General features: G+C 65.1%; 47 protein-coding genes and 3 tRNA genes. 21 read left to right on the top strand and 29 right to left on the bottom strand.

From position 1 onward, the window contains the following. The coding region (locus ACTHN9_RS19600; RefSeq protein ID WP_440538431.1) for an alpha-amylase family glycosyl hydrolase at positions 1-220 on the bottom strand (220 nt) is incomplete at its 3' end. Positions 221-268: 48 nt separating this feature from the next. On the opposite strand from ACTHN9_RS19600, the gene ACTHN9_RS19595 reads away from it, so the two are divergent. The 3 genes from ACTHN9_RS19595 to ACTHN9_RS19585 all read left to right on the top strand — a co-directional run bounded on the left by ACTHN9_RS19595 (position 269) and on the right by ACTHN9_RS19585 (position 2,775). Next, positions 269-1,933: an alpha-amylase family protein gene (locus tag ACTHN9_RS19595; RefSeq protein WP_440538430.1), complete on the top strand. Its 1,665-nt coding sequence runs from the start codon at positions 269-271 to the stop codon at positions 1,931-1,933. A gap of 289 nt (positions 1,934-2,222) precedes the next feature. Then, positions 2,223-2,522, top strand: coding sequence for a type II toxin-antitoxin system Phd/YefM family antitoxin (locus ACTHN9_RS19590; protein ID WP_440538429.1), 300 nt, complete (start codon positions 2,223-2,225; stop codon positions 2,520-2,522). Further along, positions 2,473-2,775 carry a Txe/YoeB family addiction module toxin gene (locus ACTHN9_RS19585; protein ID WP_440538428.1) on the top strand — a complete coding sequence of 101 codons (303 nt, stop codon included), beginning with the start codon at positions 2,473-2,475 and terminating at the stop codon, positions 2,773-2,775. Before ACTHN9_RS19590 ends, ACTHN9_RS19585 begins: the two co-directional genes overlap by 50 nt. A gap of 51 nt (positions 2,776-2,826) precedes the next feature. Here ACTHN9_RS19585 and ACTHN9_RS19580 read toward each other — a convergent pair whose 3' ends face one another. Continuing rightward, positions 2,827-3,717, bottom strand: coding sequence for a manganese catalase family protein (locus tag ACTHN9_RS19580; protein ID WP_440538434.1), 891 nt, complete (start codon positions 3,715-3,717; stop codon positions 2,827-2,829). Between the two features lie 178 nt (positions 3,718-3,895). On the opposite strand from ACTHN9_RS19580, the gene ACTHN9_RS19575 reads away from it, so the two are divergent. Together ACTHN9_RS19575 and ACTHN9_RS19570 are read left to right on the top strand one after the other, a co-directional pair. After that, positions 3,896-4,768 (top strand): PadR family transcriptional regulator, encoded by an 873-nt coding sequence (locus tag ACTHN9_RS19575; protein ID WP_440538427.1) that lies wholly within the window; start codon positions 3,896-3,898, stop codon positions 4,766-4,768. Positions 4,769-4,877: 109 nt separating this feature from the next. After that, positions 4,878-6,170 (top strand): MFS transporter, encoded by a 1,293-nt coding sequence (locus ACTHN9_RS19570; RefSeq protein ID WP_440538426.1) that lies wholly within the window; start codon positions 4,878-4,880, stop codon positions 6,168-6,170. A 131-nt stretch (positions 6,171-6,301) separates the two neighbouring features. Here the strand turns inward: ACTHN9_RS19570 and uvrA are convergent, their stop codons facing one another. The 5 genes from uvrA to ACTHN9_RS19545 all read right to left on the bottom strand — a co-directional run bounded on the left by uvrA (position 6,302) and on the right by ACTHN9_RS19545 (position 15,827). Further along, positions 6,302-12,217 (bottom strand): excinuclease ABC subunit UvrA, encoded by a 5,916-nt coding sequence (uvrA, locus tag ACTHN9_RS19565; protein WP_440538425.1) that lies wholly within the window; start codon positions 12,215-12,217, stop codon positions 6,302-6,304. A 238-nt stretch (positions 12,218-12,455) separates the two neighbouring features. After that, positions 12,456-13,091 (bottom strand): uracil-DNA glycosylase family protein, encoded by a 636-nt coding sequence (locus tag ACTHN9_RS19560; protein WP_440538424.1) that lies wholly within the window; start codon positions 13,089-13,091, stop codon positions 12,456-12,458. A 73-nt stretch (positions 13,092-13,164) separates the two neighbouring features. After that, entirely contained in the window at positions 13,165-13,533 is a 369-nt protein-coding gene (locus ACTHN9_RS19555) for a DUF488 domain-containing protein (RefSeq protein ID WP_440538423.1), read from the bottom strand. 114 nt (positions 13,534-13,647) lie between these two features. Continuing rightward, positions 13,648-14,481 (bottom strand): hypothetical protein, encoded by an 834-nt coding sequence (locus tag ACTHN9_RS19550; protein WP_440538422.1) that lies wholly within the window; start codon positions 14,479-14,481, stop codon positions 13,648-13,650. Between the two features lie 281 nt (positions 14,482-14,762). Next, a complete protein-coding gene (locus ACTHN9_RS19545; RefSeq protein ID WP_440538421.1) occupies positions 14,763-15,827 on the bottom strand; it encodes a glycosyltransferase family 4 protein in 1,065 nt (354 codons plus the stop codon). 797 nt (positions 15,828-16,624) lie between these two features. Here ACTHN9_RS19545 and ACTHN9_RS19540 point away from each other — a divergent pair. Continuing rightward, positions 16,625-18,493: an ABC transporter ATP-binding protein gene (locus tag ACTHN9_RS19540; RefSeq protein ID WP_440538420.1), complete on the top strand. Its 1,869-nt coding sequence runs from the start codon at positions 16,625-16,627 to the stop codon at positions 18,491-18,493. A 64-nt stretch (positions 18,494-18,557) separates the two neighbouring features. On the opposite strand, the gene otsA is transcribed toward ACTHN9_RS19540, so the two are convergent. Together otsA and otsB are read right to left on the bottom strand one after the other, a co-directional pair. After that, the gene (otsA, locus tag ACTHN9_RS19535) at positions 18,558-20,045 is read right to left on the bottom strand and encodes an alpha,alpha-trehalose-phosphate synthase (UDP-forming) (protein ID WP_440538419.1); all 1,488 of its coding nucleotides are present in this window, start codon (positions 20,043-20,045) and stop codon (positions 18,558-18,560) included. After that, positions 20,042-20,794, bottom strand: coding sequence for a trehalose-phosphatase (otsB, locus tag ACTHN9_RS19530; RefSeq protein WP_440538418.1), 753 nt, complete (start codon positions 20,792-20,794; stop codon positions 20,042-20,044). The genes otsA and otsB overlap by 4 nt, the downstream gene beginning before the upstream one ends. Positions 20,795-21,024: 230 nt before the next feature. Here otsB and ACTHN9_RS19525 point away from each other — a divergent pair, with 230 nt between their 5' ends. The 3 genes from ACTHN9_RS19525 (at position 21,025) to ACTHN9_RS19515 (ending at position 22,813) form a co-directional block, all read left to right on the top strand. Beyond that, positions 21,025-21,285 (top strand): hypothetical protein, encoded by a 261-nt coding sequence (locus ACTHN9_RS19525; protein WP_440538417.1) that lies wholly within the window; start codon positions 21,025-21,027, stop codon positions 21,283-21,285. After that, positions 21,264-21,860, top strand: a complete 597-nt coding sequence (locus ACTHN9_RS19520) for an SCO family protein (RefSeq protein WP_440538416.1) — start codon at positions 21,264-21,266, stop codon at positions 21,858-21,860. Before ACTHN9_RS19525 ends, ACTHN9_RS19520 begins: the two co-directional genes overlap by 22 nt. Before the next feature lie 86 nt (positions 21,861-21,946). Continuing rightward, complete coding sequence (locus tag ACTHN9_RS19515) at positions 21,947-22,813, top strand: cytochrome c oxidase assembly protein (RefSeq protein ID WP_440538415.1); 867 nt, start codon at positions 21,947-21,949, stop codon at positions 22,811-22,813. 89 nt (positions 22,814-22,902) lie between these two features. Here the strand turns inward: ACTHN9_RS19515 and ACTHN9_RS19510 are convergent, their stop codons facing one another. Both ACTHN9_RS19510 and ACTHN9_RS19505 read right to left on the bottom strand, forming a co-directional pair. Further along, positions 22,903-23,424 (bottom strand): GNAT family N-acetyltransferase, encoded by a 522-nt coding sequence (locus ACTHN9_RS19510; protein ID WP_440538414.1) that lies wholly within the window; start codon positions 23,422-23,424, stop codon positions 22,903-22,905. Positions 23,425-23,605: 181 nt separating this feature from the next. Beyond that, positions 23,606-25,660: an SMI1/KNR4 family protein gene (locus tag ACTHN9_RS19505; RefSeq protein WP_440538413.1), complete on the bottom strand. Its 2,055-nt coding sequence runs from the start codon at positions 25,658-25,660 to the stop codon at positions 23,606-23,608. 278 nt (positions 25,661-25,938) lie between these two features. On the opposite strand from ACTHN9_RS19505, the gene ACTHN9_RS19500 reads away from it, so the two are divergent. The 4 genes from ACTHN9_RS19500 to ACTHN9_RS19485 all read left to right on the top strand — a co-directional run bounded on the left by ACTHN9_RS19500 (position 25,939) and on the right by ACTHN9_RS19485 (position 29,090). Continuing rightward, positions 25,939-27,153 carry a polysaccharide pyruvyl transferase family protein gene (locus ACTHN9_RS19500; protein ID WP_440538412.1) on the top strand — a complete coding sequence of 405 codons (1,215 nt, stop codon included), beginning with the start codon at positions 25,939-25,941 and terminating at the stop codon, positions 27,151-27,153. Positions 27,154-27,279: 126 nt separating this feature from the next. Next, positions 27,280-27,918, top strand: a complete 639-nt coding sequence (locus ACTHN9_RS19495; protein ID WP_440538411.1) for an FMN-binding negative transcriptional regulator — start codon at positions 27,280-27,282, stop codon at positions 27,916-27,918. A gap of 114 nt (positions 27,919-28,032) precedes the next feature. Beyond that, complete coding sequence (locus tag ACTHN9_RS19490; protein WP_440538410.1) at positions 28,033-28,668, top strand: LysE family translocator; 636 nt, start codon at positions 28,033-28,035, stop codon at positions 28,666-28,668. Positions 28,669-28,757: 89 nt separating this feature from the next. After that, the gene (locus ACTHN9_RS19485) at positions 28,758-29,090 is read left to right on the top strand and encodes an antibiotic biosynthesis monooxygenase family protein (protein ID WP_440538409.1); all 333 of its coding nucleotides are present in this window, start codon (positions 28,758-28,760) and stop codon (positions 29,088-29,090) included. A gap of 119 nt (positions 29,091-29,209) precedes the next feature. Here the strand turns inward: ACTHN9_RS19485 and ACTHN9_RS19480 are convergent. The 4 genes from ACTHN9_RS19480 to ACTHN9_RS19465 form a co-directional block, all read right to left on the bottom strand. Next, positions 29,210-29,283, bottom strand: a tRNA-Cys gene (locus ACTHN9_RS19480). 116 nt (positions 29,284-29,399) lie between these two features. Further along, positions 29,400-29,475: transfer RNA gene (locus ACTHN9_RS19475), tRNA-Gly, on the bottom strand. Positions 29,476-29,558: 83 nt separating this feature from the next. Beyond that, positions 29,559-29,634 (bottom strand) — tRNA-Gly (locus ACTHN9_RS19470). A 231-nt stretch (positions 29,635-29,865) separates the two neighbouring features. Further along, the gene (locus tag ACTHN9_RS19465) at positions 29,866-31,260 is read right to left on the bottom strand and encodes a gamma-glutamyl-gamma-aminobutyrate hydrolase family protein (protein WP_440538433.1); all 1,395 of its coding nucleotides are present in this window, start codon (positions 31,258-31,260) and stop codon (positions 29,866-29,868) included. A 263-nt stretch (positions 31,261-31,523) separates the two neighbouring features. On the opposite strand from ACTHN9_RS19465, the gene ACTHN9_RS19460 reads away from it, so the two are divergent. From ACTHN9_RS19460 to guaD, 7 genes are all read left to right on the top strand, one after another. Beyond that, complete coding sequence (locus tag ACTHN9_RS19460; protein WP_440538408.1) at positions 31,524-32,903, top strand: amidase; 1,380 nt, start codon at positions 31,524-31,526, stop codon at positions 32,901-32,903. A gap of 168 nt (positions 32,904-33,071) precedes the next feature. After that, positions 33,072-33,590, top strand: coding sequence for a disulfide bond formation protein B (locus tag ACTHN9_RS19455; RefSeq protein WP_440538407.1), 519 nt, complete (start codon positions 33,072-33,074; stop codon positions 33,588-33,590). Positions 33,591-33,926: 336 nt separating this feature from the next. Then, positions 33,927-35,483 (top strand): xanthine dehydrogenase small subunit, encoded by a 1,557-nt coding sequence (gene xdhA / locus ACTHN9_RS19450; protein ID WP_440538406.1) that lies wholly within the window; start codon positions 33,927-33,929, stop codon positions 35,481-35,483. A gap of 14 nt (positions 35,484-35,497) precedes the next feature. Continuing rightward, positions 35,498-37,948, top strand: coding sequence for a xanthine dehydrogenase molybdopterin binding subunit (xdhB, locus tag ACTHN9_RS19445; RefSeq protein ID WP_440538432.1), 2,451 nt, complete (start codon positions 35,498-35,500; stop codon positions 37,946-37,948). A gap of 18 nt (positions 37,949-37,966) precedes the next feature. Next, on the top strand, positions 37,967-39,034 hold the full coding sequence (gene xdhC, locus ACTHN9_RS19440; RefSeq protein ID WP_440538405.1) for a xanthine dehydrogenase accessory protein XdhC: 1,068 nt from the start codon (positions 37,967-37,969) through the stop codon (positions 39,032-39,034). Beyond that, the gene (locus ACTHN9_RS19435) at positions 39,015-40,055 is read left to right on the top strand and encodes an adenosine deaminase (RefSeq protein WP_440538404.1); all 1,041 of its coding nucleotides are present in this window, start codon (positions 39,015-39,017) and stop codon (positions 40,053-40,055) included. The genes xdhC and ACTHN9_RS19435 overlap by 20 nt, the downstream gene beginning before the upstream one ends. A 145-nt stretch (positions 40,056-40,200) precedes the next feature. Continuing rightward, on the top strand, positions 40,201-41,508 hold the full coding sequence (gene guaD / locus ACTHN9_RS19430; protein ID WP_440538403.1) for a guanine deaminase: 1,308 nt from the start codon (positions 40,201-40,203) through the stop codon (positions 41,506-41,508). A gap of 58 nt (positions 41,509-41,566) precedes the next feature. On the opposite strand, the gene ACTHN9_RS19425 is transcribed toward guaD, so the two are convergent. After that, entirely contained in the window at positions 41,567-42,817 is a 1,251-nt protein-coding gene (locus ACTHN9_RS19425) for an NAD(P)/FAD-dependent oxidoreductase (protein ID WP_440538402.1), read from the bottom strand. A 137-nt stretch (positions 42,818-42,954) separates the two neighbouring features. On the opposite strand from ACTHN9_RS19425, the gene ACTHN9_RS19420 reads away from it, so the two are divergent. Beyond that, on the top strand, positions 42,955-43,686 hold the full coding sequence (locus ACTHN9_RS19420) for a class I SAM-dependent methyltransferase (protein WP_440538401.1): 732 nt from the start codon (positions 42,955-42,957) through the stop codon (positions 43,684-43,686). A gap of 63 nt (positions 43,687-43,749) precedes the next feature. Here the strand turns inward: ACTHN9_RS19420 and ACTHN9_RS19415 are convergent, their stop codons facing one another. From ACTHN9_RS19415 to ACTHN9_RS19355, 13 genes are all read right to left on the bottom strand, one after another. Then, entirely contained in the window at positions 43,750-44,187 is a 438-nt protein-coding gene (locus ACTHN9_RS19415; protein ID WP_440538400.1) for an excinuclease ABC subunit A, read from the bottom strand. 76 nt (positions 44,188-44,263) lie between these two features. After that, positions 44,264-44,428 (bottom strand): hypothetical protein, encoded by a 165-nt coding sequence (locus tag ACTHN9_RS19410; protein WP_440538399.1) that lies wholly within the window; start codon positions 44,426-44,428, stop codon positions 44,264-44,266. A gap of 75 nt (positions 44,429-44,503) precedes the next feature. Continuing rightward, positions 44,504-45,736, bottom strand: a complete 1,233-nt coding sequence (locus ACTHN9_RS19405) for a beta-ketoacyl-[acyl-carrier-protein] synthase family protein (RefSeq protein ID WP_440538398.1) — start codon at positions 45,734-45,736, stop codon at positions 44,504-44,506. Then, positions 45,733-46,959 (bottom strand): beta-ketoacyl-ACP synthase, encoded by a 1,227-nt coding sequence (locus ACTHN9_RS19400; RefSeq protein ID WP_440538397.1) that lies wholly within the window; start codon positions 46,957-46,959, stop codon positions 45,733-45,735. Before ACTHN9_RS19400 ends, ACTHN9_RS19405 begins: the two co-directional genes overlap by 4 nt. Next, on the bottom strand, positions 46,959-47,690 hold the full coding sequence (locus tag ACTHN9_RS19395) for a 3-ketoacyl-ACP reductase FabG2 (RefSeq protein WP_440538396.1): 732 nt from the start codon (positions 47,688-47,690) through the stop codon (positions 46,959-46,961). Before ACTHN9_RS19395 ends, ACTHN9_RS19400 begins: the two co-directional genes overlap by 1 nt. Further along, entirely contained in the window at positions 47,687-48,202 is a 516-nt protein-coding gene (locus ACTHN9_RS19390) for a hotdog family protein (RefSeq protein WP_440538395.1), read from the bottom strand. Before ACTHN9_RS19390 ends, ACTHN9_RS19395 begins: the two co-directional genes overlap by 4 nt. A 19-nt stretch (positions 48,203-48,221) precedes the next feature. After that, positions 48,222-49,400, bottom strand: coding sequence for a beta-ketoacyl-[acyl-carrier-protein] synthase family protein (locus ACTHN9_RS19385; RefSeq protein ID WP_440538394.1), 1,179 nt, complete (start codon positions 49,398-49,400; stop codon positions 48,222-48,224). Beyond that, positions 49,397-51,853 (bottom strand): MMPL family transporter, encoded by a 2,457-nt coding sequence (locus tag ACTHN9_RS19380; RefSeq protein WP_440538393.1) that lies wholly within the window; start codon positions 51,851-51,853, stop codon positions 49,397-49,399. Before ACTHN9_RS19380 ends, ACTHN9_RS19385 begins: the two co-directional genes overlap by 4 nt. Continuing rightward, positions 51,853-52,542, bottom strand: coding sequence for an outer membrane lipoprotein carrier protein LolA (locus ACTHN9_RS19375; protein WP_440538392.1), 690 nt, complete (start codon positions 52,540-52,542; stop codon positions 51,853-51,855). The genes ACTHN9_RS19380 and ACTHN9_RS19375 overlap by 1 nt, the downstream gene beginning before the upstream one ends. Beyond that, positions 52,530-52,961 (bottom strand): acyl-CoA thioesterase, encoded by a 432-nt coding sequence (locus tag ACTHN9_RS19370; protein WP_440538391.1) that lies wholly within the window; start codon positions 52,959-52,961, stop codon positions 52,530-52,532. Before ACTHN9_RS19370 ends, ACTHN9_RS19375 begins: the two co-directional genes overlap by 13 nt. Continuing rightward, positions 52,962-54,572, bottom strand: a complete 1,611-nt coding sequence (locus ACTHN9_RS19365) for an HAL/PAL/TAL family ammonia-lyase (RefSeq protein ID WP_440538390.1) — start codon at positions 54,570-54,572, stop codon at positions 52,962-52,964. After that, positions 54,559-56,292: a glycosyltransferase family 2 protein gene (locus ACTHN9_RS19360; RefSeq protein ID WP_440538389.1), complete on the bottom strand. Its 1,734-nt coding sequence runs from the start codon at positions 56,290-56,292 to the stop codon at positions 54,559-54,561. Before ACTHN9_RS19360 ends, ACTHN9_RS19365 begins: the two co-directional genes overlap by 14 nt. Then, positions 56,289-57,277: ApeI family dehydratase (locus ACTHN9_RS19355; RefSeq protein WP_440538388.1), on the bottom strand; the 989-nt coding region annotated here is incomplete at its 5' end. The genes ACTHN9_RS19360 and ACTHN9_RS19355, both read right to left, overlap by 4 nt.

Here is a 57,277-nt window from a genome sequence, read left to right as displayed (position 1 = left end):
CGTCGATGTCGCAGTAGTCGGCGACGTCGTAGCCAAAATCGGCCATCGGAGACGGATAGATGGGAGAAATCCAGACGGCATCGACGCCAAGCCTTGCGACGTACTCCAGACGCGCGACGATGCCCGGCAAGTCGCCGATGCCATCGCCGTTGCTGTCCTGGAAGGAGCGCGGATAGATCTGGTAGATGACGCCACGTTGCCACCACTTCAGCTCCGACATAGCCATTCCTCTCGACGATCGATCGTTCCGGCGCAGCTAGCAAACCGTATGTACAACGAACTCTGGTACAAAAACGCCATCATCTATTGCCTCTCCGTCGGCAAATTTCTCGACGCGAACGGCGATGGCGTCGGCGATTTTCAGGGGCTCATGCGCCGCCTCGATTACCTGCAGGGGCTAGGCGTGACGACGATCTGGCTGCTGCCCTTTCAGCCCTCGCCAGGACGCGACAACGGCTACGACATCACGGACTATTACAACGTCGATCCGAAATACGGCACGCTCGGCGACTTCGCCGAATTCACCCACGCATGCGACGAGCGGGGCCTGCGCGTCATCATCGATCTTGTCGTGAATCACACGTCCGACCGGCACCCCTGGTTCCAGTCAGCACGGAGCGATCCCGGCTCGAAATATCGCGACTGGTACGTCTGGTCGGACAAAAAGCCGCCGAAGGCGAAAGACGGCGTGGTCTTTCCCGGCGTGCAGAAATCCACATGGAGTTTCGACAAGAAGGCCAAACGCTGGTACTTCCACCGCTTCTACGATTTTCAGCCGGATCTGGACACGTCCAATCCCTGCGTCCATGCCGAGCTGCTGAAAATCATGGGCTTTTGGATCCGGCTGGGCGTGTCCGGTTTCCGCATGGATGCCGTACCGTTCGTGATCGCGGCGAAGGGTCCCAAGGTGCGCGAGCCTATCGAGCGGTATGGGATGTTGCGTGCGTTTCGCGAATTTTTACAGTGGCGCGAGGGCAACGCGATCATCCTGGCCGAGGCCAATGTCCTGCCCGATACGGATTTCGACTATTTCGGCGACGCAGGCGAGCGCCTGCCCATGATGTTTAACTTCGAGGTCAACCAGAACACGTTTTACGCCCTCGCTACGCACGATACGAAGCCGTTGAAACAAGCGCTCCTGGCGACGAAGCCTCGCCCGGCGAGCGCGCAATGGGGTGTATTCCTGCGCAATCACGACGAACTCGATCTCGGCCGCCTTTCGCCGGAGGCGCGCGCGGCCGTGTTTGCTGCATTCGCCCCTGAGCCGGACATGCAGCTTTACGGACGCGGCATTCGCCGCAGACTGGCGCCGATGCTCTCGGGCGACCGACGCCGCTTGGAGCTCGCCTACAGCCTGATGCTGACTTTGCCGGGTACGCCCGTGATCCGTTACGGCGACGAAATCGGCATGGGCGACGATCTAGGCCGGCCCGAGCGCGAAAGCATGCGTACGCCGATGCAGTGGTCGGCCGAGCCCCAGGCCGGCTTCACGAAACACCCCAACCCGCCGGCCCCCGTGATTTCCAGCGGGGCTTATGGTTTCGAGCGCATCAACGTGGCGAGCCAGCGGCGCGATCCCGATTCGCTGCTGAACTGGATGGAACGAATGATCCGCATGCGCCGCGAAATGCCGGAAATCGGCTGGGGCGACTTCGAAATATTGCGTACTTCGCGCCCCGATGTGCTGGCCCTGCGGTACGACTGGCGCAACAACTCGCTGCTGTTCCTCCATCAATTCGGCGCCGAGGCGTGCACCGTGAGATTCCGCTCGGGCTGCAAGGGGCCGGGCGACGAGCGGCTGATCAACGTCCTATCGGATGACCACAGCCACGCCGGAGACGACGGCCGCCACCGCGTCGTGCTGGAGCCTTATGGATACCGGTGGTATCGAGTCGGCGGACTCGATTATTTACTGCGGCGCTCGGACGTCTAGAGGCGCCGGCTGCCGTCACGTTTGTTGGCGCCGCGCATCGCGATGGTCGCATGGGTCGGTGGCGTCATCGTACAGAACTAAGTACAATGCCATTGCATTCGCCGCTTTGTTAGGGTCGCCCGTGAGGGCAGCAAGTATGCCTAACCATCGACCGTGCGACATCCTCACCGAATGTTGTCCCCATTACGCACGGAACGGCAAAAACGTCGCTCTGGCCATTTCGGTCTGAAGCGTGTGAGCTAGACGCTTGGACCGGGGAACCGAGTATCAGGCAAGTGAGAAGCTAGATATGAACATCCTGACTTTTAGTGAGGCGCGAGCCGGCTTCAAGCAGGCTTTGGATGCGGTGTGCCGAGATCACGAGCCGACGGTCATTACCCGTCAGCGCGGGGAACACGTCGTCATGATTTCGCTTGAGGACTACAACAGCCTGCAGGAGACCTTGCATCTGTTGGGTACGCCGGCGAACGCCGATCGACTGCGCCAATCCATTGCTGAATTCAAGGCCGGCAAGACCGCTGTAAAGGAATTGCTGAGCGATGACGCAGAAGAAGGCAAAAAACAAGGCCGCAGCGGTAAGCCGCTGTAAGGTCGCCTGGACGACGAACGCTAGGGACGATTACCTGTACTGGCAGAAAACGGACCCTGCGATCGTCTCGGAGATCAACGGCCTGATCGATGAGATCTCGCGAGATCCCTTCAAGGGTACCGGTAAGCCAGAGCCGCTAAAGGGCGACCTGACCGCCTTCTGGTCCCGGCGCATCACAAAAGCCGATCGCCTCGTCTACATCGTCCAAGACGGCATCATTTACGTGATGCAGTGTCGGTACCATTACGGCTGATACGGCTCAGGAGAAAGCGCGGGTGACGGGGCTTTCTCCTGTCTCCAACGCTCACTCCACCAACCCATCGGCCCCAGGTTCACCCTCCCCCAGCTCCGCGCCCGTCTCCGGATCGTGGGTACGATCGGACTTCAACCGCCGTTTCATTTCATCGAGCGTCGTCCGTTCCTTCTCGGTCAACTGCACCGCCGCCGATCCGTCGCCGCCGTCCACCGGCACCGGCGGATCCTCGACCAGCTTCAACCCGCGCCCCTCGTTCCAAGGGCCACGCTCCGGCGGTGCACCGATCGACATCTTGAAGTACGCATCCGCGTACTGCGCCTCCGGCGGCAATTTGCCCGGCGGGAAGTTTGCCGTGATCGCATACAACGCCTTCTCGAACGACTTCTGGTGTGAGACCTCGCGCGTCATCAAGAAACCCAGCGCCTCACGCACCCCAGGATCGTCGGAGACGTTGATGAGCCGCTCGTAGATGATCTTCGCGCGCGCCTCGGCAGCGATGTTCGAACGCAAATCCGCGGTCGGCTCGCCAATCGTATCGATGTAGCCCGCGTTCCATGGCACCCCCGCGGAGTTCGTCAATGGCGCGCCGGCTCCGTACAGCACCTGCGTCACATGGCTGTCGTTACCCGCGCCGTTCAGCTTTCGATACAGTTCGGCCTGCCCGTCGACCGCTTCCGCCAGCTCGCCCTTCGCGCCGCGATTAAGCATCGCCACGATCGAGCCGATGATCTCCAAGTGGCTCAACTCCTCGGTCGCGATATCCAACAACATATCCTTGCGGCCCGGATCTTCCTCGGTGATCGCCTGCGTGAAATAGCGCATCGCTGCTGCTAATTCTCCCTGCGGCCCGCCGAACTGCTCCAGCAGCAGATTCGCCAGCCCCGGATCGGTCCGGCCGACTCGCACGGTGTATTGCAGCCGCTTGTTATGGATGAACATGAGACCCCCTTTCTCGGTCGTGGATGAACAAAGTGCAGCTCGCCTAAGTTCGCCAAAGACCGCAACGACCATTCCCGCGAGAACGCGATCGCCGCACGGTCGGATGCATCCATCGCTTGACTTCGTATCTTTAGATATATATCTTTAGATACACATTCACTTTCCCGGGAGTCTTCCCATGCGACATCGCTTCTCCGAGTTTCAACGCGCGTTCGAACTGGCCGAGCTTCACCGCAGGGGGGCTCACGGCCACCCGCATCCGCATTCCGACGATGGCGAGCCAGCGGGCCCCGACTACGGTCATTGGTACGGCCGTCGTCACGAAACGGCCAGCCATGACACGCGTCACGGCTGGAGCGATGCCCGGCCCCCCCACCGGCGGCATGGCGAGGCTTCGTTCCTGCACGGGCTCTGGCACGCGATCGGCCGGCACCACCATCGCGGCGGCGGTGCGCCGTTCTGGGGCGGCCGCGGCGATCGCGGCTTCGGCGACGACGACAGCTTCACGCGCGGTCGTAAATTCAGCGGGGAAGACTTGCAGTTGATGCTGCTCGCACTGATCGCCGAGGCGCCCCGCCACGGCTACGAGCTAATCAAGGAACTCGAAACGCGCTCGAATGGCTTCTACGCGCCGAGCCCCGGCATGGTCTACCCCGCCCTGACTTACCTCGAAGAACTGGGTTTCGTCACCGTTCAGCAAGAAGGCAATCGCAAGCGTTACGAGATCGCTCAGGCCGGCAAAGCCCATTTGGATACGAACCGCGATCGGGTCGACATGATCCTGGCCAAGCTCAGTTTCGTCGCCCACAAGATGGAATCGATGCGGCGTGCCTATGCGGCGCAGGACGACGACGAAGAAGGTGGCCGCGATGCCGGCTGGCATCCGAAGCTGCGTCAAGCGAAATACGCGCTCAAATTGGCGCTGTTGCGTCGCATCGATGCCGACGAAAGCGAGCAACTGCGCGTCGCGCAGATTCTGCTGCGCGCCGCCGAAGAAATCGAGGGTAAGGAGGCTGCGGGCTCGGCGCCGCAAAATCCGAAACAGGCGTAAGGTGTCACGCGCGCGTGGGGCCGCGCGTCAACCAACACAAACACGAAGCGACGGCGGCCATTCGGGCCGCCGCTCGGCCAACGGCACTTCGATAAGGATTCGAACAACTATGTATGCATTGCCTCAAGCTCGAGAGCGGCGTTTGATCTGGCTGCTAGCGCTCGTGCAGTTCACGCTCATCATGGATTTCATGGTGATGATGCCGCTGGGCCCCCAGATCATGCGCGCCTTCCAAATCTCGCCCTCGCAATTCGCCGCCGCCGTCTCGGCCTATTCGTGGTGTTCGGGACTTTCGGCGCTGCTCGCCGCAACCTATATCGATCGCTTCGATCGCCGGAAGCTGCTGCTCGTCGCCTATCTGCTGTTCGCGCTGTCGAACGTCGCATGCGCCTGCGCAACCAGTTATCCGCTGCTCCTCGCCAGTCGCGCGTTCGCCGGCATTACAGGCGGCGTGCTCGGGGCCGGCGTGATGGCCATCATTGCCGACATCGTCCCGGTCGAGCGGCGCGGCGCGGCCACGGGCATCATCATGACGGGATTCTCGATGGCCGCCATTGCGGGCGTGCCGGCCGGCGTCATGATCGGCGCTTACTTCCATTGGTCGGCGCCGTTCTGGCTGCTGGCCGCGCTAACGGTGACGATCGCCGTGGCGACCGCGCGCATCGTGCCTTCGCTGTCCGAGCATTTGTCGCGACGCGCGCCGCCGTTGGCCGATACGCTCCCGGCGCTCGGGCGGTTGCTCACGTATCCGCGTCATGTGCGAGCCTTCGCGTTGACGTTTTTGATCATGCTCGCGCACATGCTCGTAATTCCGTTCATCTCGCCGATGCTCGTGGCCAATCATGGCGTGGCGCCCCGCGGAATTTCGTTGCTATACATGGCAGGCGGCGCCGCAACGTTCTTCACCTCGCGCGCCATCGGCCGGCTAGCGGATCGGATCGGGCATCGCGCGGTGTTTCGCATTTTTGGCGCGCTGGCACTGGTACCCGTGCTCGTCGTCACGCATCTGCCGAATGTGCCGTTCTGGATCATGGTGCCCGGGTTCGCGCTCTTTATGATCATTTCCTCCGGGCGCATCGTGCCGATGCAGGCAATCCTCACGACGGTGCCCGACGCGAAGCATCGCGGCGCCTTCCTGAGCGCCAACGGGGCGGTGCAATCGCTCGGCACCGGCTGCGGCGCGTGGCTCGGCGGCCTCATGCTCTCTTCCGATCCGGCGGGACACATTGTCGGGTATGGCTTGAACGGATGGGTGTCCGTCGGCTTGGCGGCGCTCGCGCTCGTATGGGTGGGTCAAGTGCGCAGCGACGCTGGGCGAGCATCCGCACTCGGAGGGCCGGGCACGCCCAACACGCCTACGACGGCCACGCCACCCGCACCGGAGCTGGCCGGCGAAGCCTAACGATCAGCGAGCCGGGCCAGGTGCGACGCTGCGCACGCACCCGGCCCGGCTCTCATCGAACAATGGATCGGATGCGCATGGCAGACGCATCCTTGTCATCCAAAGTAACTAGTCGCTACGCGTTCGAGCGTTCAAGCGCTCAGCCGCCCCTCGCCAGCCGCCTCCTTTTCCTTCTCCCGTTCACCCGCTACGCGCGCAAGCACGGGCACCAGCGCCTGCCCGGTATGACTCTCGCTTACGCGCGAAAGCGTTTCGGGATCGCATGCCGCGACGATCGCGCCGCCGCCCGCGCCCCCCTCGGGCCCGAGATCGATGATCCAATCGGCTTCGGCAATCACATCGAGGTCGTGTTCGATGACAACGACGCTGTGCCCCCCATCCACGAGACGATGCAGCACACGAATCAGCCGCGCGACGTCGGCCATGTGCAAGCCCACGGTCGGTTCGTCGAGCACGTAGAGCGTATGCGGCGGCTTTTGTCCGCGCCGCGTGACGTCGTCTCTCACCTTCGCCAGCTCCGTCACGAGCTTGATGCGCTGCGCCTCGCCGCCCGATAGCGTCGGCGATGGCTGGCCCAGGGTGAGATAGCCGAGGCCCACGTCCTTCATCAACTGCAACGGATGAGCGATGTTCGGCAGCGGCGCGAAGAATTCGACCGCTTCGTCGATCTCCATCGTCAGCACGTCGCCGATGTTCTTGCCGCGCCATGTCACCGCAAGCGTCTCGGGATTGAAACGCTGTCCGTGGCAGACGTCGCAGGGCACCTTGACGTCCGGCAGGAAGCTCATGCCGATGGTGCGGACGCCTTGCCCTTCGCAGGCCGGGCAGCGGCCGTCGCCGGTGTTGAACGAGAAGCGCGAGGCGGCGTAGCCGCGCGCCCTCGCTTCGAGCGTTTCCGCAAACAGTTTGCGGATCGTGTCCCATACGCCGATGTACGTGGCCGGGCATGAGCGCGGCGTCTTGCCGATCGGTGTCTGATCGACTTCGAGCACGCGATCGATCGCTTCGAATCCCGCGATCGAGCGGCATCCCTGCCAGCTATGCGTGATCTGCAAGGGCGCTCGCGCCGTGCTGGCCGTCGCGTGTCGGCTCGGTTGCGCGCGCACCTTCTTCGCTGCGCCGGTGCTCTCCTCCGCGGCCCGGCGGGCGCGTCGCGTGGCCGGCGACGACAGCACCGAACGACCGACCGCATCGAGCAAGTTCGTCATCAACACATCGCGGGCGAGCGTCGACTTGCCGGAGCCCGATACGCCCGTCACGGCGACGAGGCGGGCGAGCGGAATGCTCGCCGTCACGTCGCGCAGGTTGTGCAGCGATGCGCCATGTACGGTCAGCCACCGTTCCGGCACCGCCGCTTCGCCATCGGCACGCACGGCGCGGCGCGGCTGCAACGGATGCACGATCGGGCTGGCGAGGAATTGCCCCGTCAACGAATCGGCATGGGCTGCCAGATCCTTCACGCCGCCCTCGGCGACAAGCCGCCCGCCCCGCTTGCCCGCGCCCGGTCCGATATCGATAATGTGGTCCGCGCGGCGGATCGTATCTTCGTCATGTTCAACGACGACGAGTGTGTTGCCCTTCTCGCCCAGTTGATGCAGCGCATCGAGCAAGATCCGGTTGTCGCGCGGATGCAGACCGATCGTCGGTTCGTCCAGCACGTAACACACGCCTTGCAAGTTGCTGCCGAGCTGCGCCGCGAGCCGGATACGCTGCGCTTCGCCGCCCGACAGACTCGGCGCCGCGCGATCGAGGCTCAGATAGCCGAGCCCCACCTCTTCGAGAAAACGCAGCCGGCTCGCGATTTCGCTTACGACGTCGCGCGCGATTTGCGCATCGCGCCCGGAAAGCGAAATCGCATCGATCCACGCGCGCGTATCGGAAACGGTCCAACGGCCCACATCGACGATCGATCGTCCGTCGAACCGCACCGCACGCGCGGATTCGTTCAAGCGCGTGCCGTCGCACTCGGGGCAAGGCGTATCGCCCACCCCTTCGATCTCTTGCTCTTCGGACGGCAGCGTTTGCTCGCGCCCGCGGCCATCCTCGGCCCCCAATACCGTATCGTCGTAGGCCGCCCGTTGCTCGCGCGTGAGCGCCAGCCCAGTGCCGACGCAGCTCGTGCACCAGCCATGTTTGCTGTTGTACGAGAACATGCGAGGATCGAGTTCGGGATAGCTCGTGCCGCACACCGGACACGCACGCTTCACCGACAGCACTTCCATTTCGCCGATGCCCACCGTCGAGCGCTTCGCCGCCAAGGCATCGGCCAAGCCGTCGAGCGGCGAGAGCAAGTGCACGATGCCTTTGCCGAGTTCGAGCGTCGCGTCGAGCGCACGGCGCAGTTGCGCTTCGTTATCGGCCGAGATCACGAGATCGGCAACCGGCAACTCGATCGTATGCTCGCGAAAGCGCTCGAGCTTGGGCCAAGGGTCCACCGGCAGAAACTCGCCGTCGACGCGCAGATGCGTATGGCCGCGCGCCTTCGCCCACTTCGCCAGATCGGTGTAGATGCCCTTGCGATTGACGACGAGCGGCGCGAAAAATCCCACGTGCTCGCCCGCATGGTCGCGCAGCAACTGCGCGGCGATCGATTCCGCGCTTTGCGGTTTGACGGGCGTGCCGTCGTGCACGCAATGCTGAATGCCGAGCTTGACGTACAGCAGCCGCAGGAAGTGCCAGACTTCGGAGGTCGTCGCGACGGTACTCTTGCGGCCGCCGCGCGAGAGACGCTGCTCGATCGCCACCGTCGGCGGAATGCCGTAAACGGCGTCGACCTCGGGCCGCCCCGCGGGCTGCACGATCGAGCGCGCATAGGCGTTCAGCGATTCGAGGTAACGCCGCTGCCCCTCGTGAAAGAGAATGTCGAACGCGAGGGTCGATTTGCCCGAGCCCGAAACGCCCGTGACCACGTTGAACTTGCCGTGCGGAATGTCGACGTTCAGGCTCTTCAGGTTGTGTTCGCGCGCGTTGACGATGCGCACCACATCGTCGCCCTCGACCGCTCGGCGTGCGCGCGCCGCCGCGAGTGCGGATTGCAGCGGCACGCCGGGGGCGGTCGGCGCCGTCTCGCCCGCGCCAAACGTCTCGTCGTACTGCTTCAACGCGCGGCCGGTGTGGGAGGCTTCGCATGCCTTAATCTCATCCGGCGTACCCACCGCCACGACGAGCCCGCCTTCGTCGCCGCCCTCGGGACCGAGATCGATGATCCAATCGGCCGCACGAATCACGTCCAGGTTGTGCTCGATGACGATCAGCGAATGACCGCGTGCCAGCAACTTGCCGAAGGCGCGCATGAGTTTGGCGATGTCGTCGAAATGCAGGCCGGTGGTGGGTTCGTCGAACATAAACAAGCGCCCGCCCGGTGTCGCCTCGGCGCCGATCTTGCCGCCGGTTTCGGCCAAGAAGCCCGCCAGCTTGAGCCGCTGCGCTTCGCCGCCCGAGAGGGTCGGCACCGGCTGGCCGAGCTTCACATATTCGAGCCCGACGTCGACGATCGGCTGCAGCACGCGCAGCACATCGGCATCCTCGGCGAACAGGGCGACGGCCTCGCTGACGGTGAGTTCGAGCACATCGGCGATCGACAGGGCACGTACCGGCGCACCCGAGGCGGCCGCCCTCCGTTCGATCGTCACGTCGAGTACGTCCGGCCGATAGCGGCGGCCATCGCAATCCGGACAACGCAGATACACGTCCGACAGAAATTGCATTTCGACGTGCTCGAAGCCCGAGCCGCCACAGGTAGGACAGCGGCCGTCGCCCGAGTTGAAGCTGAACGTGCCTGCCGCATAGCCGCGTTGCAAGGCGAGCGGCGCCTTGGAGAAAAGCTTGCGGATTTCGTCGAAGGCGCCCACATAGCTTGCGGGATTCGAGCGCGCGGTCTTGCCGATCGGCGATTGATCGACGAAAACGGCGTCTTCGATCAACTGCGCCCCGAGCAGCGCCCGGTGCGCGCCGGGTGCTTCGGTCGCCCGCCCGAGAAAACGCGCGAGCGCCGGATTGAGGACGTCTTGGACGAGCGTGGATTTGCCCGAGCCCGAGACGCCGGTCACGCAAACGAGCCGCGCAAGCGGAATCTCGATCGTTACATCGCGCAGGTTGTGCTCGCTCGCGCCTTCGAGCACGAGCCGCGGCGTGTGCGCATCGACGGGCCGCCGCGCCCAATGCGCCGCATCGGCCACGCGCCGGCGAGCGCCGAGGTATTCGCCCGTCAAGGTCGGCGCCGAGCGAATATCGGCGGGCGTCCCGTCGAAGACGATCGAGCCGCCGCGCTCGCCGGGCCCGGGGCCCATATCGATGAGCCGGTCGGCCGCGAGCATCACCGAGGGATCGTGTTCGACGACGACGAGCGTATTGCCCGCATCGCGTAGGCGCCGCATTGCTTCGACGATCCGATCCAGATCGCGCGGATGCAGCCCGATGCTCGGCTCGTCGAGCACGAACAGCGTCTTCGTGAGCGAGGTCCCGAGCGCCGTCGTCAAATTGATTCGCTGCACTTCGCCGCCCGACAGCGTGCGGCTCTGGCGATCGAGCGTCAGATAGCCGAGGCCGACGTCGCACAGGTAGCGCAGGCGCGTCCGCACTTCGGCGACGAGCAGCTTCAGCGCGTCGTCGAGCAGCGCGCTCGGCAGCGTCATCTCGTCGAAGAACCGGCGGATGCGCGCGATCGGCAGCAGCATGAGGTCGTGCACAGCGAGACCGGGCAACGCTTCCAGTTGCTCACGCGTCCACGCGACGCCATGCGGCATGAAGCGCGCCGCCGGTGCCAACACCGCATCGGCGTTGGCTTTCGTGCCGAGGCGCCACAGCAGCGATTCCGTTTTCAGCCGCGCACCGCCGCAGCTCTCGCAAGGCGTGTAGCTGCGATACTTCGACAAGAGCACGCGAATGTGCATCTTGTACGCCTTCGATTCGAGGTAGTTGAAGAATCGGCGCACGCCATACCACTCGCGCTGCCATTCCCCCTTCCAATCGGGCGAGCCGTCGATCACCCACTCGCGCTCGGCGTCCGTCAGCTCGGCCCAAGGCGTCGTCGTGCGGATGCGTGCACGCGCGGCATAGCGCATGAGATCGTCCTGGCACTCCTTCCAAGCCGGCGTCTGCATAGGCTTGATCGCGCCGCCCGCGAGCGTCTTGCGCACGTCGGGAATGACGAGCCCGAGATCAACGCCGATCACGCGGCCGAACCCGCGGCATACCTCGCATGCGCCGTAGGCCGAGTTGAACGAGAACAACCCCGGCTGCGGATCGGCATAGCGCACATCGCTTTCGGGGCAGTGCAAGCCCGTCGAAAAGCGCCAGATACGCGGCGCCGGTTCGCCGGCATCGGCATCCGGTTCGCTATCGGGCAGCACGTAGACGTTCACACGGCCCGCGCCGCGCTTGAGCGAGGCTTCGATCGCTTCGACCACCCGCGCCTTGTCGGCCTTGCTCAAACGAAAACGATCGGCCACGACGTCGAGCACCTTGCGCGTACCGGCCGGCGTCGTCACTTCGCGCTCGGCTTGCACGCGCGTGTAGCCGCTAGCCGAGAGCCACTGCCCCACTTCGTCGGCGCTCGTTTGCTCCGGCAATTCGACGGGGAACGTGACGACGACTCGCTCGTCGCGCTCGGCCGTCCGTGCGACGAGTTCGGCGTAAATCGTCTCGGGCGTGTCGTGGCGCACGGCTTGAGCCGTCGCTTTATCGAACAACTGAGCCGCGCGGGCGTAAAGCAACTTCAGATGATCGTTAAGTTCGGTCATCGTGCCGACCGTCGAACGCGAACTGCGCACGGGGTTCGTTTGGTCGATTGCGATGGCCGGCGGCACACCGTCGACACGATCGACCTGCGGACGATCCATCCGATCGAGAAATTGCCGCGCGTAAGCGCTGAACGTTTCGACGTAGCGGCGCTGCCCCTCGGCATAAAGCGTGTCGAAAACGAGGCTCGATTTACCCGAACCCGATGGCCCAGTCACGACCGCCATCTCGCCCGTGCGCAGATCGAGATCGATATTTTTGAGATTGTGCTGACGAGCTCCGCGAATGCGGATGACGCCGGAAGTCATGAGACGTGTCCTTTCTACGCGCTATATCGAACGATGCGCGCCCTCATTTCGAGATAAGAAGGCGCACCAGGGCTGCCATGATAGTCCTGTGTGGCCAACTTGGCCGGCCGCGCCGCGCGCGGTTTCGCTTTGTTCGACGAAGGGGCTGGCCGCGCGCCGAGCGAGCCCGATTGGTCGCCCCGGACCATGTAAATTAGTGACAGCCACTGACGAAATGACCGGTACGCCCAAGCGCGCGCTACGCGCTATCCTTTCGTGCGTTCGCACCGATTCGCTTCCCCGACAGGGCATTCGCCACGCGCGCTTTGAGGACGGGAAGCAGGTCGCGTTCGAACCACGGATGACGCTTGAACCAGCCCTGATTGCGCGGCGAAGGATGCGGCAGCGGGATACGCGAGGGGCCGTACTCGCGCCAAGCGGCGACGGTTTCCGTCAAACTCCCGCGCCGTTCGCCGCCGAGAAAGCGCTGCTGCGCATACGCGCCGACGAGCAAGGTCAACTCGATGCGCGGCATTTCGGCGAGGACGCGCGCGAGCCACAACTCGGCGCATTCGCGGCGCGGCGGCAAATCGCCTGACCGGCCGCGTCCGGGATAGCAGTAACCCATCGGTACCAGTGCAATGCGCTCGGGATTGTAGAAAAGGTCGGGGCCGATCCCCATCCAATCGCGTAGGCGCTCGCCGCTCTTGTCGTCCCACGGAATGCCCGATGCGTGTACGCGCGCACCGGGCGCTTGGCCGACGACGAGTACGCGCGCGCCCCGTCCGACCTGCAAGACGGGCCTCGGCCCGTGAGGCAAATGCGCCTCGCAGGCTCGGCACGCACGGATCTGCGCGAGCAGCGCTTCCAAAGGGACACGGGAGGAAAGAGACATCGGTGCGACGGCTTAAAAGCGAACGGGACGAACGGTGCTAATGGTGCGATGGGGGCTAATGGTACCGACGGGGCTAACGATGCGCGAGCTTGCGGGCCAGGTACTCGCGCAGCACGACAGCCTGATTGTGCTCGCGATCGCGCGCGCCGAACACGAGCGTGACGCGTCCGTGCTTGGCGGCATCGGCGATCGGCTGCCAGGCTGCGGGATTCGCGTCGAGTTCGGCGCAGTAGCGCTGGATGAACGTTTCCCAACGCGACGGATCATGGGCGAACCATTGCCGCAGCTCGGTGCTGGGCGCGACATCGCGCAGCCAGGCGTCGAGATGCAGCGATGCCTTGGTGATCCCGCGAGGCCACATGCGATCCACGAGAAACCGTGCGCCACCGTCCGCGTCGAGCGCGTCGTACGCTCTGACGATATCGATTCGAGCCTGTTTCATCGCTCACTCCTCGCCTGGGTGCATTGCGGTGGGCGCTCGGCGCTCGGCTTCGCGAGCGCCGCGCTGGCCCCATTTCGCCCTGCCCGGCGCCGCATGCGGCGTTATGCCGCGCGATTAGACCTGGCGAAGGGTGGCGTCGAGCGCATGCGCCGATGTTCGATCGCCGTCCGTTGCGATCGTCGTCCGAAAGATCGTCTGCCGATTGTGCCCCACCGCGGCCGGCGAGTCCCACAGCAATTCCACTTGCGAGCGCCGTGCCCACCCGCGCGCGCGAACGGGCGCCACCGAGTTTGACGCCTCCGGCAAGGCGGCGCCGTCCGCCGTCGGCTGCACCGTCGGGCGCTCGCGTTCGACCGCGCTCGCGACGGGCCATTTGACGGAGAGTTCGCGCGCGTCGTATTGCCCCAACTTGCGGCTTTCCACCCAGACGACGACCGTTCGGGTGGCCGCGTCGAGCGACACCGCGTACCGGCCGATGGCGAAGCGCCGCGCGGCGGCGTTGGTCCGCCACAAGGCGCGCGGGCGACAGATCCAAAGTACAGCGGCGTACAAAGCCGGGGCGGCGACAAGCCAGCCGTTGGTCTCGGCGATGGCATTCACGGTACGCCGGCCGCCGGCGGCCCAGACAAAAACGCCGATCGACCAGAGCGCGAACAGCAGACACAAGAATGCAAATAGCCGCAACGCTTGCCGCAGCCATTGCGGCAACGGATGAAAGGGCCGCTCGGCACGCGCCCGCGCGCCAGGCAGCACGATCAGCAGAAACAGGAAAACGCCGTTGATCGACGCCCACGGCGAAGACGCCATCGCGGAGAGCGATTCGCCGTAGCCCATTTGCGCCATCGAATAAAGCCAACGCGCCAGCAAAACGAGACCGATGGCGCGCAGCGTAAACATCGTACCGGCACCCGGTGCCGGATCCGCTCGCGTGGGGGTCGCTCTTGCCAAGACGCTCTCCTAAGGTCAATCGTTGCAGCCGCCGTTTTCGCGGCAGCAGCATTATAGGGATTTTGGACGCAAGGTTTCCCATCTCGGACGAATCTCAACGATCGAAATCGCTCGGGTCGCGCCGCTCGATCCACGGAAAGCTGCCGCTTGGGCTGGAAGGAACGCCGGACGATCGCCGAGATCGACCGAAAAACGACACGCCCCGCGTGCCGGACGGCAGGCGGGGCGTGTCGAGTCGAGCCGCGAATGCGAGGCGCTACACCGCCTCGCGCCGTAGCGCGTTAGCCGGCGGCGACTTCGCGCAGCACGGAGCGGCGCTTTTGACGCAGCAGGTTTTCGTACGATGCGATGTAGTTCTGCGCCATCACCTTCGACGTGAAACGCGCTTCGAACGCCTTGCGGACCGTCTCGCGCGGCAACGACGACAAGCGCTTCACGGCGGCGACAGCCGACAATTCGTCTTCGACCACGAAACCCGACACGCCGTTTTCGATGACTTCAGGCACCGAACCGCGCTTGAACGCGATCACGGGCGTGCCGCAGGCCATCGCTTCGATCATGACGAGACCGAACGGCTCCGGCCAATCGATCGGGAACAGCAATGCGTGCGCGCCGCCCAGGAATTCGGCCTTCTCGGATTCGCTGATCTCGCCGATGTATTCGACGTGCGGCAGTTGGAACAGCGGCTTGATCTGCTCTTCGTAGTAGGCGCGGTCGGCCTTGTCGAGCTTCGCGGCGATCTTGATCTTCATGCCGGCCTTCTCGGCGATACGGATGGCCGTATCGACACGCTTCTCCGGCGAAATACGGCCGAGGAACGCAAGGTAGCTCGGCTCGATATCTTTGCGCGGCGTCAGCAGGTTCTCGGGCAGGCCGTGGTAGACCGTCGAGAGCCAGCTCGCCTGCGGCAACGGCATGCGCTGATTGTCGGAAATCGACACCACCGGCACTTCGTTGAACGTATTGAAGATCGGTTGCAGCTCGGGCAGATCGAGACGGCCGTGCAGCGTCGTGAGGTGCGGCACCGGCTGACGCGAGAACAACGAGAACGGGTAGTAATCGATGTGGAAGTGCAGCACGTCGAATTCTTCGGCGCGGCGGCGCACTTCTTCGAGCAGCAGCATGTGGGGAGCCATCGTGTCGCGGATCGACGGATCGAGACGCAGCGCCTGCGGCCAGAATGCTTCGAGCTTCGCCGACGTCTTGGAGTCGCCGCTCGCGAACAGCGTCACGTCGTGGCCGAGGTCGACGAGCGCTTCCGTCAGGTACGACACCACGCGCTCCGTCCCGCCGTACAGCTTCGGAGGAACCGCTTCATGCAAAGGAGCGATTTGAGCGATCCGCATAGTGATGAACTCCTAATAAAAATTCAGGCAAAAGTGTTGACCAAGTTCGAAGCGAATCGCCCGCTCCAGCATTCGGCGGCAGCACCCCGTCCGGCCCGAACGGGGGGCGATTCGCCCTCGGCCGTCGGCGGTTACCGCTCGATCGATCTCGGGGCTACGCGCCACATGTCGTTAAACGCATTGCTCGCCCAATCGTTGACCGTACCGCGTCAATTTCCCTAGGGCAAACCCGGATCGATTATCCGACCGGTTTTATGCTGCGCCGCAGAACATTTCAAACTCTTTACGTTGTTACAAGCCAGATACATTTCGCTCGCCATGGGCACCCAAGGGGCGCCTACAGTACGCCGATGCGCCCAATTTTCGACACGGCACGGCTTCGCGAGCCGCACCTGCGAAGCAGCCGCCGTGCCACGTCGCGCCAAAGCGCGTCGCGTGACATATCGATCGGGTGCTTGCGTGCTTTGCGTGCTCTGCGTGCCGAGTCCGGCAAACGATCCAGCCCCAATACCATGATCGGTAATTTCTACATGGCGTTTGGACATAACCCGCTATTGTATCGGAAAATTACGGTTAGCTTCGACTAACCTTTCGACCGAAGCGCGCACCGAATTTGCTCAGTCGAGCCAGGACGAGCGCCGGGACAATGTGCTGCCGCAAAACGGCGTTGTGCGCACCCAACGCTCGTCGTGAAGCCCCGGGGAAGTTCCGCGGATGTTTACAATGGCGGCGTGCCGCGCCATCTCGTTATTGCTCGAGATTGGCTGCCGGCCCGCCCCTCGCAGACTATGCTTTTGATGACACTCGCTTCGCGTGCCTCGCACGAACCACAATTGGAACATTCGACCGTCGCCGAGCGTAACGCTCGCAACGCCAGGCTTGCAGGCTATGCCGACCGGCCTTTGGCGTTCTTGCTCAGTTACATCCGGCGCCACCCCGTCTCGCACGCGATCGTGTTGGCCAGCGTCTTCGCAGCTGTCGGCTGTGCGCTGGCGTCGCAATACGCGATCAAGCATCTGATCGACGTGCTCGGCATGGGACGGCACCATCCGGGCCCGCTATGGGGTGCGTTCGCGATCCTCGTCGGCCTCATCGCTGCCGACAATATGCTTTGGCGTATCGGCGGATGGGTGGCCGCCCATGCGTTCGTCGACGTCACGGGCGATCTGCGGCGCGACTTGTTCCAGTACCTGACCGGCCACTCGCCGACATATTTCTCGGAACGGCAGCCCGGCACGCTCGCCAGCCGCATCACCGCCACCTCGAACGCTGTCTATACGTCCGAGAACACGATGGCGTGGAACGTGTTGCCGCCGTGTATCGCGGTGATCGGCGCAATCGTCATGATCATTACGGTGAACCCGGTCATGGCCGGTTGCCTGATGCTGTGCTCGGGCATCCTGGCCGTCGTCCTGTTCAAGCTCGCCGGGCGCGGTTCGTCGCGGCACCACAAGTTCGCCACCAAGGCCGCCGCGGTCGACGGCGAACTCGTCGACGTGATCGGCAACATGGCACTCGTGCGCGCGTTCGGCATGACCGTGCGCGAACAGCGCCGCTTCGGCGAAACGGTCAAGGCGGAGATGGACGCGCGCCAGCAGAGCCTGCTCTATCTCGAGCGGTTGCGGCTCTTGCATGCCGTCATCACGGCGCTGCTGTCGGCCGGCTTGCTCGGTTGGGCGCTGTGGCTCTGGACGCAAGGACGCGCCACCTCGGGCGACATCGTCCTCACGAGTTCGCTCGGGTTCACCATCTTGCATGGAACGCGCGACCTCGCCGTGGCGCTCGTCGATGTCACCCAGCACATCGCGCGGCTCGCCGAGGCGGTGAAGACGCTGCTCGAACCGCACGGCATGCCCGATCGCGAAGAAGCGGTGCCGCTCGCACCGCACGGCGGGCGCGTGGATTTCGAAGGGGTGACGTTCGCCTATCCGCGCCGCAAGCCGATCCTCGATCACTTCGATCTGCACATCGAAGCGGGACAGCGCGTCGGGCTCGTCGGCAAATCGGGCGCCGGCAAATCGACCGTCCTCGCCCTGCTGCAGCGGTTCTACGAAACGCAAGGCGGCTCCATCAAGGTCGACGGCCAAGACATCGGCACCATCACGCAAGACAGCCTGCGGCATGCGATCGCCCTCGTGCCGCAGGACATCGCGCTGTTCCATCGGACGGTATACGAGAACATCGCGTACGGCCGGCCCGAGGCGACGCGCGAGGAAGTGCACGCCGCGGCGCGCGAGGCACGGTGCACCGATTTCATCGAAGCCATGCCCGACGGCTTCGACACGATCGTCGGCGATCGCGGCGTAAAGCTCTCCGGCGGCCAGCGGCAACGGATCGCGATTGCGCGGGCGATTCTGAAGAACGCGCCGATCTTGTTGCTCGACGAGGCCACCTCCGCGCTCGACAGCGCCTCGGAAGAAGCGATCCAGCAAGCGCTCGACCGGCTCATGGTGGGCCGCACGGTCATCGCGATCGCGCACCGTCTATCGACGCTGCAGAACTTCGACCGCATCATCGTCATGAGTTCGGGCAAGGTTATCGACGACGGCACCCCCGAAGCACTGCGCAACCGCCCCGGCATCTATCGCGATCTGCTGGCCAAGCAGCACGGCAAGGCGATGCATCTGCACCCGGGCGGCCGCAAAGTCGACGAGCACGTCGCGTAAGGCGGCTTCGACTTATCTCGACTTAGTCCTTCATAGAACTTAAGGCCTGCTCGGGCTCATCCCCTCAGGCCGCCACCCGCTTGCGCGCCGTCTTGGCGCGCGCTGCCGCGCCCTTCCCGCCCGCCGAGCTTTCCGCCGGCTGCGCACCGCCGCTTTGCGACAGATCGCGCAGGAACGTATCGCGCCAAACCGACACGTTGTTGCTGCGCAGCTGGGCGATCATGTCGCGATAGCGCGCACGCCGTTCGGCGAGCGGCATCGACAGCGCCTGAGCCAGCGCTTGCGCCATCCCGTCGATGTCGATCGGATTGACGATCAGCGCACCCGTCAGCTCGTCCGCCGCGCCGGCGAAGCGCGAGAGCACCAGCACGCCTGGATCGTCGGGATCTTGCGCGGAGACATATTCCTTTGCGACGAGATTCATGCCGTCGCGCAGCGGCGTGACGTAGCCGACGTGCGATTCACGAAATAACGCGGCCAGCACGGATCGCTCGTACTGCCGATGGATATACCGGATCGGCGTCCAATCGAGTTCGGCGAAGCGGCCGTTGATCCGGCCGAGTTCGGATTCGAGCCGCAACCGGATGTCCTGATAGGCATGCATATCCGCGCGCGTGGGCGGCGCGATCTGCACGAACGAGACGTTGTTGCGGCAGGCCGGCACCTGATCGAGCAACCGCTCGAAGGCGCGAAAGCGTTCGACGAGGCCTTTCGAATAGTCGAGCCGGTCCACGCTCATGATGAGCTTGCGATCGTGCAACGTCTGACGCATGGTGCGAACCGATTTGCCGCGCGCGCCGGCTTTCGCGAGCTGCGCGATTTCGTCGGGATAGACGCCGATCGGATACGCAGCCGCCTGCAACGAGCGTCCGAAGGCGCGCACGAGCGCGGGCGCACCCGCGACGAACGGGCCGCGGCGCGCGCCGCCTTCGATCTCGCCGCCCGCTTCATGCACGACGTAGTCGCAAAAGGCGCGCACGTCCGCTTGCGTCTGAAACCCGAGCAGATCGAACGAACACAGCGCTTCGGCCAGCGCGCGATGCGGCGGAATGGCCAGCAGCACCTGGGCTGCCGGAAAGGGAATATGCAGGAAAAAGCCGATCCGGTTCTTCACACCGGCCGCGCGCAGCGCTTGTGCGAATGGGATCAGATGGTAGTCGTGCACCCAGATCACGTCGTCGGCGCGCAGCAGCGGCACGAGCTGCTGGGCAAGCCAGGTATTGACGCGCCAATAGCCTTCGAAATCGTGGCGATCGTATTGAATCAGATCGGCGCGATAGTGGAACGCGGGCCATAGCGTCGCGTTCGAAAAGCCTCGGTAGTACTGATCGTAATCGCGCCGTGCGAGCCCGATCGTGGCGAACGTGACGGGGCCTTGTTCGACGAGCTGCAGTTGGGGTTGGCCGGACGAGACGACTTCGCCGCTCCAGCCGAACCACATGCCGCCCGTCTCCTTGAGTGCGTCGTACACGCCGACGGCGAGCCCGCCCGCTGCCGGGCCGCCCTCCGAAATCGGCGCAACCCGGTTCGACACGATGATGAGGCGACTCATGACGCTTGCCGTGCCGCGCGGACAATATCGGCGAGCCAGAGGGCGAACGCGCCGACCGAATCGACGCGCATGCGCGCCGAGGTATCGCCGGCACCGACCTTGATCGATACGCCGCCGCGTTCGTTGACGAGCGCAAACGCCTTTTCGTCGGTCAAATCGTCGCCCGCGAAAACGGGCATGCGGCCGGCGAACGGCGGTTCATCGAGGAAGGCCGCGACCGCGCGCCCTTTATCGACGTTTTTCGGCTTGATTTCGTAGACCATCTTGCCGGGCTGCAGCACGTAAGCGTCGGCGTGTTCGTCCACCAGACGCTGCGTCGCTTCGCGCGCCGCCGTCTCGGCGAGCGGCGCGTTGCGGAAGTGGACCGCTAGCGCCGCGCCCTTGATCTCGAGCAGCGTGCCCGGGTGCGCGTTGACGAGTTGCTCCAGCACCTTTTCCATGCGCAGCAGGCGTGCATCGTTGAAGCCGAGCCTCACCGTGTCGCCGCTCGCGTCGCGCCGCTCGGCGCCGTGCAACCCAGCAATAGGCAGATCGGGCATGCCGAGGAACGCATCGATGCTGTCGATGCCGCGGCCGGACACGACCGCCACGGCGCCACGCGTCAAATCGCGCAATTGCGCCAGCGAATCGACGACGCCCGGCGGTACGACCACGCCGTCGGGCGTGGACGCAAGTTCGACGAGCGTGCCGTCGAAATCGAAGAAGAACGCCGTCTCGCTCGGAGACAGAAAAGCCGGTAAAGATTGCATCAGGTTGGTTCGCGTGACGGCTCGACACGGCTTATAGCCATGCAGAACCGGAAAAGTTTGCGCATCTTACCGCGCTTGCGTCGCCTTTTCGAGCAAGAACGCCTTGAAAACACCCCAGCCCCGAAGCGGCGACGCGACGCGGATTCCCTGCCCCGTATCTTGCCTGCTCCTGCGGCAAATTGCCTCGGTATTGACCGACATCAACGGCGCGAACGGTAACGGAAAGGTATTTGCGCTATAGTCCCTGCCTCGCAGCCGCCCTGTCGGCGCTGCCCAGCGAGGGCGGCCCCGCGGCGCTGACGCACCTCACGAGTCACGTATGTCGCACTGTGTTCTCCGAGCCGGGCCGCCACCCGGCGAATCGGCCGATGCCGATGCTGTTCCCGCTCCCGCTGTCGCTCTCGCGCCTTTCGCTGTCGATCGAGCCTCGCCACGTGGGCCTGGCGCTCGGCGCCCCCGCCCCGCTTCCTTGCGAGTCGTCCGAAGCTTGATCGGCCTTGCCTGCGCCGCGCTCATTGCCGGCTGCTCGCACGACGGCGGCCCGTGGCAACTGACCAACGTAACGGGCCATCTTCCCGATCTGGCGTTCACCTTGACGGAAGACACGGGCCAGAGCGTGACCGGATCGGCGTTTCGCGGCAAGACGACGCTTGTCTATTTCGGTTACACGCATTGTCCCGACGTTTGCCCCGAAACCATGGCGCGGCTGATGCAGGTGCTCGCTAAGTTACCGGCCGACGACGCAAAGCAGGTCCGCATCCTCTTCATTTCGGTGGATCCGGCGCGCGATACGCCGCAAGCCCTGCACGAATACGTCACGGCGTTCGACGCCGAGCACATTCGGGGCCTGACGGGCACCGACGCACAAGTCGAAGCGCTCGCGAAGCGCTATCGTGTCGCGTACCAGATGGAAAAGCGCGACCCGAACGGCAGCTACGAAGTCACGCACAGCTCCGCTGTTTATGTCTTCGATCGCGACGGGCGCGCGCGGCTGCTGGCAACGAGCAACGATACGCCCGATGCCATCGCACACGACTTGCGGCGGGTCATCGAACAGGGGGCTTGAAGTGCGGATGTTCACCACCGGCGAAACGTTCCACCCGCCGTTTGCCCTCGAATCGCCGGCCATGGCGAAGTAAGCCGAAAACCGCCATGAATCTGCTTTATTGGCTCGATCCTTGGGAACCGTCGCCGACGGTCGTCGTCGCTGTGCTCGCCGCGGCGATTCTCTATGCGCGCGGCGTGCGGCATGCGCGGGTCTCGCTGCTGCGCCAGGTTTCGTTCTGGTTCGGGCTCGTCGCGCTTTACATCGCCTTGCACACTCGGCTCGATTACTACTTCGAGCACGAGTTCTTCATGCATCGCTTGCAGCACCTCGTGCTGCATCATCTTGGCCCGTTCTTCATCGCGTGGTCTTATCCGGGCGCCGCACTGCGGGCAGGCATCCCGTTCCGCTGGCGCCAACGTTTCATCGGGCCCGCCGTGCGGACGAAACCGATGCGCGCGTTGTTCGACGTCGTGTTTCATCCCGTTGTCGCCGTCCTGCTCTTCGTCGGGCTCATCTACTTTTGGCTGCTGTCGCCGATCCACTTCAAGGCGATGCTCGACTGGCGCCTTTATCGAATCATGAACTGGAGCATGGTGGTGGACGGCCTCTTGTTCTGGTGGCTCGTACTCGATCCGCGGCCCGCACCGCCCGCGCGGCTGTCGCCGGGACGGCGGATCATGATCGTCATCGCAGCCATTCCGCCGCAAATCGTCCTAGGCGCGTTGATCTTTTTCACGCCGCGTGAACTCTATCCGATCTATTCGATCTGCGGGCGCGCTTTCACCTGGATCAGTCCGATCCGCGACCAACAGATCGGCGGGTTGCTGCTCTGGATTCCGGGCTCGATGATGAGCGTATTCGGCGCTTTGATTGCGTTGCGGCACTGGATGCGGCTTTCGGCGCGCGAACGGCTGATCGAGGAGCGCCGGGAGATCGCGTTGGAAGCGCCGCATCCCGCCCGCGCGCCGTGACGCGTCATGCTGCGCGCGGTGGCTTCGGATCGCGATAGTTCGCTCGAGGTGGAGCAGGCGACTTACGTTGCGAGGGGAATGCGGCTGGACTAGACCGAGCGCATCCAGACGTGCGGGATGCCGTCCTCGTCATGCACTTCGGAAATCGGCTCGAAGCCGAATGCGCCATAGAACATTTGGAGATGCGCCTGCGCATGCAGCTTGATCGCTGCATCGGGCCACTGCGCGACGATATGCTTCAGCGCTTGCTCGAGCATGGCACTGCCTAAGCCGATACCGCGAAAACCCGCGGTCGTCAGCACGCGGCCGATGCGCACGTCGCTATCCGACGCATCGGGCAGCAAAACACGGAGATAGCCGGCGAGCGCCGGCATCGACCCACCGCCGTTGCGCAATGTGCCTGCCGACGCTTCTGCGTGACCCGAATAAGCGAACAAGTGCCACGCGTCCTGGTCGAGCCCATCGACGTCGTTATAGACGCACTGCTGTTCTACGACGAACACGGCATTGCGCGCCTGTAACATGTCGTAGACTTCCGAGGCGGTCAGTGCGGAAAAGGGTTTCCAGCGCCAATCGGGGAATTCGTGCGGGTCGTGGGTGGAATCGGTCATGGGCAGGGTCAAAGACATTCGGTACCCGGCGATTATCCCGCGGCGCGCTGGCAATTTCCAGCGGCCACGATGACGGGCGTCGGGTCGTCCCGAATGACGGGCTGGACAACGCCACCGAGCCGGCCAGCCTTTGGACGCGGGCTTGTTCCCCTAGCTTGCCCCGCTGCCCCGGTTGTTTGTTCTACTCGTCCTGATGCGCGAGGCCGGTAAGTTCTTTGACCATGCCATCCAGCCACTGCTCGAAGCTCGCCGCCAGGCACTCGCGACGCTCATCGTCGTGCAAGACACGAATGACTTGGCCGACCGTGCCGCCGGGCGCGGGATCGAGATCGAGACATAAACAATCGCCCATACCGTTTGCGGCGAAGGGAATCCATTGCAGGTTGAACCAATCGTCCTTGATGCCGCCGTCCGGATCCGACGTGATTCCGTCGAACGCGCCTTCGACCACGAGATCGCGCCAGGACGTCCACTCCCTGAGGATGCCCCGGACGTCGAGCAAGTTGTCGCCGTTGAAACATCCCATGCATCGATCGGCTTGCCCGTTATGGATTTTCACGCTCGCGACGAAATCGTCGGGCAGCTTGGCACCGAGTGCGCGTTCGAGAAGGTGTATCTCCGCGTCGCAAGCTGGCGCCTTGAACCCTTCCGGGGCCGCCGCCGGCATCGACTGCAGCCAGCCGTCGAGGCGTTGCCACGATTCGGCGACAGTCATTTGAGGTTGCATGGGCTCGGGTTCGGTCGGTTGGATTGCGTCGGGAATGATTTCGATCGGTTCGGGTTTGGCGCAATTGGGCGCAGCGGGCTGTCGCGTCGGGTCCAAGCGCAGGAAGTGAACGCGGCTGCCCACCCCGAGACGGCCGTTTCCGGCAGGGATGGCGGCTATGACCTCGGCATCGAGAAAGGCCGCAATGCAATGCCGCTCCTGGGCGGGTAAGAGTTCGATCAATGGTTCGCCACGCACGCCCCAGACGAGCTTTGCCCATCGCATGAGATTCGTCGCTCGATCACATTCGACGTCATGGACGAGTTCGCCGATTTCCCAATAGGGGCCGGGCGTGTCGACGAACTCGTACATGTCGATGACTCGCCGCACAAACACATGCATCAAAACAGCGACCGAACTCTGAGAACCCGGCAGGTTGATCAAGGTGGCCTGATCCCGGTGGTGAATTTGAAGGCAACTACGCAACCGACCGTGCTCGTCGACCTCCTTGATGGTCTCCTTAAACGGCGGTGAGCGATCCGGGCTAGTGGCGAAGTTGAAGTATCCACCCGGCGTCTGATTAACCCGATTAGCGTGATCCATTCCGTAGTTGTCGAACCATCGCAGGCAGTTCAAGCCAAGATCCCGATACGATGACAATTCGGAGATACCACTGCCGATAATCAAGTCGTATCGCTGAGCAAGTTCCCTAACCCGTTGCCGATACTGACCTTCGCCGGCCCGGCGCGTCTCAAGGGTCAGCCCCGCCATCGGAGGCGGCGATAGATATTCGACGGGTGGAACATCGAAGCCCCAGCGCTGCAAAAGCAAACGAATATAGGGCCCACAGGCATCCGTGGTTTGCCAGTCACTGCGAGAGGCGAGCGGTGCGCAGCGGTCATAGCTGGAAACGACGACGCCAATTCGCGGGCGCTTGGTCACTTTGATTTCGCGCACACCCGCAGCGATCAATGCTGCTTGGCGCTCGACGGTGAGGCGCTGACCCTTCGCGATCAGGCGTTGTCCGGCGGCCACATCGCTCGCACGAGCGATGACACCGGTTCCTGGGCGCGGCGACCGCCATAACCAAATCTGCTTGAACCACGCCGAGTCCGGCGCCTTGTCGGCTTCGCGGGGAACGACCGCATCCACGCCCTCAGGCAAGACCCCATGGGCCAGGGTGTCTACTATGTGCTTCGGTGGCAGCGGATCTATCAATGGCTTGTCGACCCGCTGATGCTTGTTCGGGCTGTCAGGGAGGAAATCCAAAATGGCGGGCCTCACAGCAGGTGTTGGATTCACATCGCTCGCGCGTACGCCGTAGCCCTCATACGCAGCAAGCGGCCATCGAGGCACATCGTCGACTGCGGTGACGTCTTCGGCGGTGACGCGCAAGTGCGCGTCTTCGATGGAAACCACTTCGGACTGCAAGCCACGAGGAATGGCCGCCGGACATGCACTGTAGGCGGCGCTCAACCATTTCGGAAACGACCCGAGGTCGAGGATCTTCTTTCCGTGATAGGTCGTCATGTGCCCGCCGATGTCGGATAGTCGGCTTCGCAGTGCGCTTCGGGAGTCGTCATGATCCCTTTCCCCTTTTGTCGTAACGAAAAAAGGACCGACGGTAGTGCAACAACGATGAAACCTTGCTACCGACCCGCACATTTAGGACCAAATGAAGGCCGTGCACGATGCGGCGCAGGCTAGGCCTTTCAAGCCAGCCCCGCGTGGCCCCCCGTCGCGTACCATGGCCATCGTTGCGCATCGCATGCCGCGCTACGGCATGCCTGCCCCCTCAGAGATAGCCCATGACCGACGCCTCGTCCGATCCTGTTACCGTGCTCTTCGGTGCATTCGATCGGCACAACTTCGGCGACATGCTCTTCCCCCACGTGCTCGCCCGGATGCTTCCGGGCCGCACGATTCGCTTCGCCGGATTACTCGAATGCGACCTCAGCCCGTACGGGGGCCATTCGGTGCAGGCCATCGCGACGCTCGCGTCGACCTTTGCCGACCAGGCATTCGACATCGTTCACGTCGGCGGCGAACTACTCACCTGCGATGCTTGGGAAGCGACCGTCATGCTCTCGCCGGCCGAACGCGCGATGCCGATCATCGAAGCGCACGCCGCATGGAGACAAGCGCCGGCCAAATGGGCCATGACGCATCTCGGGCTCCCCATGCGCGCGCCGTACGTCTTGTCGAAAGCGCAGTTCACGCGGGCACGCCGCGTCGTGTTCAACGCAGTCGGCGGCGTCGGCCTCGAAGACCGCGATCCCGCGATGGCCGCGGAAGTGATCGACGCGCTTCGCCGAGCGGATGACGTCTCCGTCCGCGATACGGTCACGCAAAAGACCCTGCTCGACGCCGGGATCGCCGCGAGGTTATTGCCCGATCCGGCGGTCATGGTCGCGGAGCTGTTTGGCCGCACGATCGGCGACCATGCCACCAGTGAAGCGGTTGCATCGATCCGCGACGCATGCCCCAACGGCTATGTCGCCGTCCAGTTCAGCGCCGATTTTGGCGACGATCGAACCCTAGACACCCTCGCCGCCCAGCTCGATGCGGTCGCAGCAACGCACGGAGTCGGCATTGCGTTCTTTCGTGCCGGGATCGCACCCTGGCACGACGACTTGGCCGTGTACGAACGCACGCGGCAGCGAATGCGCACGGCAACGGCGTACTTGATGACATCGCCGAACGTCTGGGACATCTGCGCGCTGATCGCGAACAGCCGCGCCTATTGCGGCAGCAGTCTCCACGGAAGAATCGTCGCGGCGGCGTTCGCACTGCCGCGCGTCAACCTACGGCATCCCGCACGCGCCGCCGGGCCGAGCAAGCAGACGTCGTTCGCCGCCGCGTGGGAAGACGCGGAGGTCCCGGACGAAATCGGTATCGGCGACTTGGCACGTGGCGTCGATGCCGCGTTCGAAGTCGACCCGGCACAATTGCAACGTACCGCGCGAACGCTCGTGGATGCGTATCGGTCCGCATTCGAACGCACCGTAGCGCTATTGGCTTGACGAACACGCCCTAAGCCGACGGTTGGGCCTTTAGAATAGGCCCGTTTTCTCCCACAATGGCCGTAGACTCCCACGCGTGCACTCGGCGTCTCGCGCCGTCGCTCGCCGATCATTTCCGGAACCGCTATGTACATCCCCGCCGATTTCAACGAACCTCGCAAAGACGTGCTGCACGCCTGCATCGAGCAACATCCGTTCGGCATGCTGGTGACGCACGGTAGAAACGGACTCGACGCGAACCATATTCCGTTCGAACTCGCGCCGGGCGAAGGCGAACTCGGTGTCCTGCGTGCCCACGTGGCGAGAGCCAATCCGGTATGGCAAGAGGTCGCGGACGGCGACGAAGTGCTCGTGGTTTTTCGGGCGGGCGACGCCTACATCTCGCCGAACTGGTATCCGAGCAAGCACGAGCTTCATCGGCAAGTGCCGACATGGAATTACATCGTCGTCCATGCGCACGGGCGGATCGCCATTCGCGACGACGAGAAATTCGTTCGCGGTTTGGTCGCACGGCTCACGCGGACGCACGAAGCCTCGCAACCTCGGCCATGGAAGATGAGCGATGCGCCGAGCGACTACATCGATACGCTGCTCAAGTCGATCGTGGGCTTGCAAATCGACATCACGCAATTGGTCGGCAAAAGCAAACTCGGCCAGAACAAAGAAGTGCGCGACATTCGAGGCGCAGGCGAGGCGCTTCGTGCCGCCGGAGAGTGTCCGATCGGCGACGCGATGCTCGCCGCCGCCGCGCGCAAGCAAGCCTAGCGCGGCGATTCGTGCGACTGGCCCGGTAAAACTTCGCGCAATTGACCCTGGCGGATGGCCCGCGTTGCGTAACAATCGAGCGACGGTTTCTCCATTGCTACTCAAAGGGCCACCATGTCCGGCAATACTCTTTTCTCCGCCAACCTGCTGCTCGCCTATGCCGCGTATTTTGTCGGTACGGCGAGCCCCGGTCCCAGCAACCTCGCGATCATGTCCATTGCAGCCAACGAAGGTCGCAGAGCGGCGCTCGCGTTCGCGGCCGGCGTCATTTCGGGTTCGATGTTTTGGGCAACCGTCGCAACGGTGGGCATCTCGGCGGCGTTGATCGCCTATTCGCATTTCATCGTCGCGATCAAGATCGTCGGCGGCCTCTATCTGCTGTGGCTCGCATTCAAATCGGGGCGCACGGCGCTGTCTGCGTCCGTCGCCACCGCATCCAAAGCGCAGCGGCCCGCGACGCTCAAAGCGCTCTATACGAAGGGCGCCTTGCTGCATCTGACGAACCCGAAGGCCGTCCTCGTCTGGGTGTCGATCGTCGCGCTGTCGTCGAACGGTTCGGGTACCGCTCACGCTGCCGTCATTCCGGGGTGCGCCGCGATCGGTTGCGTCGTATTCAGCGGGTATGCGTTGCTTTTCTCGATGGAATCGGCGCGTCGCTTTTATACTCGTGCCCGCCGCGGGCTCGAAGGATCGCTCGCGGTGGTATTCGCGGCCACAGGCATCAAGCTGCTGGCCTGGCCGTCCAAATGAGTACGCGGTAGGGCTCGCCGGAGTCGAGGCGCATGCCCGCGCCGCGCCGGCACTCCGCCTTATCGCTACCTACATTCGACGTGACCGCTATGTACGCTTCGACGTTCATCTTCAAAGCCGGCCAGTACGACGAGCAATTCCATCGTCTGGACGAACAAATTGCCCAAGCCGCGCGCAGCATACCGGGCTACCTGGGCGAAGAGACTTGGGAAAATGCGGACGCTGGGCTCATTCAGAACGTCTACTACTGGGCATCCGAGGAAGCGCTGCTGCAATTGATTCGGCATCCGGCGCATCTCGAGGCGAAGGCGAAACAATCGCGCTGGCTGGACGGCTATCGCGTCGTCATTGCGAAGGTGCTGCGCGAGTACGGAGACGGTAAATTGCCGATGCGTGCGAGCGCCGCGAGCGAATCGCCCTGACAGCGCACGAGCGAAGCGCGGCCGAGAGGCCGCTCCTGTTACTGCGCCGCTACGCCGCCACGAAACGACCACGGAAAAAGAAAAACCCTGACGAGCCGAGACTGGTCAGGGTTTCAATTTGGAGGCGCGAGCCGGAGTCGAACCGGCCTACACGGCTTTGCAGGCCGCTGCATAACCGCTTTGCTATCGCGCCGAAAGCGGATTTACCGAAACATTAGGCGCCGAACGGCTGCGCAACGTCCCAGCATATCGGTTCAGCAAGCCGGCAGGGCCGCTAAACAAAAAGGGAAGCTTAGCTTCCCCTATACCTGGAGCGGGAGACGAGTCTCGAACTCGCGACCTCAACCTTGGCAAGGTTGCGCTCTACCAACTGAGCTACTCCCGCGTGATCCTACTAACTACTTGGCGGCATCTCGACGAACGACCCATCGACAACGAATCGCTTCGTACGACATACCTCATCGAAACTGGAGCGGGAGACGAGTCTCGAACTCGCGACCTCAACCTTGGCAAGGTTGCGCTCTACCAACTGAGCTACTCCCGCAGTTTGCTTCCACCGATTCACTCGCTAAACGTCGTGCACCGGAGAAGCGAGATTATGTATAAACCGCTGAAACGTGTCAACACTTTTTGTATCGATCCGATACACGCACATCGAAAGACCCATCGAAAGACACGGCTGTTGCGGCTCGGACGACCCGCCGAGAGATCGGAACGATCCGAGCGCGCAAGCCCAAACGACAAACGGCTCGCTCGAGCATGATCGGGCCGCGGCTTAGAACCGTGTCTCGCGCGCCGCGCGCAGGAACGTGTCCAAGAGCGGTGTGCAGTCCAGTAGTTCGGGCCCGCCCGCCCGATGAAATTCCGGGTGCCATTGCACGCCCACGACGAACGGTGCGCGCCGATAACGCACGGCTTCGATGAGTCCATCGCCCGCCGACACGGCCTCGATATTCAAGTCCCGCCCGAGCGTCTTCACGGCTTGGTGATGGATCGAGTTGACGACGGCTTCGCGCCGCCCCGGGAACATGCTGGCGAGCGAGGAGCCGTCGGGGAACCGCACCGAGTGCCGATGCTGATCGTAAAACTCGCTGACGTGCACGCCCGCCGTCGGCACTTCCGTGGCGATGTCCTGGTAGAGCGTGCCGCCGAACGCCACGTTGATCAATTGGCAACCGCGGCAAACGCCGAGCACGGGCTTGCCCGATTCGATGAACTCGTACAGCAACTCGAGTTCGTACATGTCGCGCACGCGATCGCCGGGCCATTCCGGCCGCATGTCGCTTGCCGCGTAGGTCTGCGGCGAGACGTCCGCGCCGCCTTGGAGCAACAAGCCGTCCAGGTGCTTCGCGTAATCGCGCAAGCGGATGTTGCTCGGATGAAGCATCCCTTGATGGCCGACCGTCGGGATCATGAAGACCATCACGTCGCGCGACATGACCCAATGCGCCACCGATTCTTCGAGATACTGCAGCGTCTTGCCGCGCAGCCCCCGCGCGCCGGGCTCCGGATGGAAGATCCGAGCCGAGACGCCGATGCGCAGCGTGCGCTGAGTGATACGCTGCCCCGCTCGGTCGAACAACTGCCGCGCACGCGCCGCAATTGTGCGTCCCAACACGGACCAGGCTGAGTCGTTTTGCCGCAGGTACGCAGGCTGCGTCTGCGCCACGGTGCTCGCGGGCGGCGGACGGGAGGTATCGAAATCCGGCGGTGCGCCGAAGCCCGGCGGCGGTGCGCCAGGCGCGCGCCCGGATTGGGCCGCGTGTTCCTGCGCCGCTGTCTGCTCGGTCGCCGCGCTGCGCGCCTGCGCGGCATCCGCCGCGTGCGTCGTCGCTGGGGGCGTGCCGGGCTCGGAAGCGATGGCCGAGGCCGACTCCAGCGCGTCGCTCGAAGCACGCGAGGCGGCGCTAGGCGTGTCGGTCGTATTCGACGTGGTCGCGACTCCAACTGCGCCCGGCACTCCGGGCGGCTCGTCCGCACTTCCCGCAGACGCGCCGGAGCCAGAAGCGGGCGGAAGCGGGGGCGTAGTGGGCGGTGCAGAGGCTGGGGTGGCGGGCGCGGCGGCTATCGCTCGCGCGGTTTCGGGGGAATCCGGCGACGTAGCCGGAGACGGGACGGATGAATCGGGGCCGGACTGTCCGGCACGGGGCGGCGGCGTGTTTTCGCTCATGACGATGGGCAGGCGCGTCTCGTACGCGAAGCGATGAAATGGGTTCATTATCCGCCAGCGCACCGATGGCTCGCAAATTAGCTCCGCTTGCCGCGCCCGCGCGATTCCATTCTCTGCGTCGCGAGGGCCAGCAGTTACAATCGTAAGCGCTAAAGATGCGTTGCAGCGGCAGCGCGCCCCGCTTCGCCCCCACGTGCGCTGTGCTTGCGGCGATGTGCCGGCGCCCCGCCCCTGCGCCCCCTTCGACTCCGACCCGATACTGTATGGCTACCGATTTCGTTCCCTTTGCGCCGCTCGCTCGACTCGCCGCCGATTTGGCTCAGGGCCGGACGACGAGCCGCGCGCTAGTCGAGACAGCGCTCGAGCGTATTGCCGATCCCGCCGGGCAAGGATCCACGGTCTTCACCGAGGTGGACGCGGACCGCGCGCGCGCATGCGCCGACGCGCTCGACCGCTTGCGCGCCGCGGGCACCGTCCTGTCGCCGCTCGCGGGCATTCCGGTATCGGTGAAGGATCTGTTCGACGTCGAAGGCCAAGTCACGCGGGCCGGCTCCAAGGCCCTGGCGGACGCCGCGCCGGCTGGCGCCGATGCCCCCGCCGTCGCCCGCCTGCGGCACGCGGGCGCGGTCATCGTCGGGCGCACGAACATGACCGAATTCGCCTACTCGGGGCTCGGCTTGAATCCGCACTACGGCACGCCGCTTTCGCCTTATCGGCGCGGCGAGCCGGGCGAGGCGCGCATTGCGGGCGGATCGTCCTCGGGCGCAGCGGCATCGGTCGCCGACGGCATGGCCGCCGTCGCGCTCGGCAGCGACACGGGCGGGTCGATCCGCATTCCGGCCGCGTTTTGCGGACTGACAGGCTTCAAGCCGACCGCGAGCCGCGTGCCGAGACAAGGCGCCGTGCCGCTCTCGACCACCCTCGATTCGTTCGGCCCGATCGGCGTGTCCGTCTCGTGCTGCGCCCTCGTCGATCGCATGCTCGCCGGCCTGCCGCCGCAGGTACCCGAGGCACGTCCGCTCGAAGGGATGCGGCTCGGCTTGCTCACGCATTTCGTCACCGACGGCATGGAGCCGGCGGTCGCCGCCGCCTTCGAAACGGCAACGAAACACCTGGAGGCCGCGGGCGCGATTGTCGCGGACGTCCATTTCGGGCCGCTGGATCGGCCGGAATGGGCCGAGCGCTTCCGTCTCTCGTCGATCGAAGCGTACGCGTGGCATCGCCGGCTCTTGGAAACGCACGGCGAGCGCTACGACCCGCGCGTCCTCGTGCGGATCAAAAAGGGCGAATCGGCGTCGGCGGCCGATTACATCGATTTGCTAGCCGAGCGGGCCGCCCTGCTCGAGATGGCGCAGCGCACCCTGTGGCAGCGCTTCGATGCGATCGTCGCGCCCACGGTGCCGATCGTGCCGCCGCGCGTCGCCGATTGCGATGCCGACGATGCCGAGTACGCGCGCCTCAACGGGCTCGTCCTGCGCAACCCGAACATCTTCAATATGCTCGACGCCTGCGCCGTGTCGCTGCCCTGTCACCCGCGCGGCGAGGCCCCTGTCGGCCTGATGCTGGCTTCCGCGCCGCATGCCGACGACGCCCTGCTCGGCATGGCGCGCGCCGTGGAGCGCGTGCTCGAGTCGATCCGCTGAGGGATCGCCCACACCCGCCCGCACCCGGCCGGAACCTGACGGCTAGCAGCCAAGGACCGGCCGATCGGCGCCCCGTCTCGTTCCCTTTTGCGATGCGTGGGTTTAACGACCATTTAAGCGAAAACACCTAGAATTCAGCGAATTCCATTTCCGGGGTGCGTACCACACATGAACGATACGTCTTCGCTGCGCCGCGAGCGCAGTCTTCTCGTGCTGCTCGGGTTCCTCTGCCTAGGCCTCGTCGGCGGCGCGCTTTATCTGCAGTTCGCGCTGCACGAAGACCCGTGCCCGCTGTGCATCATCCAGCGCTACCTGTTCCTGCTGATCGCCCTATTCGCGTTCGTCGGTGCCGCACGCAAAGGCTGGCGCGGGATCGCATTATTCGAGACGCTCATCGCGATTGCTGCGGTGGCCGGCATGGCAGGAGCCGCGCGGCACCTGTACATCCAACTGAACCCGGGCTTCAGCTGCGGCTTCGATGCGTTGCAGCCCGTCGTCGACAGCCTGCCGCCCGCCCATTGGCTGCCGAGCGTCTTCAAGGTCGGCGGCCTGTGCGAAACGGTCTATCCGCCGATCCTCGGTATCTTGCTGCCCGGTTGGGCCCTGATCGCGTTCGTTCTGACGTTCGTGCCCGTCGCGGCAAGCCTGTGGCGCCGCCGCGACCGTCGCCGGCTCAACGCCATCTGACATCGCGCACCACAGGGCGCCGAACTTCCCTTCAGGGCCCGCGACGTGCATCGGCAATGCCCGCCGCGGAACCCTCGCCATGGTTTCGACATCCCGAGCCGGGTAAACCCGATAGACCTCACCGTCTTACCCCCGTCCCCGCGGCAACGTTGGCTCGCCGAACGAATCCTAACGATGTCATGACGGTCCGCTGATAGCGCCCATCAGCCTCGAACGATATCTTCAGCGTGTGTCGGTGCTATCTTCGGTCATGGATGGCGATCCACGTGCGCGAGGCCTACGGCCGGTCATCGCGTAACGCGCGCCTGGTGCCACCTTTTGGGGTTTTGCTTTCATATGGAACGCGCGTGCGTCGCTCCCATCCGCTTCTACTATCGCGGCGCCATCCGTGAGGTATCGGGCGTGCCCGTCACGCGCACGGTGCTGCAGTACCTGCGCGAGGATTTGCGCTGCACGGGCACCAAGGAAGGATGCGCGGAAGGCGATTGCGGAGCCTGCACGGTTGTCGTCGGCGAACTCGACGCACAGGGCCAACTCCGGCTCAAAGCCGTCAACGCCTGCATTCGTTTCCTGCCGACGCTGGACGGATGCGCCCTCTTCACGGTCGAGGATCTGCGCGCGGCCGACGGCACGCTCCACCCGGTTCAGCAAGCGCTCGTGGATTGCCACGGCTCGCAATGCGGCTTTTGCACGCCGGGCTTCGCGATGTCGATGTGGGCGCTCTACGAAAACCATCCGAAGGGCGCCGGCCTGCCGACACGCGACGAGATCGCGACGGCGCTGTCGGGCAACTTGTGCCGCTGCACCGGCTATCGTCCGATCGTCGAAGCCGCTCAGCAGATGCTCGATGCCGAGCGACATGCCCCCGTGGCACTCGAGCGCGCACCGATCGTGCAAGCGTTGCACCGGATTCAGCGCGAGCCGGGCGAAGTCTTCGCCTACGAAGGCCCCGACGTGCGCGGCAGCGCGTTCGGTCAAAACCGTTTTTGGGCACCCGCGTCGCTGAACGCATTCGCGCAGCTACGCGCCGAGCACCCGGACGCGCTCGTGCTCGCGGGCAGCACGGACGTCGGGCTATGGGCGACGAAGCAACTGCGCGATCTCGGCGATTTGCTTTACGTCGGCCGTGTGCCCGAACTTGCCACGATCGAACGCGATGCAGCCACGCTCTCGATCGGTGCGGCCGTCACACTCGAGGACGCCTATGCCGCGCTCGTCGTCGATTACCCCGAACTCGCGGAACTCGGCAAGCGCTTCGCATCCCTTCCCGTGCGCAACGCCGGCACGCTCGGCGGCAACGTCGCCAACGGTTCGCCGATCGGTGATTCGATGCCCGCCCTCATTGCGCTGGACGCACAAATCGTCCTGCGCCGCGGCCGCGATCGGCGTTCGATGCCGCTCGACGCGTTCTACCTCGGCTACCAACAGACCGCGCTCGCGGCGGGCGAATTCGTCGTCGCGCTGCGCATCGAGCGTCCCGAGCCCACGCTGCGTTTCAGGACGTACAAAGTTTCCAAGCGCTACGATCAGGATATATCCGCCGTGTGCGCGGCATTTTCGATCCATGTCGTCGACGGCACCGTCGAACGCGCGCGGATCGCCTTCGGCGGCATGGCGGCCACGCCCAAGCGCGCGACGCGCGCGGAAGCGGCGCTCGTCGGCAGCGCATGGGACGAACCCGCCGTGCGTCGCGCCATGGATGCGCTAGCCAGCGACTATCGACCGCTGACGGACCTGCGCGCATCCAGCGGCTATCGCTCGGCCGTTGCGCGCAACTTGCTACTGCGGTTCTGGCTGGAAACGCGCGAGCATGCCCCGCTTGCGCTCGCCGAAGTCGATGCATTCGCCTGTGCGTTCGATGACGCGCATGCGCGCGGCCAGGAGGCGCCATGAATCTGCCGACCGACATGCCGCCCCCGAGGCCTACCGCCCTGCCCACCTCGCCGAGCGCGCCATCGCCCGATGCCGACCGCGCGATCGGCGTACCGTTGCCGCACGAATCGGCCGAGCTGCACGTGAGCGGCGAAGCACGCTATACCGACGACCTGCCCGAACTGGCCGGCACGCTTCATGTCGCGCTGGGCCTCTCGCGACACGCGCACGCGCATATCCTCTCGCTCGACGTCTCCGCGGTGCGCGCGGCGCCGGGCGTCGTGGCCGTGTTGACCGCGGCCGACATTCCCGGCGAAAACAATTGCGGCCCCGTCGTGCACGACGACCCGATTCTCGCCGACGATCTCGTTCAATATGTCGGTCAGCCGATATTTGCCGTCGTCGCCACCTCGTACGAACTCGCGCGGCGCGCCGCGACGCTCGCCAAGAGCGACGACGTGGTGCGCTACGAGCCGCTCGAGCCCGTGCTGACGATCGCCGAAGCGAGAGCGCGCCACCATTACGTGTTGCCGCCGCAACGCTTGGCGCGAGGCGCGCCCGCCGAACGCATTGCCCGCGCACCGCACCGTTTGGCCGGCGAATTCGAAGTCGGCGGCCAAGAACAGTTTTATCTCGAAGGGCAAGTCGCCTACGCGATGCCGACCGAGCGCGACGGCGTGCACGTCTATAGCTCGACCCAGCATCCGAGCGAGATGCAAGCCGTCGTCGCGCACGTGCTGGGCCGGCCTGCGCACCATGTCGTCTGCGAATGCCGGCGCATGGGCGGTGGCTTCGGCGGAAAGGAATCGCAATCGGCGCTGTTCGCTTGCGTCGCCGCCCTCGCCTGCACGCGCCTAGGGCGTCCCGTCAAAGTGCGTATCGACCGCGACGACGATTTTCTCATCACCGGCAAGCGTCACGATGCGCTCTACCGCTACGAAGCCGGATTCGACGACGAAGGACGCGTACTCGGATTGCGCGTCGAGATCGCGTTGAGGGCCGGCTATTCCGCCGACTTGTCGGGCGCCGTCGCCACGCGCGCCGTCTGTCACGTCGACAACGCCTATTTCCTCTCGGACGTCGAAATCGTCGCGCTCTCGTGCAAGACGAACACGCAGTCGAACACGGCTTTTCGCGGCTTCGGCGGGCCGCAAGGCGCGCTCGTCACCGAGATCTTGCTTGACGGCATTGCCCGTGCGCTCGGCCGCGATCCGCTCGACGTCCGGCTCGCCAACTATTACGGCATCGGCGAACGCGACGTGACGCCTTACGGCCAGCGCGTCGAAGACAACCTCCTCGCGCCCTTGACGGCCCGTCTGCTCGAGACGAGCGAGTATCGCGCACGCCGCGACGCCATCGCCGCCTTCAATGCGGCAAGCCCCGTGCTGAAGCGCGGCATCGCGTTCTCGCCGGTCAAGTTCGGCATCTCGTTCAATGTCGCCTTCCTGAACCAAGCCGGTGCGCTCGTGCACGTTTATCGCGACGGCTCCGTCCTCGTCAATCACGGCGGCACGGAAATGGGCCAAGGCGTCAACACGAAGGTCGCGCAAGTGGTCGCGCACGTGTTCGGGCTGCCGCTCGCGCAGGTACGCGTCACGGCCGCCGACACGTCGAAAGTGGCGAACACGTCGGCCACGGCCGCATCGACGGGCAGCGACCTGAACGGCAAAGCGGCAGAAGCCGCCGCGCTGACGATTCGCGCACGGCTTGCGGAACTGGCCGCGCGCACGCTCGGCGGCGAAGCGACCGACGTCCGTTTCGAGCACGGCCAGGCGATCGGCGAGCGCGGCGCAATGGCCTTCGCCCAGCTCGTCGCCGCAGCCTACCTCGCTCGCATCCAGTTATGGTCAGACGGCTTTTACGCGACGCCGAAGATCCATTGGGATGCGGGCTCGATGACAGGACATCCCTTCTACTACTTCGCCTACGGCGCGGCGGTGTCCGAAGTCGTCGTCGATACGCTGACCGGCGAATCCAAACTCGTCCGTGCCGATTTGCTGCACGATGTCGGCCGCTCGATCAATCCGGCCATAGACATCGGCCAAATCGAAGGCGGGTTCATTCAAGGGATGGGCTGGCTCACGACCGAAACGCTCTGGTGGAACCGCGACGGGCGCTTGATGACGCATGCGCCGTCCACCTACAAGATTCCGGCGGTCAGCGATACGCCGGCCGCGTTCGACGTGCGGCTGTATGCCAACGAGAACGCCGAGCCAACCGTCTTTCGCTCGAAGGCGGTGGGCGAGCCCCCGCTCTTGCTCGCGTTTTCGGTTTTTCTAGCCATGCGCGACGCCATCGCCGCCACCCGTCCCGACGCCCGCCACGCGCCGCCGCTCGTCGCCCCCGCCACCCCGGAAGCGATCCTGACGGCGATCGATCGCTTCAATGCCCCGGACGACCATGGCACGAACCGTGCAACGTCTACCGGTAACGCCACCGCTGCCGAACCTTCGCCGCCGCCAGCGAGCGTGCCCGGCACAGCTTGAACGGAGCACGACGACCGCATGCAACCCTGGCTCACCGAATTGCAGCAATTGCTCGCGCACGGCGATGCCGTCGTGCTCGTCACCGTCGCCCGCGTGGAGGGTTCGACGCCGCGCGAAGCCGGCGCGAAGATGATCGTCACCCGCGACAGCGCACGCTACACGATCGGCGGCGGTCATCTCGAATGGCGGGCGATCGAGATCGCCCGCGAGGTGCTGCGCGACGGCATGCGCGTCCCGCGTGCGCGCCGCCTGGAACGGCTGTCGCTCGGGCCTAGCCTCGGACAATGCTGCGGCGGCGCGGTCGTGCTCGCCTTCGAACGCGCGGATGTCGGCGACCTCGACTGGGTGGCCGCGCTGGCGAAACGCCTGCACGCGGGCAAAGCGACGCAGCGCAGCGTATCGTTCGGCCCCTTGCACGAACCCGTGCGGCTAACAGACATCGACGAAGGCATCCAAGCGCCCGATTGCCTGCTTTGGGACGGCGCCGGTTTCGACGAAGGCAACCTCCTGCTGACGGAGACGATCGTCTCGCGCGAATTCCCCGTCATGCTGTTCGGTGCCGGACACGTGGGTACGGCGTTCGCGCGGATACTGGCAACGTTACCGTGCCGCGTGCGCTGGGTGGACGAGCCAGGAGCGCCGTTTCCGCCGGCACCGGCGAGCGCGCAATGGTCCAACGTGACGATCGATGCGAAGGCCGCGCCCGAGACGGCCGTGGACGAAGCCGCACCGGGCACGGCGTTCGTCGTCATGACGCACAACCACGCGCGCGATTTCGTGCTGGCCGAGCGCATTTTGCGGCGCGACGATTTTCTTTTTTTCGGCATGATCGGCTCGCACACGAAGCGCAAGCAGTTCGAGCTGCAACTGGCCGCGCACGGCCTCGATCCGGCACGTATCGCCCGCATGGTGTGCCCGATCGGCATCGACGGGATCGACGACAAAGCGCCCGAAGTCATCGCGCTGTCCGCCGCCGCACAGTTGCTGCAAGCTGCCGAAGCCGCGCGCGCCGCGCCCGCGGCCGTACCCGATCAACCGTTTTCCATGCTGCAACCGCTGACCGACCATGACACCAACCTTAGCTAAAAAAATCGCCGGCGCACCTAAAGCCGAGTTGCACATCCATATCGAAGGCTCGCTCGAGCCCGAAGTGATCTTCGCGCTCGCGAAACGCAACGGCGTCAAGCTCTCGTACGAATCGATCGAGGCCCTGAAACGCGCTTACGAGTTCACCGATCTGCAATCGTTTCTCGACATTTATTACGCCGGCGCCAGCGTGCTGCTGACGGAAGAAGATTTCTACACGATGACCGCGGCCTATGTCGAACGCGCCCTGGCCGACAACGTCGTCCATGCCGAAATCTTCTTCGATCCGCAAACGCACACCGAACGCGGCGTGGCGATCAGCACGGCCGTAGCGGGCATCGAGCGCGCGCTGGCCGAAGGCGAGCAGCGCGGCATGACGAGCAAGCTCATTCTGTGCTTCTTGCGCCACCTGACCGAGGCCGATGCGCTCGCGACCTACGAAGCGGCGCTCCCGTTGTTCGACACCTACGCCCATCGCCTGATCGGCGTCGGGCTCGATTCGTCCGAACGCGGCCATCCGCCGTCCAAATTCGAGCGCGTTTTCGCGAAGGCGCGCGCACGCGGCTTAAAGCTTGTCGCGCATGCCGGCGAGGAAGGCCCGCCCGCCTACGTGCACGAAGCGCTCGACGTGCTCAAGGTCGATCGCGTCGATCACGGCGTGCGCAGTATCGAAGATTCGGCGCTGGTGTCGCGCCTAGCCGACTCGCGCATCGCGCTCACTATCTGCCCGCTCTCGAACATCAAACTGCGCGTGTTCGACGACATGAAGCAGCACACGCTCAAGCAATTGTTGGCGCAAGGCGTGGCGGTGACGGTCAACTCCGACGATCCCGCGTACTTCGGCGGCTACGTCAATGCCAACTATTTCGCGACGGTCGAAGCGCTCAGCCTGAACGAGGACGAGGTGTACACGATCCTGCGCAACGGCTTCGAGGCATCGTTCGTCTCGCCCGTCGAACGACAGAGCCTGATCGACAAGCTGGACGCTTATTGGGGCCCGGCGCACCCATCGCCTCACTGATTTCCCGACGCGGACCGCCGCACACGCCGGCTGCCTTTGTGCCATGCCTTTTCGTTGCGCCCGCAACGAAGGCGTCGTGCGGCCGCGCATCGTAGCGTCCACGCCATTTTTTGTTGCATCGAGACTGAGAGAGAGACGTTCGACCATGAATCAAACCGCACCGCGCACCGCCTTTCGCGCCAAATTGCTGACCTTCGTGGGCGACCCGGCTACGACGGCGGGGGGCGCCTGCTTCGAAGAAGACGGATTGCTGATTGTCGAAGGCGAACGCGTGGTCGCGGCGGGGCCCTATGCGTCGCTGCGGGCGCAGCTCACGCCGGGGACGGCCATGGTCGAACGGCCCGGCAAGCTGATCGCGCCGGGCTTCATCGATACGCACGTGCACTATCCGCAAACGGAGATGATCGCGTCGCCCGCGGCGGGCTTGCTGCCGTGGCTCGACACCTACACGTTCCCGACCGAACGCGGCTTTGCCGATCCCGCGCACGCATCGAGCGTAGCCGAGTTCTTCCTCGATCAACTCGTAACCTGCGGGACGACCACCGCGCTCGTCTATTGCACCGTCCACAAGGGCTCGGCCGACGCGCTGTTCCAAGCGAGCGAGGCGCGTAATTTGCGCATGGTGGCAGGCAAGGTGCTGATGGACCGCCACTGCCCCGAGTTCCTGCGCGATACCGCGCAATCGGGCTACGACGACAGTGCGGCGCTGATCGAACGATGGCATAAGCGCGGACGCCAGCTCTACGCGCTCACGCCGCGCTTCGCGCCGACTTCGACGCCGGAGCAGTTGGAAGCCTGCGGTGCGCTCGCCCGCTTGCACCCCGACGTCTTCATCCAGAGCCACGTGTCGGAAAACACCGACGAAGTGAAATGGGTCAAGTCGCTATTCCCCGGCCATCGCAGCTATCTCGATGTCTACGCGCACTACGGCCTGCTGCGCCGGCGAGCGGTGTACGGCCATTGCATTTATTTGGACGACGACGATCGCGCGCGCATGGCCGAAACGGGCGCCGTGGCCTCGCATTGCCCCACGTCGAATTTGTTCCTCGGCAGCGGGCTGTTCGACTTCGAGAAAGCCGGCCAGGCGAAGATGCCCGTTGCGCTCGGCACGGACGTCGGCGGCGGCACGTCTTTTTCGATGTTGCAGACGATGAACGAAGCGCACAAGGTCGCGCGCATGACGGGGCACCATCTCACAGCGCAGCGAATGTTCTGGCTCGCGACGGCCGGCGCCGCGCAAGCGCTCGGGCTCGACGATACGATCGGAACGCTGCGTCCCGGCTCGGAGGCCGACTTCATCGTGCTCGACCCCGACGCGACGCCGCTGCTCGCGCGCCGCACTAGGCTCGCGCAGTCGCCGGAAGAATGGCTGTTCGCGTTCGCGATGCTCGGCGACGACCGCGCCGTGCTCGAAACCTACGCGGCGGGCAAGCGGGTGCACCGGCGCGGTTGACGCATGCAAGGGCCGCGGCGGCCCCCGCATCGAAGGGCCGCCGCACACTCGCGCCGAATCAGGCCGACGTCATCGTGCAGACTTCGTGCAACGCGTTGAAGCGCCGTACGGGATCGGCCACGTAGGGATTGGTTTCGTCCCAAGCGTAGCCCGCCAGAATCGAGCTGATCATTCGACGAATCTTCGGCGTTTGGTTCTTGTAGAAGATGATGTCCTGCAATTCGCCCGTGTACCAACGTTCGACGAAGACGCGGAACGTGTCGATTCCCTTGCGCAGCGGCGCGTCGTAATCGGCCGCCCAATCGACGCGCTCGCCGTCGAGTTGCCGCAGTAGCGTTTGCGTCGCGAGATGCGCCGAACGCAGTGCGATCGTCACGCCCGACGAAAACACGGGATCGAGGAATTCGCCCGCGTTGCCGAGCAGCGCGAAGCCCGGGCCGTGCAGGCGTTCGACATTGGCCGAGTAGCCGCCGATGCGATTGACGGGCATCAGGAACGGCGCGTTGCCGAGCAGACGCGCGACCGTCGGTTCGGCAAGAATGAGTTCGCGCAGCTTCGCTTCGCGCTCGGCTTCCGGCACATCGAGGAACTCGGCGTCGGCGACACATCCGACCGACGTCCGGCCCCCTGCGAGCGGAATCATCCAATACCATACGTCGCGGCGCTCCGGATGCACGGCCACGCAAATCTTGTCGCGGTCGGTGCTGCCGGCGGGCAGCGCATCCTGGACGTGCGAGAACAATGCGGCGCGCGCGGGCATGCGCGAAGGGGTTTCGAGCCCGAGCAGCCGGGGCAGCACGCGGCCGAAGCCGCTCGCGTCGAAGACGAAGCGCGAAGCGACGCGATAGACGCGCCCTGCTTCATCCGCCACTTCCAGCACGGGCGCATCGCCCGTCTGCATCGCGCGAACCGTGTGACCGAAGCGCACTTGCGCGCCTTGCTCGGTCGCGCGGCGGATTAGCAGTTGATCGAATACCGCCCGCTCGACCTGATAGGTCGTCCCCCACCCTTGCGAATGCTTATCTCGGAAATCGAACGACGAAACTTTCTCGCCGTGAACGAACGAGGCCCCGTTCTTATATTGAAACCCTGCCTCGACGACCGCCTGCAGCATGCCAGCCTCTTCCAAATAGGCCATGCTCTGCGGCAACAGGCTTTCGCCGATCGAAAACCGCGGAAAGTGCTGGCGCTCGAGCACGAGCACCGAGCGGCCCGCCCGGGCGAGTAGCGCGGCCGCCACGGCGCCGGCCGGTCCCGCGCCGATCACAGCGACATCGATCTGCTCGACTTCCCCAGATTGCGTATTCATTGTCTTTTGTCCTTGATATCCGTTACTTCCGTTACTTCCGTTCTAGGTCGGCCGTGCAGCCATTCGATACACCGCCTCGCCGGTTCCCATTACAATCCGCGGCATCGCAACCACGACCATCCGCCGGGGAAACCGACGTGTCCAACCCTTCATCGCCTGCCGCACGCCAGCACTCGGCTTTCGTCCCCGAAACCGCGTTCGGCGTGTGGTTCTTGCGCACCCATACCTGGGAGCATCACGTCCTGCGCGTGGCCATCGACGATCTGAAGCGACTCGTCGATGCACCGCTGCCGCCCGCACCCGTCATCGTCGACGTCGGCTGCGGGCAAGGCATCTCGTTCAAGCTGTTGGCGCAGGCGTTCGCACCGAGCCGGATCGTCGGCATCGATTGCCACCGGCCGTCGCTCGAGCTTGCCGAACAAGCAGGCCGGCGCCTTGACGTCGACATCGAGCTCATGCAGGGCGACTGCGCCGCGCTGCCGCTGCCCGACGCCAGCGCCGACATCGTTTTTTGCCACCAGACGTTCCACCATCTCGTCGAACAAGAACGTGCGCTCGACGCGTTCTGGCGCGTCCTGAAACCGGGCGGCCTGCTGCTCTTCGCCGAATCGACCGACGCGTATATCAAGTCGTGGGTCATCCGGCTCCTGTTTCGACATCCGATGCACGTGCAAAAGAGCGCCGACGGTTATCTCGAGATGCTGCGCGCACGCGGTTTCGTCTTCGCTCCATCCAACGTATCGCTGCCCTACCTCTGGTGGAGCCGCGCGAAAGACTTCGGCTTGCTCGAACGCCTCGGCCTTTATCGTCCGCAGCCGGGCAAACGTCGCGAGACGCTCGTCAACGTCGCCGCGCGCAAACCGCTCTAACGAGCGCGCGTTGTTCGGGCTCGGCACGGCGGCACGCATGCCGTCCCGAGCCGCGACGCGTCTTTACTTCTTCAACGTCACAACGTCGCCCTTCAGCGCGACGCCAGCGACCACCGCGCCTGCGCCGCATGTGAATTCCGTTGCGCTCGACGTCAGTTGATCCTGGTAGTTGCTCTTGATATCGATCACCGCGTTAGCGCCCAATTCGCGCGCACGGTTTTGCAGGGCGATCACGGCCGACAGAAACACGTGTTGGCACGCGGCCTCGTCGCTACGGGCGAACGCGCTCGTCTTCTTGTTCGTCGCGGCTTCGGAGAAGCGCTTGAGCACCATCGGATGCGGCTGGCCGGCAAAGTACAGCGCGATGTCTTGACTGACTTTGCCCTCCTCCGACTTCAGCGCGCTATCGATGGGATACGTTTCGATCGAATTGCGCGCGAACGCATGGGTAGCCGCGAACGTGAGCGCAACGACGGCAGCCAGCTTGAGGTGACGTTTCATGGATGTTTATTTCCTATTTCTTCTACGTTGAGGTACCGCGGATATCCGGGCCAGCCCCTGGCCCGGCTGCTTCACTTCACTTCGCGTCGAGCTTGACCCGTTCGCCGTGCACCTTCAGCGCGGCGGCGCTCATGCTCGTAGCGCAGGTGAATTCGGTGGCGGAGGCGGTGTGCGTATCGGCCAACGCCGCATGCGCAGCGAAAGCCGCGACCGACAGCGCCATCGGATGCTTGAGTTTCATCGCACTACTCCCTTTGTTGCGGTCGTCTCGAAAAAATCGAAAAACCGAAAAACGTCCAGCACGTGGCGCCCGGCGTCAACAGGCGCCGAACACCACGCTCGCACAACTGCCGCCGAAGCCGAACGAAACGGACATCGCGCTCGTCAGCGTCGCCGCTCTTGTGGCACGCACCAGCGGCGCGCCTGCCGCGCACGCATCGAGCGACTCGATCCCCGCGCTCGCGGCGATGAAACCATCGCGCATCATCAGCAACGTGTAGATCGCCTCATGCACGCCGGCCGCCGCGAGCGGATGGCCCGTCAGCGCTTTCGTCGACGAAAGCAGCGGCATCCGTTCGCCGAACACCGCCGCCAGTGCCTCGAGTTCCTGCGCATCGCCGAGCGGGGTCGACGGCGCATGGGTGTTGACGTACATCGGCGACACGCCGGCTTCGTCGACCGAGGCGCGAACCGCTCGCGCGATACCGGCCGCGCCCGGTCCCACCATCGTCCGCGCGTCGGTGGCTTGCCCGTACCCGGTCAGCTCCGCATAGATCGACGCGCCCCGCCCGCGCGCGTGCGCAAGCGATTCGAGCACCAGCACCCCCGCGCCGGAGCCGATCACGAAACCGTCGCGTGCCACGTCGTAGGGCCGCGACGCGCGCTCGGGCGTATCGTTGAATCCCCGCGAGAGCACCCCCATCGCATCGAACATCAACGCCGTGTTCTCGTGCAGCTCTTCGCTGCCGCCCGCCAATACGATTTGCTGTCGCTCGCTCTGAATCAGCTGCATCGCCTGGCCGATCGCCACCGCCGAGGTCGTACAAGCCGAAGACGGCGAATAGCAAATACCCTCGAGTCCGAACACATGCGCAACGTTCGCCGACACGGTGCTGCTCATCGATTGCGGTACGACGAACGGCGGCGCTCGCTCGATCCCGCGCGCAGCCACGAGCGCGACGGCGGCATCATAGGTGGTCAACGCGCCGGCACCGGAGCCGATCACTGCGCCGGCCGCGGGCGTGCGCAGCACCGACGGTGCGAGGCGCGCGTCGTCGATCGCCATCCGCGCGGCGTGGCATGCGAAACGCGCCGTGTCGCCCATGAATCGCTCGAACTTGCGCGAGAACGGCGGCTCGCCGGCAACCGACGCGGCCCCCGCGATCTGACTGCCGAAGCCGCGCCGCGACCACGCCTCGACGCGCGCAATGCCCGAGCGCCCCGTGCGCAGCGCATCGGCCACCGTATCGAGCGCGTTGCCGATGCACGAGACGATGCCCATGCCGGTCACCACCACGCGCTGGCTGTCCGGACGCGACGTAGCGATCATCGCCACCGCTTGAAAATCAGCGACGTATTGATGCCGCCGAATGCGAAGTTATTGCTCATGACGTACTCGGCGTCGATCTCTCGGCCCTCGTGCATGATGTAGTCGAGCGGCGCACAAGCCGGATCGACCGCGGTCAGGTTCAGCGTCGGCGCATACCAATTGCGTTTCATCATTTCGATCGTCCACCAGGCCTCGAGCGAGCCGCATGCGCCGAGCGTATGGCCGACGTAACTCTTGAGGGAGCTGATCGGCATGTCGCTACCGAACACGGCGGCCGTCGCCGCGCTCTCGGCCACGTCGCCGCGATCGGTCGACGTGCCATGCGCGTTCACGTAAGCGATCGCCTCGGGCGGCAGTTGCGCATCGGCCAGGGCCATCCGCATGGCGTGCGCCATCGTTTCGGCGGTCGGCTGCGTCATGTGCGCCCCATCCGAATTGCAGCCGAAACCCACCACTTCCGCGTGGATGACCGCGCCTCGCGCTCGCGCGTGCTCGTACTCTTCGAGCACGAGCGTGGCCGCGCCCTCGCCGACGACGAGCCCATCGCGCTGTGCATCGAACGGGCGCGGCGTCAATTCCGGGGTGTCGTTGCGCGTACTCGTGGCGTACAGCGTATCGAACACGGCGACGGCCGGCCCCGATAATTCTTCGGCGCCGCCCGCGAGCATCAGCGTTTGCTTGCCCGTCGAAATCGCCTCGTAGGCGTACCCGATCGCTTGGCTGCCCGAGGCGCACGCGCACGACGTAGGCACGATGCGGCCCTTCAGATCCCAAAACAGGCTCACGTTGACGGCGGCCGTGTGCGGCATCATCTGCACGTAGCTATTGGACGTCACGTCTCGCATCGACCCCGTCTCGAGCATCGTGCCGAATGCGCGAATCGGCTGCACCGAACCCGACGACGAACCGTACGCGACACCCATGCGGCCATCGGCGATCGACGGATCGTCGGCGAGCCCCGCGTCGAGCAAAGCGAGTTCGCTGGCCCGCACCGCGTATAAGGACACCGTCCCCATCGATCGCGTTTTCTTGCGCGGATAGCCAGGCGGCGTCTCGAAAGCCGGCAACGGACAGGCCAGCCGCGTATGCAGCGAGGAAAAGTAGTCCCACTCGGGCATCCGACGCACCGCATTGCGCCCGGCTCGCAGTGCCGCTTCGATCTCGTCCCAGTGCGCCCCGAAGGCGGTGACGCCGCCCATTCCGGTAATGACGACGCGCTTCATCAGATCATCCCGCCGTTGACGCCGATAACCTGACGCGTGATGTAGGAAGCGCTGTCGGACATCAAAAAGCCCACGGCCGCCGCCACTTCGTCGGGGCGCCCGACTCGGCCCATCGGCACGGTATTGAGCGCGTGCTCGAGGTGCTCCATGCCGGCCAGCATCTCCGTATCGACGAGCCCCGGCGCCACGCAATTGACCGTGATCCGGCGCGAAGCCAGTTCGACGGCGAGCGCTTTGGTCGCGCCGATCAACCCCGCTTTTGCGGCGCTGTAGTTGACCTGGCCACGGTTGCCCATCACACCCGAAACCGATGCGATGGTCACGACGCGCCCGCCCTGCTTGGCCCGCACCATCGGCATCGTGAGCGGATGGACGACGTTGTAGAACCCGTCCAAGCCCGTTTCGATCACGGCGTCCCAATCCTCGTCCGTCAGCGCCGGGAACGCGGCGTCGCGCGTGAGTCCCGCGCACAGCACGATGCCGTAGTAGGCACCGTCGCGCGCAAGTTCCGCTTCGAGCGCGGCACGGCACGCCGCGCGGTCACGCACGTCGAATCGCACCAGATTCGCGCGACCGCCTTGCGCGACGATCGAATCGACGACGGCTTGGGCTTCGTTCACGCCGCTCCTGCAATGCACGGTGACGGCAAAACCGTCCGCGGCGAGACGATACGCAATGGCGCGGCCGATGCCGCGGCTTGCGCCGGTAACGAGAACGCGCCGGCTGGTCATGAACTGAAACTCCCTTCGATGAATGCCTGAAAATCGGTCGGTTGAAATACTTTCACGACGGCCTGCGCGAGACATCGGTCGTGCGCCGAGATCGTGCATTCGTAGGCGCCGTGGCCTGCTTCGCTTTTGAGCAGCTCCTTCGCCTCGATACGCAATCGCGCACCGGGCGCGAACGAGCAGACGTGCGCTTCGTAACGGCTAGCGCCGAGCAACACGCCAGGCTTCGCCCGGCCGCCCGCCCGCATCGCAATCAAGCCGACGTGCGCGGCGATCGCCTGTGCCATCAGCTCGATCCCGAGCCACGCCGGCATCGCGCCTTGCGCATCGGCGTACCAGGCCTGCGAATCCACACTGGCGAGCACCGCCACGGCCTCGTCGTCGCAGTCGACGATTTCCTCGACGAGTCGCATCGTGCCGCGATGCGGCAGTACGTCGTCGACAGTTGGAAATGGCGCATCGCCCGCGCTCGCGCGGGCCGGATCGGTCGAAGGTGAGAGAGTCGCCGTCGTCATCGAAAGGGTCATGGATCGTTCAATGCGCGAGCACAAGGCTCACGTTGCTGCCGCCAAAGGCGAACGAGTTGCTCATCACGGCTTGCCCGACGCTCAGGCGCCGTTCGTCGGCCACCAGGTCGAGCACCGGCAGCGCCGGGTCGGCCACGCCGTCCCATATGTGGCGCGGCAGCGTGGCGCGCTCGCCGACCAGCGCGAGCCACGCGAAGCCGAGTTCCGTCGCGCCCGCGGCACCGAGCGTGTGGCCGGTCAGCGGTTTGGTGCCGCTCGCCGCGACGCCGTGCGGAAAAACGCGCGACATGAGCCGCGCTTCCATCTCGTCGTTCTTGCGGGTGGCCGTCGCATGCAAATTCACGTAGCCGATCGCTCGCGCCGTCATGCCCGCATCCGCGAGCGCCGCACGTAGCGCGCGTTCGCCGCCTTCGCCCGACGGATCGGGCGCGGAAATATGATGGGCGTCGCTCGATTCCCCGACGCCGGCCAGCATGGCCGGCCCCTCGTCGCGGCTCATGAGAAACACGGCGGCGCCTTCGCCGATATTGATGCCCGATCGATTCACGCTCATCGGATTCGTGCGTTCGAGACTCGTCGATTCGAGCGCCGCAAACCCGCGCAAGGTCAGCTCGCACAGCGAATCGACACCGCCGACGACGAGCGCATCGCACAAACCGAGTTGAAGCAAACGGCGCCCAGCGGCAAAGGCTTTCGCACTCGACGTGCAAGCGGTCGAGATCGTGAAGGCGGGGCCGTGCAAGCCGAGCGCCGCGGCCGCGAACGGTGCGCCGCTGCCGATTTCCATTTGCACGTAGTCGAACGGCGCGCCACCTGCGTTTTGCTCGCTCGACACACCGAGCGCGGCCTCGCCCGCGCCGATACCCGAGGTACTGGTGCCGAGCACGACGCCGACGCGCGCCGGGCCGTACCGCTCGCACGCGGCTCGCACGGCAGGCTCGATTTGCGCCAGCGCGGCCAGCAAGAGCCGGTTGTTGCGACAGTCGCAATGGGCGAGCGGCTTCGGCGGCGCCAACGCCAGCCGAGCTTGCACGCTGCCGGCAAACGCCCCCTCGTCGCCGCCAAGGGCAATTGGGCCCATGCCGGGCGAGACGCCGGCGGCGAGCGCCGTGGCGATCTGCGCCGTATCGGCGCCGAGCGCGTTGATCATGCCGAGGGCATGGAGATAAACGTTAGGCAGTTTCAACGGGAATCCCTTTCGCTTGGCATGCCGATCGGCGCCAACAACACCGACACGGCGATGCCGAGCGCGAGCGTGGCACCGAAGTTCTTCAATACCGGCATGGCGCTCATGGCGAGCAGCCCGAACGAGAGCAGCGTCGTGGCGGCGGACAACACAACGCCGGTCCATACCGCGCCCAGATCGGCTCCTTCGCGCGCGCAACCTTCGCGCAGAAAGACCGCGTAGTTGACGCCGACACCGAGCACGAGCATCAAGGCGAGCCAATTGAACAGCGTCAGCGGCACGCCGGCGTAGCCGAACGCGGCCAGGGCAACCGCGACCGCGAGCACCACCGGCATGACCACACGCACGCCGCCTCGGACGCGATATCGTCCGATCAGCAGCCCGCTCACCAGCACGACGGCTGCCGCGAGCCACAATGCGCTGTCGAAACGGTAGGCGCCGAATAGGCGCGACACGCTCGCGGCCTTGTCCACGAACGCGACGCCCGGCAAGGTATGCGCCAATGCGGCGAGTGCCGGCAATTGCTCGTCGCTTGCACCGAGGGGCATCACGATCGCCGCATAGCCTTGCGCGGCGGCGCCTGCGGACGTTGCCCCATCCGAGCCACGCACGGCGCCGAGCCAAAGATGGCGATAGGGCTGCGACCACGGCGTGGCGAGCCAGGCGTCGAGCACGAGCGGCGCCGCATTGGCATGCGTCCAAGCGTCGACGTAACGCGCGGCCGCCTCGTCGCGCAAGCCGCCGCCGATCAGCGTCGCGCGCAGCGCACCGGGGGAGCGCAGCGCCGTCGCCGTCAGCAGCGCGCGATCGGCCGCTTGCCGTTGCGCCGAGGGGACGAATTGCGAAACCGATTGCCAGCCTGCGAGGCGGTGCCCCGCGAGCGGGGCATCCAACCGTTCCCCGAGCGCCTCGCATCGCTCGAGCACGGCTTCGGGCGTCGGCCCTTGGACGACGAAGAACCGTGCGCCGTCGTCTGCACCGACCGCTTCGCGCACCGCCCGCTCCTGCGTAACGAGCGAAGGATCGCGCTGAATGAGCAAGTGGATATCGTCATCGCTCGTCAAGCGCAGCCACCCCGGCACCGACAAGGCCAACACCAAAGCGGCGGCGAACCAAGCCCGGCGACCGTGGAACATCGCTTGCCAGACCGACAACAGACGAGCCGCGCCGCCGAACAAATAGGTGGGCCTGCGGCGCGGTGCGCGCTCGAGCAGCAGCGGCAACAACGACGTGACCGCAAGAAACGCCGTTGCGATGCCGACCATCGCAAAACAAGCGATCTGCTTGAGGGCCGGGAACGGTGCCCAGGCGAGGACGGCGTAGCCGAGCAAGCTCGTGGCGAGCGCGACCAGCAACGCGGGGCGCACCTCGCGCAAGCCGCGCTGCGCATCCCACTGCCGTCCCGCGCTCAGATACACCACGAAGTATTGAATCGAGTAATCGACCGCCTCTCCGATCAAGCTTGCGCCGAACACGAGCGTGAGCAGATGCAACTGGCCGAAGATCGCCATCGTGGCAGCCAGCGCGCAGCCGATGCCGATCGCCGTCGACAGAAACCCCAAGGCGATCAGCCGCACCGAACGGAAAATCCACAGCATCAAGAGCGCAATGCCGCCCATCGACCAGATGCCGATACGGTGCACGTCGCGCTCGGACGCGCGGCGCGCCGCCTCGGCATAAAACACCGCACCGGTGCGCGCGATCCGCACGTCGGGAAATGCGGTCAGCGATGCGCGTTCCGCGAGCGCCGTTGCGTCCCGTACCGCGCGTTGGACCGACGTTTCATAAGCCGAGCCGGGGAGCGTGGCCGCAACGAGCACGCTCGTTGCATTCCCGCGATGCGCCACGAGCATCCCGTCTTCGACGATGAGGTTGGTCTGCGCGAGCGGCAGCGTGCCGAGCCATCGGCTCAGCCAACCGAAGGGATCGTCCGTCAGCGGTGCCGCCAGCCCGGCGCGCAACGGATCGAGCAGCCGCTCGGCGAGCAGATCGGGCAACGCGGGCGAGCCCGTCGCCAGCGCCGCGCGATCGTCCGCCGTCAACAGGCCGAAGCGATAGGGCAAATAAAATCGCGCCACTTGCGTGACATCGAACGCGGGTAGCTGCGCGATTACCCCGCGAAACGCACCGCTCGCCGATAGCGACTGCGCGAGTGCCCTCGCCGCCGCCTTGGCATGCGCGGCATCGTCGCTCGTCACGAGGTACACGGCTCGCTCGCCCATCGTCGAGGCAAGCGTGTCCAACGCGTGCTCCGCCACCGGATCGGCTTCCGTCTTCGGCAGCAGCGCGAGCAGGTTCGTTTGCAGCGGAGGAACGGACGTCTCGATACCCAACGCCGGCCCGGCAAAGCGCCAGACGCAATACGCGAACGCCAAGCACGCAAGCGCCGCCCACGCGAGCAGCACGCTGCGTCGCCGTTTCCGTTTCGCCGACACGGCCTGCGCGGCTTGCATCAGTGCGCTCCGAACAACGCCGATTCGGCGGAAGACAGCGCATCGATCGCTTCGCTGCCCGAAAAATCGATGCGCGTCGTATCGCCGTTCGCCGCCGTGATCTCGAGCGAGCTCAAAAAGGCACCGCCTTCCATGCGCAACGATTTGACGGCCTGAGCGAGCTGCGGCTGATTCGGTGTGAGCAACAAACGCCAGCGTGCGGGGGTGCCGTCGGCAGCCACGTCGAACTGCGAATAGAGGGCCGACAAATCACCGCCCAGCATCGCACGCATCATCTTCGACACCTGCGCCACGCCGCCGCTCGACGCGCCGCGCGTGGAGCGGGTACCGCTCGCATCGATCTTGGTCACGCCCTGATCGCCGATCACATAGGTCACCCGATACGGCGTCTGCGTGTGCCAAATCACGCCGCGATCGCGAACGAATACGAGCGTGCCCGTGCTCACGAGCGGCGCCGATAAGGCAGCCAGCGTCTGCGTCTGCCTAAACTGCGCTCGGACACCGGCCTTGCCCGCCAATTGCGCGGCGATACGCGCGACGAGGGCCGCATCCGCGGTCGCCGCACTGCTCGCGGGCTGCACCGCAACTGCCGCCGGCGAGGCCGTCGCACAAACGAATGCGCACGCCGCAAGGGAAGCGAGCATCGGGCACCCCACGCAACGCCAAAAACGATGGGTCATCGCGGCCATAGGCGCTCCAGCTTCTCGAAGACGATCGGCGGCGAGACGAACTGCAATTCGCGCGTCGATGCGCAAACGGCAACTTGGATCGTGTATCCCTTTGTCAAGCGCTCGCCGGACGCGATATCGACGATCTCGTAACCGATCTTCAAGCGGTTCTCGAATTCGAGCAGCTCGGTGCGGATATCGAGCGCCTGGCCGTACAACGCCGGCCGCACGTATTTCAGATGTGCCTCGACGATAGGCCAGAGGTAACCCGACGCCTGCATCTGCGGATAGTCGTAGTCGAACGCGCGCAACAGCGCCGCGCGACCGATCTCGAAGTACTTGAGATAGTGCCCGTGCCAGCAGACGTTCATCGCATCGACGTCGTGAAACGGCACTTCGACGCGCGCACTCGCCGTCAACGGTAAGCGTGCTCGATCCATTCAGCGCACCGCCTCGTTCCATGCGCCGGGCGGGCAGGCCCCGACGAGCGCACCGTCTGCGATGCATTGGGTCAACGCGCGCAGATCCGCTTCCAGCGGGCGGTCTTCGCCAACGAATGGCGAGTGCGCCCCCACTCGATCGACGAACGCCGCGAGCGGTTCCGTCAGCATCGTTCCAGGCGTCACCGACAACCGCAGCCGCGCAGCCTGGACCGCCGCGAGCGTATGGGCCGCCGCCACCTGCTCCGTCAGCTCGAGTACGCGCAAGCAATCGCGCGCGGCGATCGTGCCCATGCTGACCTTGTCCTGGTTATGCGCCTCGGTCGAGCGCGAAAACACGCTGGCCGGCATCGTCAGCTTCAGCGCTTCGGCCGTCCACGCCGACGATGAAATCTGCACCGCCTTGAATCCATGGCAAATCGGCGCGCGGGCCAGGCTCGCGCCCGACAAGTTGCGCGGCAAGCCGTTGTTGAACTTGTCGTCGACGATGAGCGCGAACTGACGATCCATCAAATCGGCAAGATTCGCGACCGCCGTCTTCAGCGCATCCATCGCAAACGCGATATGTCCGCCGTAGAAGTTGCCGCCGTGCAAGACGCGTTCGCCGTCCACGTCGATGAGCGGATTGTCGTTTGCGCTGTTGAGTTCGTTTTCGACGTCGCGGCGCACCCACGAGAGCGCATCTTGGGCAACGCCGATGACGTGCGGCGCGCATCGAATCGAATAGCGATCCTGCAAGCGTTGCCCCGCCGTGTCCTCGCGCGTGGCCAAATCGTCGCGGATCCACGCAGCCGCCTGCGCCTGTCCCGCATGCGGTTTGACGTCGAAGATGGTGGCATCGAAGTGCGCGGCGCGCCCGTCGAGAGCGACGGTGCACAAGGCCGTCAAGCGCGCGGCCAGCCGTGTGAGCTGCGCGGCGCGCTTGAACGCGAGACACGCGAGCCCCGTCATCACGGCCGTGCCGTTCATCAGCGCAAGGCCCTCCTTCGGCGCGAGCTGCAGCGGCGTGCGGCCAAGCTCCGTCCACACGTCCAAGGCCGGCCGCACGCGCCCGCCGTATGCGACGTCGCGCTCGCCCACCAGCGCGGCCGCGACATACGACAACGGCGTCAAATCGCCGCTGGCGCCGACCGAGCCCTCCGCGGGGATACGCGGCAAGACGTCGAAGTTGATCAGATCGGCCAGCCGTTCCAGCAACGCGACCCGGACGCCCGAATAGCCGTAGGCAAGCGAGTTCAAGCGCGCGGCGATGACGGCACGCGTCTCGGCCGGATCGAGCAAGCGTCCCATGCCGCAGCCGTGATAACGCGTCAGTTGGAGAGGCAGCAGTTCGACGAGTTCGGGCGGCACGCTCACCACGCAGGCATCGCCATAGCCCGTGTTGACGCCGTACACCGTTGCGCCCGCCTCGAGCTGCGCACGCAAAAACGCCGCGCCGCGCTCGATGTGCGCGCGCCAACCGGTATCGTCGTTCAGTGCGACGTCCGCACGTGCGTCCGCGATCGCCACGACGTCCTCGATCGTGAGCCTGCGGCCGCCGATCCTAACCGTCGAACGAACAGCGTGCGATTCGGATGCGTTGCGACGCGCGGTCAAATCATCTTCGGCCATTCCCCTCTCCACTCTGGCGCGCCCAGAAATCGAAAAAATTGAACCATTGGTATGGTGCCTTGCGGCAGTAGTATTCGAGGCGCTGCGCGTAGCGATGCGCATGCGCGGCTAGATGCGCGGCCCGCTCGCGACGCGGCAACGCAATGCGCTCGGCAAACGGCTCGAAGTACAGCCGATGGCCGCCGCGTTCCTTCAAACAGAAGAACAGGTACACGGGACAACCCAGCGCATGCGCCAGGACATAGGGCCCTTGCGCAAACCGCGCCGTGGCACCGAGAAACGGGGCATCGACCACTCGCCCGGCCTCATGCGCCGGCACGCGATCTCCGACGATCACGAGCAGTTCGCCCGCATCGATGCGCTGCTGCATCATGACGGCCGTCTCGGGACCGAAATCCGCGACTTCCACCATCCGGCTCGAGAAATTTCGATGCGCGCCGGCCAAGACGCTGTTGAATCGCCGCGCGTGCTCCGTGTAGACGATAGCCGTTACCTTTGCCCGGGCGCCGTGCACCGCCAACGCACGCGTCATTTCGAGATTCCCCAGGTGCGCGCCGATGACGAGTGCGCCCTTGCCGCTCGCGACGAGCGCGTCGAATGCAGCCCGATGGTCGAAAACGACATGCGTGTGCGTCACGCGCCCCGTCCAAGCTGCGAACTTGTCCAGGCCCGCTTCGGCGAAGGCGAACATCTGCCGGTAGGCCGAGCGCCAGCCGGGCGGCGGCGTCCGTTGCGCCGGCGATGCGTCGCGCAAACGCGCGAAGTAGCGGTGCGACTCCTGCCGCGCCGAGCGCCCCGTCAACAGAAAGTAAGCGACGATCGGGTGCAGCCAAAGACGCGTCGCGCGCATGCCGAACACGCGCAGACTGAGTGCGAGCAAGCGCATTCCGGTACGGCTGCCGCGCTCGGCGATGCGCCACCAGCGTCCTCGATGTTCGAGCCGCGCCTGCGGTTCGCACCGATGCGGCGGAACTTTACGCGGCAGTATCTTGCGCGCGAGCAAGAGCGGCGAGCGAACCAGCATGCCGGCAACGAGGCGCGCGTGGCTTTTGCTGATGCGCACGTTGTCGCGCACCACGTCGAAATGGGAAAGCCCGCCCGGCGCATACGTCACACGCGTGGGAATCGTCACGAAGCGCCGCGCCCGCCACGACAGCCGAACGAGAATCTCGATATCGAAGTCCATCCGCGTGGGCAAAGCGACGGCGTCGATCAGGGCGCATGCCGCGTCCAGCGGATAAAGGCGAAATCCGCACATCGAATCGGGGATCGAGAACGATAGCGTCTCGATCCATACCCAGACGTGCGTCAGATAGCGGCCATACAGCCGCGCCTTGGGCACGCTCTCGTCGTACACGGGCCGCCCTAGCACGACGGCGTCGGGTGCCGCCCGCGCGGCGTCGAGAAAGCGCGGCACGTCCGCCGCATCGTGCTGGCCGTCCGCATCGATCTGCAAGGCATGCGTGAAGCCGGCAGCGCGGGCCGCCCTCAACCCGGCCATCACCGCGGCGCCCTTGCCGCCGTTCACGTCTAGCCGCAGCAGCGATACCGCCGGCGACCAGCGCTCGGCCAGCGCGGCAAGCACGGCCTGCGTCGCCTCGTTGCTGCCGTCGTCGACGACGAAGATCGGCAAGCCGTGCGGCATCAATCGCTCTAGCGTGGCGCCAATCTCGTCTTTATGGTTGTAGATCGGAATGACGATCACCGCGCTGACTGTCACGCCGCCCCCCGATAGGCGACGACGCCCGACGCGCTGTCGCGCTCGCCCAAACGGAACGCGAATCGCATCTTGTGGCGCGCGGCGTCGTGAGCCAGCGTCAGATGCAAGATCGCACCAGGCGGTACGGGGGCCATGAACTTCAGCCGTTCGACGGCGAGCATCGAGCGAACCTCGGGCCAGTGTTCGGCGCCCAGTTGCACCGCCCAGTCGATTTGGACGACGCCAGGCAAGATCGGCAAGCCCGGAAAATGCCCGGCGAAGTGCACGAGATCCGCCGGCACGCGCAGTTCGTAGTGCTGTACCGCGTCGTGCGTGAATTGCGCGAGCACTTCCATCCCTTCCGGCCGGACGCCGAACGCGGCGGCCACCGCCGCGGCCGGCAATTTGCCGCGCGCATCGACCGGCAGCGCGGCACAGAATCGCCAGCGACGCGGCAGCACGACGGCCTCGACGTACTCGGCCAAATGCGTGCGCAGGACCTTCGACAATGCAACCCGCCCCTCGGCGAGCAAGGCCGCGCTCCCTTCGCGGGACAACGCGATCAGCACGCCGAGCCGCTCGCGCACCGTGCCGGGCAGCACGACGGCAGCGGCTTGCGCCACGTACGGGTGCTGGGCGATATGCGTTTCGATCTCGGGCAGCGATACGCGCTTGCCGTCGAGCTTCACGACGCGATCCAGCCGCCCCTTGAGCCGGAATCGACCGTCTTCGTCGAACGCGACCGCATCGTCGGTCCGGTGCCAGTCGTCGTGACCGAGATGCGGCGAACGCACGAGCAGCGCGCCGTTAGCATCGCATCGGAGTTCGGCGCCCGGTACGGCTTGCCACGCATCGGATCGATCGCGTCTACGCCATGCGATCCCGCCCGTTTCGGTACTGCCGTAGATCTCCACGGGCGCCGCGCCGAAGCGGCGCGCATAGATGTCGGCCGCTGCCTCGGGCCGCGGCCCGCCCGCCGAAAAATAGAGGCACGGCGACGGAGAAA

The sequence above is a fragment of the Trinickia sp. genome, assembly GCF_051953405.1.
Lineage (GTDB): Bacteria > Pseudomonadota > Gammaproteobacteria > Burkholderiales > Burkholderiaceae > Trinickia.
Note: the sequence above shows the minus strand (reverse complement) of the source record. Positions and strands in the feature narration are given on the sequence as shown.

Excerpts from the sequence above, each read along its gene's own strand:
- ACTHN9_RS19500 (WP_440538412.1), top strand. The coding sequence starts at position 25,939 with ATGACCGACGCCTCGTCCGATCCTGTTACCGTGCTCTTCGGTGCATTC.
- ACTHN9_RS19495 (WP_440538411.1), top strand. The coding sequence starts at position 27,280 with ATGTACATCCCCGCCGATTTCAACGAACCTCGCAAAGACGTGCTGCAC.
- ACTHN9_RS19435 (WP_440538404.1), top strand. The coding sequence starts at position 39,015 with ATGACACCAACCTTAGCTAAAAAAATCGCCGGCGCACCTAAAGCCGAG.
- ACTHN9_RS19465 (WP_440538433.1), bottom strand. The coding sequence starts at position 31,260 with ATGAGCGAAAACACGCCGCCGCCCCGTGCCGGACAGTCCGGCCCCGAT.
- ACTHN9_RS19415 (WP_440538400.1), bottom strand. The coding sequence starts at position 44,187 with ATGAAACGTCACCTCAAGCTGGCTGCCGTCGTTGCGCTCACGTTCGCG.
- ACTHN9_RS19425 (WP_440538402.1), bottom strand. The coding sequence starts at position 42,817 with ATGAATACGCAATCTGGGGAAGTCGAGCAGATCGATGTCGCTGTGATC.
- guaD (WP_440538403.1), top strand. The coding sequence starts at position 40,201 with ATGAATCAAACCGCACCGCGCACCGCCTTTCGCGCCAAATTGCTGACC.
- ACTHN9_RS19580 (WP_440538434.1), bottom strand. The coding sequence starts at position 3,717 with ATGTTCATCCATAACAAGCGGCTGCAATACACCGTGCGAGTCGGCCGG.
- ACTHN9_RS19390 (WP_440538395.1), bottom strand. The coding sequence starts at position 48,202 with ATGACGACGGCGACTCTCTCACCTTCGACCGATCCGGCCCGCGCGAGC.
- ACTHN9_RS19575 (WP_440538427.1), top strand. The coding sequence starts at position 3,896 with ATGCGACATCGCTTCTCCGAGTTTCAACGCGCGTTCGAACTGGCCGAG.
- ACTHN9_RS19380 (WP_440538393.1), bottom strand. The coding sequence starts at position 51,853 with ATGCAAGCCGCGCAGGCCGTGTCGGCGAAACGGAAACGGCGACGCAGC.
- ACTHN9_RS19570 (WP_440538426.1), top strand. The coding sequence starts at position 4,878 with ATGTATGCATTGCCTCAAGCTCGAGAGCGGCGTTTGATCTGGCTGCTA.
- xdhA (WP_440538406.1), top strand. The coding sequence starts at position 33,927 with ATGGAACGCGCGTGCGTCGCTCCCATCCGCTTCTACTATCGCGGCGCC.
- ACTHN9_RS19460 (WP_440538408.1), top strand. The coding sequence starts at position 31,524 with ATGGCTACCGATTTCGTTCCCTTTGCGCCGCTCGCTCGACTCGCCGCC.
- ACTHN9_RS19545 (WP_440538421.1), bottom strand. The coding sequence starts at position 15,827 with ATGCGGATCGCTCAAATCGCTCCTTTGCATGAAGCGGTTCCTCCGAAG.
- ACTHN9_RS19400 (WP_440538397.1), bottom strand. The coding sequence starts at position 46,959 with ATGAAGCGCGTCGTCATTACCGGAATGGGCGGCGTCACCGCCTTCGGG.
- ACTHN9_RS19540 (WP_440538420.1), top strand. The coding sequence starts at position 16,625 with ATGACACTCGCTTCGCGTGCCTCGCACGAACCACAATTGGAACATTCG.
- ACTHN9_RS19365 (WP_440538390.1), bottom strand. The coding sequence starts at position 54,572 with ATGGCCGAAGATGATTTGACCGCGCGTCGCAACGCATCCGAATCGCAC.
- ACTHN9_RS19585 (WP_440538428.1), top strand. The coding sequence starts at position 2,473 with ATGACGCAGAAGAAGGCAAAAAACAAGGCCGCAGCGGTAAGCCGCTGT.
- ACTHN9_RS19590 (WP_440538429.1), top strand. The coding sequence starts at position 2,223 with ATGAACATCCTGACTTTTAGTGAGGCGCGAGCCGGCTTCAAGCAGGCT.
- ACTHN9_RS19370 (WP_440538391.1), bottom strand. The coding sequence starts at position 52,961 with ATGGATCGAGCACGCTTACCGTTGACGGCGAGTGCGCGCGTCGAAGTG.
- xdhC (WP_440538405.1), top strand. The coding sequence starts at position 37,967 with ATGCAACCCTGGCTCACCGAATTGCAGCAATTGCTCGCGCACGGCGAT.
- ACTHN9_RS19515 (WP_440538415.1), top strand. The coding sequence starts at position 21,947 with ATGAATCTGCTTTATTGGCTCGATCCTTGGGAACCGTCGCCGACGGTC.
- uvrA (WP_440538425.1), bottom strand. The coding sequence starts at position 12,217 with ATGACTTCCGGCGTCATCCGCATTCGCGGAGCTCGTCAGCACAATCTC.
- ACTHN9_RS19560 (WP_440538424.1), bottom strand. The coding sequence starts at position 13,091 with ATGTCTCTTTCCTCCCGTGTCCCTTTGGAAGCGCTGCTCGCGCAGATC.
- xdhB (WP_440538432.1), top strand. The coding sequence starts at position 35,498 with ATGCCGCCCCCGAGGCCTACCGCCCTGCCCACCTCGCCGAGCGCGCCA.
- ACTHN9_RS19555 (WP_440538423.1), bottom strand. The coding sequence starts at position 13,533 with ATGAAACAGGCTCGAATCGATATCGTCAGAGCGTACGACGCGCTCGAC.
- ACTHN9_RS19505 (WP_440538413.1), bottom strand. The coding sequence starts at position 25,660 with ATGACGACCTATCACGGAAAGAAGATCCTCGACCTCGGGTCGTTTCCG.
- ACTHN9_RS19405 (WP_440538398.1), bottom strand. The coding sequence starts at position 45,736 with ATGATCGCTACGTCGCGTCCGGACAGCCAGCGCGTGGTGGTGACCGGC.
- ACTHN9_RS19595 (WP_440538430.1), top strand. The coding sequence starts at position 269 with ATGTACAACGAACTCTGGTACAAAAACGCCATCATCTATTGCCTCTCC.
- ACTHN9_RS19490 (WP_440538410.1), top strand. The coding sequence starts at position 28,033 with ATGTCCGGCAATACTCTTTTCTCCGCCAACCTGCTGCTCGCCTATGCC.
- ACTHN9_RS19485 (WP_440538409.1), top strand. The coding sequence starts at position 28,758 with ATGTACGCTTCGACGTTCATCTTCAAAGCCGGCCAGTACGACGAGCAA.
- otsA (WP_440538419.1), bottom strand. The coding sequence starts at position 20,045 with ATGAGTCGCCTCATCATCGTGTCGAACCGGGTTGCGCCGATTTCGGAG.
- ACTHN9_RS19410 (WP_440538399.1), bottom strand. The coding sequence starts at position 44,428 with ATGAAACTCAAGCATCCGATGGCGCTGTCGGTCGCGGCTTTCGCTGCG.
- ACTHN9_RS19375 (WP_440538392.1), bottom strand. The coding sequence starts at position 52,542 with ATGGCCGCGATGACCCATCGTTTTTGGCGTTGCGTGGGGTGCCCGATG.
- otsB (WP_440538418.1), bottom strand. The coding sequence starts at position 20,794 with ATGCAATCTTTACCGGCTTTTCTGTCTCCGAGCGAGACGGCGTTCTTC.
- ACTHN9_RS19395 (WP_440538396.1), bottom strand. The coding sequence starts at position 47,690 with ATGACCAGCCGGCGCGTTCTCGTTACCGGCGCAAGCCGCGGCATCGGC.
- ACTHN9_RS19510 (WP_440538414.1), bottom strand. The coding sequence starts at position 23,424 with ATGACCGATTCCACCCACGACCCGCACGAATTCCCCGATTGGCGCTGG.
- ACTHN9_RS19455 (WP_440538407.1), top strand. The coding sequence starts at position 33,072 with ATGAACGATACGTCTTCGCTGCGCCGCGAGCGCAGTCTTCTCGTGCTG.